Source organism: Chryseobacterium sp. HNCC26DJ241, from assembly GCF_057180505.1.
On sequence record NZ_JBXUGL010000001.1, the window covers coordinates 1 to 57,671 of the forward strand.

The 57,671-nt window shown below is 31.8% G+C and carries 51 protein-coding genes and 1 tRNA gene (1 of these 52 running past the window's edge); 32 read left to right on the top strand and 20 right to left on the bottom strand.

The genetic code is table 11. The annotated features are described in order from the left end of the window. Window positions 1-110: 110 nt before the first annotated feature. Window positions 111-1,892: a 30S ribosomal protein S1 gene (rpsA, locus tag AC2A1C_RS00005; RefSeq protein WP_484022227.1), complete on the bottom strand. Its 1,782-nt coding sequence runs from the start codon at window positions 1,890-1,892 to the stop codon at window positions 111-113. Window positions 1,893-2,108: 216 nt separating this feature from the next. On the opposite strand from rpsA, the gene AC2A1C_RS00010 reads away from it, so the two are divergent. Together AC2A1C_RS00010 and AC2A1C_RS00015 are read left to right on the top strand one after the other, a co-directional pair. Next, window positions 2,109-2,444: a MerR family transcriptional regulator gene (locus tag AC2A1C_RS00010; protein WP_484022229.1), complete on the top strand. Its 336-nt coding sequence runs from the start codon at window positions 2,109-2,111 to the stop codon at window positions 2,442-2,444. Between the two features lie 78 nt (window positions 2,445-2,522). Continuing rightward, window positions 2,523-3,857, top strand: coding sequence for a helix-hairpin-helix domain-containing protein (locus AC2A1C_RS00015; RefSeq protein ID WP_484022231.1), 1,335 nt, complete (start codon window positions 2,523-2,525; stop codon window positions 3,855-3,857). 289 nt (window positions 3,858-4,146) lie between these two features. On the opposite strand, the gene AC2A1C_RS00020 is transcribed toward AC2A1C_RS00015, so the two are convergent. Then, window positions 4,147-4,551: a hypothetical protein gene (locus tag AC2A1C_RS00020; protein WP_484022233.1), complete on the bottom strand. Its 405-nt coding sequence runs from the start codon at window positions 4,549-4,551 to the stop codon at window positions 4,147-4,149. Next, the gene (locus AC2A1C_RS00025) at window positions 4,532-5,122 is read right to left on the bottom strand and encodes an RNA polymerase sigma factor (RefSeq protein ID WP_484022235.1); all 591 of its coding nucleotides are present in this window, start codon (window positions 5,120-5,122) and stop codon (window positions 4,532-4,534) included. Before AC2A1C_RS00025 ends, AC2A1C_RS00020 begins: the two co-directional genes overlap by 20 nt. 139 nt (window positions 5,123-5,261) lie before the next feature. Here AC2A1C_RS00025 and AC2A1C_RS00030 point away from each other — a divergent pair, with 139 nt between their 5' ends. From AC2A1C_RS00030 to AC2A1C_RS00085, 12 genes are all read left to right on the top strand, one after another. Beyond that, window positions 5,262-5,597, top strand: a complete 336-nt coding sequence (locus AC2A1C_RS00030; RefSeq protein ID WP_484022237.1) for a DUF6249 domain-containing protein — start codon at window positions 5,262-5,264, stop codon at window positions 5,595-5,597. Window positions 5,598-5,630: 33 nt separating this feature from the next. Then, window positions 5,631-6,674 carry an alpha/beta hydrolase gene (locus tag AC2A1C_RS00035; protein WP_484022238.1) on the top strand — a complete coding sequence of 348 codons (1,044 nt, stop codon included), beginning with the start codon at window positions 5,631-5,633 and terminating at the stop codon, window positions 6,672-6,674. 427 nt (window positions 6,675-7,101) lie between these two features. Beyond that, on the top strand, window positions 7,102-8,565 hold the full coding sequence (locus AC2A1C_RS00040; RefSeq protein WP_484022240.1) for an alkaline phosphatase PhoX: 1,464 nt from the start codon (window positions 7,102-7,104) through the stop codon (window positions 8,563-8,565). Between the two features lie 74 nt (window positions 8,566-8,639). Beyond that, window positions 8,640-10,421 carry a cytochrome-c peroxidase gene (locus AC2A1C_RS00045; protein WP_484022241.1) on the top strand — a complete coding sequence of 594 codons (1,782 nt, stop codon included), beginning with the start codon at window positions 8,640-8,642 and terminating at the stop codon, window positions 10,419-10,421. Next, entirely contained in the window at window positions 10,408-10,962 is a 555-nt protein-coding gene (locus AC2A1C_RS00050) for a hypothetical protein (protein ID WP_484022243.1), read from the top strand. The genes AC2A1C_RS00045 and AC2A1C_RS00050 overlap by 14 nt, the downstream gene beginning before the upstream one ends. Before the next feature lie 498 nt (window positions 10,963-11,460). Continuing rightward, window positions 11,461-11,949 (top strand): hypothetical protein, encoded by a 489-nt coding sequence (locus AC2A1C_RS00055; protein WP_484022245.1) that lies wholly within the window; start codon window positions 11,461-11,463, stop codon window positions 11,947-11,949. A gap of 286 nt (window positions 11,950-12,235) precedes the next feature. Further along, window positions 12,236-12,589, top strand: a complete 354-nt coding sequence (locus AC2A1C_RS00060) for a hypothetical protein (RefSeq protein WP_484022247.1) — start codon at window positions 12,236-12,238, stop codon at window positions 12,587-12,589. A 218-nt stretch (window positions 12,590-12,807) separates the two neighbouring features. Then, window positions 12,808-14,997: a sigma factor-like helix-turn-helix DNA-binding protein gene (locus AC2A1C_RS00065; protein WP_484022249.1), complete on the top strand. Its 2,190-nt coding sequence runs from the start codon at window positions 12,808-12,810 to the stop codon at window positions 14,995-14,997. Then, window positions 14,994-15,173, top strand: a complete 180-nt coding sequence (locus AC2A1C_RS00070) for a DNA modification system-associated small protein (RefSeq protein WP_484022251.1) — start codon at window positions 14,994-14,996, stop codon at window positions 15,171-15,173. The genes AC2A1C_RS00065 and AC2A1C_RS00070 overlap by 4 nt, the downstream gene beginning before the upstream one ends. Beyond that, on the top strand, window positions 15,170-17,281 hold the full coding sequence (locus AC2A1C_RS00075) for an AAA family ATPase (protein ID WP_484022253.1): 2,112 nt from the start codon (window positions 15,170-15,172) through the stop codon (window positions 17,279-17,281). The genes AC2A1C_RS00070 and AC2A1C_RS00075 overlap by 4 nt, the downstream gene beginning before the upstream one ends. Further along, window positions 17,262-18,842, top strand: a complete 1,581-nt coding sequence (locus tag AC2A1C_RS00080; RefSeq protein ID WP_484022255.1) for a DndE family protein — start codon at window positions 17,262-17,264, stop codon at window positions 18,840-18,842. Before AC2A1C_RS00075 ends, AC2A1C_RS00080 begins: the two co-directional genes overlap by 20 nt. A 209-nt stretch (window positions 18,843-19,051) precedes the next feature. Beyond that, window positions 19,052-19,582, top strand: coding sequence for a GrpB family protein (locus AC2A1C_RS00085; protein ID WP_484022257.1), 531 nt, complete (start codon window positions 19,052-19,054; stop codon window positions 19,580-19,582). 65 nt (window positions 19,583-19,647) lie between these two features. Here the strand turns inward: AC2A1C_RS00085 and AC2A1C_RS00090 are convergent, their stop codons facing one another. Continuing rightward, window positions 19,648-21,519 carry an endonuclease gene (locus AC2A1C_RS00090; RefSeq protein ID WP_484022259.1) on the bottom strand — a complete coding sequence of 624 codons (1,872 nt, stop codon included), beginning with the start codon at window positions 21,517-21,519 and terminating at the stop codon, window positions 19,648-19,650. 179 nt (window positions 21,520-21,698) lie between these two features. Between AC2A1C_RS00090 and AC2A1C_RS00095 the strand changes: the two genes are divergently transcribed. The 12 genes from AC2A1C_RS00095 to AC2A1C_RS00150 all read left to right on the top strand — a co-directional run bounded on the left by AC2A1C_RS00095 (window position 21,699) and on the right by AC2A1C_RS00150 (window position 36,832). Next, entirely contained in the window at window positions 21,699-22,838 is a 1,140-nt protein-coding gene (locus tag AC2A1C_RS00095; protein ID WP_484022261.1) for an acyl-CoA dehydrogenase family protein, read from the top strand. Window positions 22,839-23,033: 195 nt separating this feature from the next. Then, window positions 23,034-26,228 carry a reprolysin-like metallopeptidase gene (locus AC2A1C_RS00100; protein WP_484022263.1) on the top strand — a complete coding sequence of 1,065 codons (3,195 nt, stop codon included), beginning with the start codon at window positions 23,034-23,036 and terminating at the stop codon, window positions 26,226-26,228. A gap of 130 nt (window positions 26,229-26,358) precedes the next feature. Continuing rightward, window positions 26,359-26,826 (top strand): pyrophosphohydrolase domain-containing protein, encoded by a 468-nt coding sequence (locus AC2A1C_RS00105; RefSeq protein WP_484022265.1) that lies wholly within the window; start codon window positions 26,359-26,361, stop codon window positions 26,824-26,826. 2 nt (window positions 26,827-26,828) lie between these two features. Next, window positions 26,829-27,389, top strand: a complete 561-nt coding sequence (locus AC2A1C_RS00110) for a TlpA family protein disulfide reductase (RefSeq protein WP_484022267.1) — start codon at window positions 26,829-26,831, stop codon at window positions 27,387-27,389. A gap of 2 nt (window positions 27,390-27,391) precedes the next feature. Beyond that, a complete protein-coding gene (locus tag AC2A1C_RS00115) occupies window positions 27,392-27,997 on the top strand; it encodes a DUF4230 domain-containing protein (protein WP_484022269.1) in 606 nt (201 codons plus the stop codon). A 176-nt stretch (window positions 27,998-28,173) separates the two neighbouring features. Next, window positions 28,174-30,924, top strand: a complete 2,751-nt coding sequence (locus tag AC2A1C_RS00120) for a M4 family metallopeptidase (RefSeq protein ID WP_484022271.1) — start codon at window positions 28,174-28,176, stop codon at window positions 30,922-30,924. Window positions 30,925-31,235: 311 nt separating this feature from the next. Further along, a complete protein-coding gene (gene thrS / locus AC2A1C_RS00125) occupies window positions 31,236-33,173 on the top strand; it encodes a threonine--tRNA ligase (RefSeq protein ID WP_484022273.1) in 1,938 nt (645 codons plus the stop codon). Between the two features lie 132 nt (window positions 33,174-33,305). Then, on the top strand, window positions 33,306-33,806 hold the full coding sequence (gene infC, locus AC2A1C_RS00130; protein WP_484022275.1) for a translation initiation factor IF-3: 501 nt from the start codon (window positions 33,306-33,308) through the stop codon (window positions 33,804-33,806). A 246-nt stretch (window positions 33,807-34,052) separates the two neighbouring features. Further along, entirely contained in the window at window positions 34,053-34,250 is a 198-nt protein-coding gene (rpmI, locus tag AC2A1C_RS00135) for a 50S ribosomal protein L35 (RefSeq protein ID WP_484022276.1), read from the top strand. A gap of 119 nt (window positions 34,251-34,369) precedes the next feature. Next, window positions 34,370-34,714: a 50S ribosomal protein L20 gene (gene rplT, locus AC2A1C_RS00140; RefSeq protein WP_484022278.1), complete on the top strand. Its 345-nt coding sequence runs from the start codon at window positions 34,370-34,372 to the stop codon at window positions 34,712-34,714. Window positions 34,715-34,920: 206 nt separating this feature from the next. Further along, window positions 34,921-35,589 carry a hypothetical protein gene (locus AC2A1C_RS00145; protein ID WP_484022280.1) on the top strand — a complete coding sequence of 223 codons (669 nt, stop codon included), beginning with the start codon at window positions 34,921-34,923 and terminating at the stop codon, window positions 35,587-35,589. 70 nt (window positions 35,590-35,659) lie between these two features. Then, window positions 35,660-36,832 carry a M28 family peptidase gene (locus AC2A1C_RS00150; protein ID WP_484022282.1) on the top strand — a complete coding sequence of 391 codons (1,173 nt, stop codon included), beginning with the start codon at window positions 35,660-35,662 and terminating at the stop codon, window positions 36,830-36,832. A gap of 27 nt (window positions 36,833-36,859) precedes the next feature. Here the strand turns inward: AC2A1C_RS00150 and AC2A1C_RS00155 are convergent, their stop codons facing one another. From AC2A1C_RS00155 to AC2A1C_RS00185, 7 genes are all read right to left on the bottom strand, one after another. Continuing rightward, complete coding sequence (locus AC2A1C_RS00155) at window positions 36,860-37,963, bottom strand: glycosyltransferase family 4 protein (protein ID WP_484022284.1); 1,104 nt, start codon at window positions 37,961-37,963, stop codon at window positions 36,860-36,862. Between the two features lie 51 nt (window positions 37,964-38,014). Then, window positions 38,015-38,800, bottom strand: a complete 786-nt coding sequence (locus AC2A1C_RS00160; RefSeq protein ID WP_484022286.1) for a T9SS type A sorting domain-containing protein — start codon at window positions 38,798-38,800, stop codon at window positions 38,015-38,017. Window positions 38,801-38,863: 63 nt separating this feature from the next. Next, the gene (locus AC2A1C_RS00165) at window positions 38,864-39,643 is read right to left on the bottom strand and encodes a polysaccharide deacetylase family protein (RefSeq protein ID WP_484022288.1); all 780 of its coding nucleotides are present in this window, start codon (window positions 39,641-39,643) and stop codon (window positions 38,864-38,866) included. Further along, window positions 39,643-40,572: a glycosyltransferase family 2 protein gene (locus tag AC2A1C_RS00170; protein WP_484022290.1), complete on the bottom strand. Its 930-nt coding sequence runs from the start codon at window positions 40,570-40,572 to the stop codon at window positions 39,643-39,645. The genes AC2A1C_RS00165 and AC2A1C_RS00170 overlap by 1 nt, the downstream gene beginning before the upstream one ends. A 13-nt stretch (window positions 40,573-40,585) precedes the next feature. Then, window positions 40,586-41,770 carry a glycosyltransferase family 87 protein gene (locus AC2A1C_RS00175; protein ID WP_484022292.1) on the bottom strand — a complete coding sequence of 395 codons (1,185 nt, stop codon included), beginning with the start codon at window positions 41,768-41,770 and terminating at the stop codon, window positions 40,586-40,588. A 52-nt stretch (window positions 41,771-41,822) separates the two neighbouring features. Next, window positions 41,823-42,653 (bottom strand): 2,3,4,5-tetrahydropyridine-2,6-dicarboxylate N-succinyltransferase, encoded by an 831-nt coding sequence (locus tag AC2A1C_RS00180; protein WP_484022293.1) that lies wholly within the window; start codon window positions 42,651-42,653, stop codon window positions 41,823-41,825. An 18-nt stretch (window positions 42,654-42,671) separates the two neighbouring features. After that, window positions 42,672-43,208: a C40 family peptidase gene (locus tag AC2A1C_RS00185; RefSeq protein ID WP_484022295.1), complete on the bottom strand. Its 537-nt coding sequence runs from the start codon at window positions 43,206-43,208 to the stop codon at window positions 42,672-42,674. 200 nt (window positions 43,209-43,408) lie between these two features. On the opposite strand from AC2A1C_RS00185, the gene AC2A1C_RS00190 reads away from it, so the two are divergent. Both AC2A1C_RS00190 and AC2A1C_RS00195 read left to right on the top strand, forming a co-directional pair. Beyond that, window positions 43,409-44,059 (top strand): hypothetical protein, encoded by a 651-nt coding sequence (locus AC2A1C_RS00190; protein WP_484022297.1) that lies wholly within the window; start codon window positions 43,409-43,411, stop codon window positions 44,057-44,059. A gap of 250 nt (window positions 44,060-44,309) precedes the next feature. Beyond that, window positions 44,310-46,538: a DUF2339 domain-containing protein gene (locus AC2A1C_RS00195; RefSeq protein WP_484022298.1), complete on the top strand. Its 2,229-nt coding sequence runs from the start codon at window positions 44,310-44,312 to the stop codon at window positions 46,536-46,538. Between the two features lie 64 nt (window positions 46,539-46,602). Here AC2A1C_RS00195 and AC2A1C_RS00200 read toward each other — a convergent pair. From AC2A1C_RS00200 to AC2A1C_RS00230, 7 genes are all read right to left on the bottom strand, one after another. Further along, window positions 46,603-46,676: transfer RNA gene (locus tag AC2A1C_RS00200), tRNA-Ala, on the bottom strand. Between the two features lie 115 nt (window positions 46,677-46,791). Then, on the bottom strand, window positions 46,792-47,298 hold the full coding sequence (locus AC2A1C_RS00205; RefSeq protein WP_484022300.1) for an N-acetyltransferase family protein: 507 nt from the start codon (window positions 47,296-47,298) through the stop codon (window positions 46,792-46,794). Between the two features lie 29 nt (window positions 47,299-47,327). Beyond that, on the bottom strand, window positions 47,328-47,624 hold the full coding sequence (locus AC2A1C_RS00210; protein ID WP_484022302.1) for a type II toxin-antitoxin system RelE/ParE family toxin: 297 nt from the start codon (window positions 47,622-47,624) through the stop codon (window positions 47,328-47,330). Beyond that, window positions 47,608-47,841, bottom strand: a complete 234-nt coding sequence (locus tag AC2A1C_RS00215) for a hypothetical protein (RefSeq protein ID WP_484022304.1) — start codon at window positions 47,839-47,841, stop codon at window positions 47,608-47,610. Before AC2A1C_RS00215 ends, AC2A1C_RS00210 begins: the two co-directional genes overlap by 17 nt. Before the next feature lie 52 nt (window positions 47,842-47,893). After that, window positions 47,894-48,967: a cytochrome d ubiquinol oxidase subunit II gene (gene cydB / locus AC2A1C_RS00220; protein ID WP_484022306.1), complete on the bottom strand. Its 1,074-nt coding sequence runs from the start codon at window positions 48,965-48,967 to the stop codon at window positions 47,894-47,896. A 2-nt stretch (window positions 48,968-48,969) separates the two neighbouring features. Then, complete coding sequence (locus AC2A1C_RS00225) at window positions 48,970-50,301, bottom strand: cytochrome ubiquinol oxidase subunit I (RefSeq protein ID WP_484022308.1); 1,332 nt, start codon at window positions 50,299-50,301, stop codon at window positions 48,970-48,972. A 476-nt stretch (window positions 50,302-50,777) separates the two neighbouring features. Then, complete coding sequence (locus tag AC2A1C_RS00230; RefSeq protein WP_484022310.1) at window positions 50,778-52,586, bottom strand: tetratricopeptide repeat-containing sensor histidine kinase; 1,809 nt, start codon at window positions 52,584-52,586, stop codon at window positions 50,778-50,780. Between the two features lie 103 nt (window positions 52,587-52,689). On the opposite strand from AC2A1C_RS00230, the gene AC2A1C_RS00235 reads away from it, so the two are divergent. The 3 genes from AC2A1C_RS00235 to AC2A1C_RS00245 all read left to right on the top strand — a co-directional run bounded on the left by AC2A1C_RS00235 (window position 52,690) and on the right by AC2A1C_RS00245 (window position 55,963). Continuing rightward, complete coding sequence (locus AC2A1C_RS00235) at window positions 52,690-54,087, top strand: vWA domain-containing protein (RefSeq protein ID WP_484022312.1); 1,398 nt, start codon at window positions 52,690-52,692, stop codon at window positions 54,085-54,087. Between the two features lie 65 nt (window positions 54,088-54,152). Then, complete coding sequence (locus AC2A1C_RS00240; RefSeq protein WP_484022314.1) at window positions 54,153-54,758, top strand: rhodanese-like domain-containing protein; 606 nt, start codon at window positions 54,153-54,155, stop codon at window positions 54,756-54,758. Between the two features lie 20 nt (window positions 54,759-54,778). Continuing rightward, complete coding sequence (locus tag AC2A1C_RS00245; RefSeq protein WP_484022316.1) at window positions 54,779-55,963, top strand: VWA domain-containing protein; 1,185 nt, start codon at window positions 54,779-54,781, stop codon at window positions 55,961-55,963. 110 nt (window positions 55,964-56,073) lie between these two features. Here AC2A1C_RS00245 and AC2A1C_RS00250 read toward each other — a convergent pair whose 3' ends face one another. Next, on the bottom strand, window positions 56,074-56,523 hold the full coding sequence (locus tag AC2A1C_RS00250; protein ID WP_484022318.1) for an HRDC domain-containing protein: 450 nt from the start codon (window positions 56,521-56,523) through the stop codon (window positions 56,074-56,076). 35 nt (window positions 56,524-56,558) lie between these two features. Next, complete coding sequence (locus AC2A1C_RS00255; protein ID WP_484022320.1) at window positions 56,559-56,894, bottom strand: single-stranded DNA-binding protein; 336 nt, start codon at window positions 56,892-56,894, stop codon at window positions 56,559-56,561. 186 nt (window positions 56,895-57,080) lie between these two features. Between AC2A1C_RS00255 and AC2A1C_RS00260 the strand changes: the two genes are divergently transcribed. Further along, a protein-coding gene (locus AC2A1C_RS00260) for a hypothetical protein (protein ID WP_484022322.1) crosses the window boundary here: on the top strand, window positions 57,081-57,671 show its 5' portion. The gene runs 471 nt beyond the window's last position; the window shows 591 of its 1,062 coding nt (coding positions 1-591); its start codon is at window positions 57,081-57,083; its stop codon lies beyond the right edge, outside the window.

Sequence of the window (57,671 nt, forward strand, 5' to 3'; positions counted from 1 at the left end):
ATCTTATAAAACTAGCAAATAAAATATTTGTTTTAAATTTTCTGTCTATTTTGCAACAAAAAAGCCACTCATTTCTGAGTGACCTTTATAAATTTAGGATAAGATGAAAATTAATTTCCTCCTTCCATTTTCTTTTTCAATTCTGCTAATGCATCAATATCACCAAGAGTTGTTTTCTCTTCACCGGAAGATGCTGTTGCTTTAGTAGCTTCTTTAGCATTTTTCTTCTCCTCATCTCTGAAGATACCAGTATGAGATACTACTACTCTTTTGAATTCTTTGTTGAATTCAATTACTTTGAAATCTGCAGTTTCTCCTTTTTTGATTTTAGAACCATCTTCTTTTTCTAATAATCTTGAAGGACAGAATGCTTCTACTTCAGCATCTTCAAACTGAACCTGAGCTCCTTTGTCAAAAACTTCTGCAGCAACTCCTGAATGTACAGTTCCTTCTGCATATTTAGTTTCGAATTTATCCCAAGGATTTTCCGTCAATTGTTTGTGACCTAAAGAAATTCTTCTTGCAGGGATATCAAGCTCAAGAACTACAACATCAAGTTTGTCTCCTACATTACAGAATTCTGATGGATGCTTGATTTTCTTAGTCCAAGAAAGATCAGAAATGTAGATCAATCCGTCGATTCCTTCTTCTAATTCTACGAATACACCAAAATTAGTAAAGTTTCTAACAGTACCTACATGCTTAGAACTTACAGGATATTTAGCTTCGATATTTTCCCATGGATCTTTAGAAAGCTGCTTAATACCAAGAGAAATTTTTCTTTCTTCTCTATCTAAAGTTAATACTTCAGCTTCTACTTCATCACCTACTTTTACAAAATCTCCGGCAGATCTTAAGTGAGTAGACCAAGACATTTCAGAAACGTGAATTAATCCTTCTACACCTGGAGCAATTTCTACAAATGCACCATAGTCAGCAAGAACTACTACTTTTCCTTTTACTTTGTCACCAACTTTCATGTCAGCAGAAAGAGCATCCCAAGGATGAGCTTCTAATTGCTTCATACCTAATTGGATTCTTGTTTTCTCATCATCAAAATCAAGGATAACTACTTTCACAGTTTGTCCGTCTTCTAAAATTTCTGATGGATGGTTTACTCTGCTCCAAGAAAGGTCTGTAATGTGGATCAATCCATCTACACCTCCAAGATCGATGAATACACCATAAGAAGTAATATTCTTAACAGTACCTTCAAGAACTTGTCCTTTTTCTAGTTGAGCGATGATTTCTTTTTTCTGACCTTCGATATCTGCTTCGATCAACGCTTTGTGAGATACAACTACATTTTTAAATTCAGGGTTGATTTTCACCACTTTGAATTCCATAGTTTTTCCTACGAATTGATCGTAATCTTTGATTGGCTTAACATCAATTTGAGAACCAGGTAAGAATGCTTCGATTCCGTGTACATCTACGATCATACCACCTTTAGTTCTTGATTTCACAAAACCATTAACGATTTCTCCTGTTTCGTGAAGTTCGTTTACTTTATCCCAAGCTTTTAGAGTTCTAGCTTTTTTGTGAGAAAGTTGTAATTGTCCAGTTTTGTCTTCTCTTCTGTCCACCATTACTTCAACCTCATCACCTACTTTCAATCCTTGATTGTAACGGAATTCGTTAAGAGAAATTACACCTTCAGATTTGAAATTGATGTCTACAATAGCTTCTTTGTCAGTAAGTCTTACTACTTTCCCAACTAATACATCATTGTCTTCAAGATCATTAAGAGAACCTTTGTAGATTTCTTCTAAATCACTTTTTTCTTTTCTTGCTTCTGCATCAAGACCTGATTCGAAAGAATCCCAATCAAATTGTTCCGGTGCTACGTTTTGGTTTAATAAAACCTCTGCTGAATTTGTCTCTTTTGACATTTTCTATTAAAATTTGTATTCCTTCTTCTTTAACGATCTGAATAAATGCGGAACTAAAAAATACGGAAGTCGTTAATTATTAAAAATTTACCCTTTTCAGATCTACCCGCAAAAAAGTGGCGCAAAAATACAAAATATTTCTGAAAATCAAGCCATCAGAAAATAATTTTTATGAGAGAATTAAAATTTTTTATATTTGAAAATTCAATTCAGAAAATGAAATTAAATCTTCCTGACAAGCTGTATTATTCTATTGGTGAAGTAGCCAAAGCATTTGACGTCAATACTTCGCTTATTCGCTATTGGGAACAGGAATTCCCGATCATTCGTCCTAAAAAAAATAAAAAAGGAAATCGCTATTTCACTCCGGAAGATATTAAAAACCTGCAAATGATCTACCATCTTGTAAAGGAAAAAGGGTATACTTTGGATGGAGCCAGAATTGCCCTCACTACCAATAACAAGATTTCAGAAACCGTTTCTATTATTGATCGACTTGAATTTGTAAAATCTGAACTTCTAAAATTAAAAGAATCTCTAAACGAAAAATAGTACATTTTTCCCATAAATTCAAAATAAAATTTATTTTTTTCATTGTGCATTTATGTTTATAATTGCATAAAAAACATGATGAAATCTCAACTTTATTATACGTTTTATAAAAAATACATTTTCACTACGGTTCTTTTATTGGGTATTTTGTTGATATTTTTTTTCGTTTTTCAAAATTTTAATATCACAGAAAAAGAAGACCTTTATCCAGAAAATATTGTTTTTATCGCATCCTCAGATTCTGAAAGCAAACAAATTTCTCTTTCCGAGTTTGATCCTAATGAACTTTCCAAAGAACAATGGCAGAAATTGGGATTCAGTGAAAAACAAGCGGAAACCATCCTAAAATACAAAAATATTGTTGGCGGAAACTTTACTTCAAAAGAACAATTCAAAAAATGCTATTCGGTTTCAGATGAGAAATATCTTCAATTAGAGCCTTACTTATTGCTTCCTGAAAAATCTTCCGAAAACTATAAAGAATACGCTTCAAAATATCTAAAAAAGGAAATAAAAGTCTCTGTAAAATTCAATCCTGACAGCTATTCTAAAGAAAATTGGATGAAACTTGGATTTTCTGAAAAACAATCGGAATCCATTCTGAAGTATAAAAACTTTTTGGGTGGTAGTTTTATCAGTAAAGAAAAATTCAAAGAATGCTTCATCATCAGCGATGACAATTATCTGAAATTAGCACCTTATCTCCTACTTCCCGAGAAAACACCGGAACAAAATAAATATTCCAAACCTGAGTTGGCAAAAATTGATTATCACAATTTTGATCCTAATGATTTGGATTTGGAAGGCTGGAAAAGTTTTGGATTCTCCGAAAAACAATCTGCTACAATTCTGAATTATAAAACTAAAATTTTGAAAGGAAGTTTCAAATCTCCAGAAGATTTGCAAAAATGTTTTGTAGTTTCGGAAGAGAAATTTAATGAACTAAAACCTTTCATAAAAATTGACAGCAAAAAAATCCCTGAAAATATTATTCCCGAAAAAGCAGTAAAAGAAAACATTGCAAAAACCGATTTCTCAAAAACGGATATGAATTCCATCACTTTCCAGCAATTGATAGAATTTGGATTTGATGAAAAAGCAGCAGGAAGTTTGATTGGTTTTCGTAATAAATTGGGAGGTTTTGTCAATGAAAATCAAATTTTGGAAACCTATAATATCGACAAAGATCTGACTGAAAAATTATTAAAAATTTCTACTCTGAAAATTGATCAAGTCAAAAAATACAAACTTTCTGAAGCCCCGGAAAAATGGCTGAAAGAACATCCATATTTTAAATATTATGCGGATAAGATCATGTATTACAGAATCACTTATCCGGATGATAAAAAAATCTTCAAAATGCTGAAACTAAAGCCTGATACAGAAGCCAAAATGAAACTTTATTTGAACTAAAGAAATTTCTAAAAAATGGAAAAAGTGAAAATTTAGGTAGATTTTGGGCTTTTAATTTCAGTAAAAAAAGCAACTCTTTTTCTCTTTTAAGCTGCGACTAAAGTTTGAACAAGCTAAAAATTCAGACATCAATTTCAAGTTTAATCAAACTAAAACTGGGCGATGCTTTTCAATTTTTTATCAATCACATCATTAGACATCTAAATCAAATTGACAGAATACAAACTACGATGAAAAATGCCTAGCTGCCAACACATCATCCTAAAACCGTTGATACAAATAAAAAACTCTATTTGTAAAACTGATGATCAAATTTTTTTCTCAAAAATGAAATTTGAATAAATAACATGAATGTTGCTAAAACCACTGCATAAATTGTAATTTTTGAGAAATTATATATTGGTTTTATATTGATGTTGTAAATGAAATCCAAATTTTGAACATCAATCATACTGTCTTTTTGAGATCCACCATTAATGAAAAGATAAATGATTGGTACAACAAAACATCCAAAAATAAGAATGAATGCTCGTTTTGAAATCAATGGTTTATAAACATACACTTCATTTGCTTTTTTTGTTAAAACTTGCGACATTACTTTTGCTGTAAAATCAGAAGAAGGCGTTTCTAATACAGAATCCTTCATAATAGTTTCCACAAATTCCTCTAGCAGTTTATCTTCGTTTGCTTTCATAATAGGACAGTATTTCGGGTTCTAATTGCTCTTTTAAAATTGAAGCCAGTTTTTTTCGACTTCTAAATAATTTTATTTTAACATTATTTGAATTACAACCAATAACTTTTGCAATCTCTTCTATTGATTGGCTATCAAAATAATACAGGGTTAGTAAAAAGGCTTCTTCACTGGATAATAATAGCATGCATTCTTGAATCTTTTGATTTTTCTCATTTTCGTCGATAGTATCCAAAATACTTTCAATTATTTTTACTTGATGTTCGCTTAAATCTTCTATATAAAAAGTACTTCTCTCTTTTTCATTTTTTTTTAATCTATCTAAACATGTATTGTATGTAATTTTATATATCCAAGTCGAAAATTTAGATTCTCCTTTAAATTTGTTCAGTGAATTATAAACTTTTACAAAAGTATCTTGCGAAGCCTCTTCCGCTTCTTCCTTATTTTTCAGCATTTTATAAGACAGCGTAAACACTAAATCTTTATATTGATTTACCAATATAGAAAAAGCATTTGCGTTTCCTTTTATTATTTGATTAATATAATACTGATCATTTATAAATGCCATACTGTTTATAAGACGACAATTCAAGAAATTAGGTTACAAGTTAATGCAAAAAAAATTAATAATTGTGTAACCAAAATAAAACTCTTGTCGTCCTAGATTAGGAACACATTAATTAATAATCAATTTAAATCAAAAAATTATGGATGCAAATATTTTAATTCCAATCAGTTTGTTTGCTGCAATTTTCGGCATCGTTTACCTTTTTTTATCCACAAGAAACAAAGAACGCTTGGCGCTTATAGAAAAAGGATTAGATGCAAGTATTTTTAATAAGAACGGAAATTCATTTCAAAAAATAATTATTTTAAATCTAGCGCTATTATTTATGGGTATTGGTGCAGGAGTCTTTATAGCGTTATTGTTGGCCACTTACACATCATTAGATAAGGATGCACTTTATCCTGCAATGATATTTTTAATGGCAGGGATATCATTATTTATAGGTTTCAAAATGACAAAAAATTTAGATAAATAAAGCACCAATCCATCATCAATCAGAAGACATCGAATGAAAACGACAAATAGCTTACTACAAAAAATTAAAAAAATATTTAAATGGACATTTCTTATACTTATTTGTCTGTTTTTTTTCAAGGCTTGTATTCCATCAAAGCAAGATATATCTACTATTAAGCCTCGTCAATCAACAAAATATTGGAATCTTAAGACTGGCTCTAAAATAGCCTATACTTTTATTGAAGGAAAGGGAAATAAAAAACCATATCCCGTTATATACTTGCACGGTGGACCAGGTGGATATATACATTCAAAAGTCATTGAAGTTCTTGGACAACTTTCGGAAAATGGATATAATGTCTATTTGTATGACCAAATTGGAAGTGGTTTATCTGCAAGACTCGAAAATATAAATGAATATACTGCAACACGTCATCAGAAAGATCTTGAAGCAATTGTAGATATTTTAAAAGCTGAAAAAGTAATTTTAGTAGGACAATCTTGGGGTGGTGCTTTAGCCACATTATATACTGCCGATAATCTCAGCAAAGTTGATAAAATAATACTTACCTGTCCAGGAACAATTAAACCTGAATATGATGATTCATTGGAAAAATTAAAAGCACCAGACAGTCTAAATCTGAAAGATCCAATGGATGTTAATAATGAAGTTATTAAATTCATATTGAAACCAAGATATCTTGCTATCCGATTTTGGGCATTTTTTGGTAAAAAAATAGCAAGTGATGAAGAAGCAGATAGTTATTTAAACAAAATGGCAGAGAAATTTACAAAAGGACTTGTTTATGATCCGACTAAAGTATTAACTGAAGAAGGTGGCGGTGGTGGCTACAGCAATATTAAAACACCAAAAAGTTATAGTAAACTTGCAGATCCGAGACCAAAACTTAAGAACAATAATATTCCTGCCCTAATAATTAAAGGACAATATGACAATATTCCGTGGGGCAATACAAAAGAATATATGGATGTATTTAAAAACAGTCAGTTAAAAATAATAGACAAAGCAGGACACGATATTTATATTGAAAAACCTGATGAATATCTACAGGTAATGAAAATGTTTTTAAGATAAAATTTCACTATTTTATTCAACTACATTGCCTAAAAAAGGAGGCTGTCTCAAAAGGACAGTCTTTTTTTGTTATTTTTAATAAACTAGAATAAAAGAAAATGAAAATAGAGTCTGGAACAAGGCACACAGAATTATGGTCTTATAAAATAGACTTTATTGCACTAATAAATTTTAGAGAATACACCTAAAGTACGATACGAGAGGGTTTTAAAGAGAAGCCCTCAGCTTTTTGTCTTGTAAAAGCATCTAAGAATTTTTCATATTCTTCTTTATTTTCGTGATGAGATTTCACCTTTTATATTCAGCCCTCGTAAATATATGGGGTAATTTTTCGGAGCATTAGAATAGTAACAATATATTGATGTTACTTTAATATTCAATTTATAACCGAGCAATACTTTTGTTCAAGATAATTAAATTAAAAATTATGTTGAGAAAAAGTACATTATTGGTTTTATTAGCTTCATCCATTGCAACATCTATTTTTGTTGCTTGTAAAGATGATGACAACACAACAACTTCTGATGAAACAATAGAATTCAAAAACCGGTCGGTTACTCCGTCCTTTGTTAAAATGGGTTCTGATTTTTCAGGAGTAGGGGTTTACACTTTGGTAAGTAGTGAAGATGTTATTCCAAATTCCGGAAATATGGTTTATGGAGGTGCTCCAGATGGACAAGGGTTTATTAAAAATCCAGATGGAAGTGGTTACATAATGGTGACTAATCACGAAAATACTTGGGCGGTATCTAGATTGTATTTAGACAAAAAATTGAACATCACAAAAGGTGAATATATTGTAAATACTGATGGTGGTGGTTTTAGATTGTGTTCTGCAACAATGGCTACACAAGCAGAACACGGTTTTGGTCCTATGTTTTTAACAACTGGAGAATCAAATGTTAATGCGATGACGCATGCAATAGACCCAATAGTTGCTGCTAATCCATCAAACAATACAAGAACAAAACCTGCTTTGGGTAAGTATAGTGGAGAAAACGCAGTTCCACTCAATAAAAACGCATATCCTGGTAAAACGGTAATTATATTAGGTGAAGACGCTTCAAACGGACAAGTTTATTTATATGTTTCTAATACCATAGGTGATTTGGATAATGGTAAATTATATGTTTTAAGAAGAACAGATTTAAACCAGGTTGAAACTTCGATGACCTGGAATAACAATTACCCGGTAGAATTTGTAGAGGTACCCAATGCCAAAAACTTAACAGGTACTGAAATTGAAAACTTAAATTCAACACTTAAATCTATTCAGTTTGCCCGTGTAGAAGATTTGGATTATCGAAAAGGTTCAGCTACTAACAATAGAGAGATTTATTTCACAGCTACCGGTGTAAGTGGTTCTGCCGAGAAAACATATATGGGAAGAGTTTATCAGTTAAAACTGGATGCCAATGATCCACTTAAAGGAACACTAAAAATTATTGCTGATGGCGATGTTTCCTCAACAGGAGCAAACGTAAAAGGTACCGATATCATAAATCCTGATAATCTTTGCGTTACTGAAAACTACGTGTATATTCAAGAAGATGGCGATTCTTATTGGCCAGAAGCTACACACAATTCATTAATATGGCAGTATAATATTGCTACAGGAACTAAAAAAGTATTTATGGATATGACTCATAGCGATTCAGGTATGCTAAATTCTAAATATAACCCAACTGCAGGAGCCAAATATGGTCTTTGGGAACACGGTGCCATGGTTGATATTTCTGATGTAGTAGGAGTTCCTGGTACGTTTACCATCAATGTACATGCACACTCTTGGGTAGAAGGAGATAAATTTTTAAATCCTAGTAAAGCGATTTCGGTTCAGCCTTATAAGGCAGGAGGACAAACACTTATCTTGAAAAATGTGCCAAGATAAAATATAATTTCTTACACAAAAAACCTTTCCAAGTGAAGGGTTTTTTGTTTTTTCAATACACAAAGACTCTTAAAATGTTCAAAACCTTATTTTTAGCAATCATTTCACTTTTCTTATTTTCTTGTGCAGATAAAGGGTATCAAACTTTAGACACCAAATTGCATTCCACTATTGAAAAAAAAATAGATACGTTGAACACGTCTCTACATACATTAGAAAACACAAAAGATCAAAAAGAGCTCATAATAAATTTCAAAAAAACCAGAAAAGAATATAAAAAAATAGAACCTTTTGTGGAATATTATTTTCAAGGGCTTTCTAGAAGAATAAACGGACCTGCTTTACCAGAAATAAAAACAGATGACAATGTGGTAAATGATGCCGCAGGTTTTCAAGTAATCGAAGAAATTATTTTTAGTGACAGTATAGATTTGGTAGCATTAAAAAAACAAACTCGAATTTTAAAAACAGATTTAAAATTTATTCAGCAAAATTTTAAGGATTTACCTATTCAAAATCATCATTTTTACGAATTAATACAACATCAAATCATACGAATTGCAGCATTGGGCATTACCGGTTTTGATTCTCCTGTTGCTTTTAATTCAATAGAAGAAACCAAATATTCCATTGAGGGAATAGAAGAATTTTATTTGATGTATTGCGAAACCAATAAGCAAAAAGTAAATTCCGACATTATTGAATTATTTAAAAAAACGAAGCAATATATTCATCAAAACAATGACTTTAATACTTTTGACAGACTGAAATTTATAAAAAATCATTTAATGCCGATGAGCGTTGCTTTTGAGCATGAATTTAAAACTATTATTGAACAGACTCCACATTTCAAAGACAATAAAGTATTTTATGGCCATTTATCCGATTTAATGCAGGGAAAAAAACTCAATCCTGATGCATTTTCCCCATATGCAGCATCAAAATCAACTGTGGAAAAAACAGCATTGGGAAAAATATTGTTTAATGATGTGAATTTATCACGAAATAATAAAATGAGCTGCGCAACCTGTCATAATGCGGAATATGCCTTTACAGACGGTAAAAAAACTTCAGTAGCCAATATTCACAGCAATAGCATCAAACGAAATTCTCCAACCTTGTTGTATTCGGCTTTTCAAAAATCATTTTTTTATGATACGCGTTCGCAAGATTTGGAAAACCAAATTGAAAGTGTCATGAAAAACCCAGATGAGTTTAATCTTTCTCCAAAAGAGATCAAAAATAAAATTTCAACCAACAAGAATCTAGTTCAATTATTTACAAAAGTCTTTCCCGATAAAAAAGAAATAACACCCTATGAAATTAGAAACGCCATTGCTTCTTATGTAAGAAGTTTAATGCCTTTTAATGCTAAAATAGATCAGTACTTTTCAGGAAAAACAACACTTACAGAAAGCGAAGAAAACGGATTTAATTTATTTGCCGGTAAAGCCAAATGTGCAACTTGCCATTTTATTCCTGTTTATAACGGAACTGTTCCACCTTGGTTTAACAACTCCGAATCTGAAGTCATCGGTGTTCCAGAAAATATCGCATGGAAAAATGCGACTATTGATGATGACGAAGGGAGATATGGATTAAATAAAATTGAACAACTCCAATTTTCTTTTAAAACTCCAACCGTAAGAAATGTTGAAAAAACGTCACCTTACATGCACAATGGAGTATATAAAACATTGGAAGAAGTGATAGAATTTTACAGATTAGGCGGCGGAAATGGTATTGGAATGAAGCTGAAACATCAGACTTTGCCTTTTGAAAACTTGAAATTAACTGAAAAAGAAAAGCAGGACATCATTAGTTTTTTAAAAACGTTATCGGATGAAAAAAAATAGATTATTCCTTTTCATTTCTTTTTTAATTTCGATTTCGTGCAATAAAAATGATAATGATGAATGCAATTTTATGCCCGAAATTACCACAAGCACTAATAAATCCCACCCTTGTTTATCTACCGGAACCATCAAGATTACTACCCCGGTTGATGCAAATTACAGCTACAAAATAGATCAAGGGAATTTCCAGGCTAATACAGTTTTTGAAAACATTTCCGTAGGCAAGCATATACTTTCCGTAAAAGATAATAAAGGATGTGAGACTTCAAAAGAGGTCAAAGTTGACACCATTACAAAGGGCAGTAAATTTGCAGAAATTGCCGCCATTTTAAAAACAAGATGCACGATGTGTCATGCTGGATTAAACCCACAAGCAGGAATTGATTTTACAAGAATTTGTGATATTTTACATCATTGGAACAGAATACAGGCTAGAGCAGTTGAAGGTAATCCATCTCCAATGCCACCAACCGGCTTTATTTCTATTGAAGAAAGAAATAAAATTTTGCTATGGATAAATAGCGGTCATACATATGAATAGTAAATCTACAAAAAATATGAATTTATTAAGAAAATTCCCCAAAATTTACTTTTTATCCTTCATGAAAGTCATTACCTAAACATAATAATTGTAAATATTCGGTTTTATATTAACGTGAGTTCGATGTAAGTATACGAGAAATAAGAAAACGCAAATTCCACAAATATTTAATCTTCAATTAACCTGTATATATTTAAAGTTCACAAATGCATTTTATTCAGCAAAGAACTCACATCCATTTGCTGAGTGTAACGTCTTTGCGGACGAAAAATTGAGCAGATTATTGTAAAAAAATTCTTTGCGTTCCTTGTGTGAGAAATTAATATAATGACAATTAATAGCTTATTTTTTACATCGAGTTCACGCTAATTATGCTATTTTATTATTTATTGCATATTATTTTTCCTATTTTGTTTTAAAAATCAGAAAATAAAACTAATATTTTGCAGTTATGATTGAAAAATATCAATTTAGTTTAATTTTAAAATCATAAATCGTATGGGAAACATCACAGAAAACAAACTAAACACCACGATTACGACTGCTGATCTCACTGCGATCAATACCGCTATCACCACCATCAGTTCCAAACTTCCTGCCGGAAGTCTCACCGATGAGCAGCGTGCCACACTGAAGGCCATTAACGTGAACAACAAAATTTTTGTAGAAGATGTAATCACCGAAATGACGGTAAACGGAGCCGGAATTATCCCTGCCTATATCAATACCGCAAACATCCAGACCGATATTTCGCTTTATGACCAACTGGATACCATAGAATCCGGAATAAATATGCTTCTGCAAAAAATCTCCGATCTCAAACGCATTGCAGGCGACGAAGCGTATACAGGAGCATTGGTGGGCTATCGTCTTTTTGAAAGTGCCAACACAGCAGGAATCAACTCTGCAAAGCAATCCTACGAAAAACTCAGAGCACGATTTGATGCACAGGGAAATACAGGAAGAAGTTCCGAAACAGAATTATAAAAACAGATGAACCGGCTTTAGCCGGTTTTTTTATTTTTCACTCTTCTACAATAATTTCTTAATTAAATTAACATTTATCTTAATTTAATTAACGTTTATATTAATTTAATTAACGTTTATTTTAATTAAATTTATGTTTATATAAATTAAATTAACTTTTATAATAATTAAATTATGTATTCTAATAATTTAATTTTAATTATTATTAACTTAAATAATTTTTTATTTATTTAAATTAACATTTATCTTAATTAAATTAATAAATTTATGAATTAAAATAAAAAAAATGGAAAATAAAGAAGAAACCATACCACATATAGGGCAATTACTGAAAGCTTACATTGATAAAAAGCGTATCCATAAAGTAGTACTTGCGAAACGTTTAGGAAAAAAGCAACCGGAAATTATTCGTTATCAAAACAGCAAAAGCCTGAAAACAGAAACTCTCTGGAAAATCAGTCTTATATTAAAACATAATTTCTTTGCCGATCTTGCTGCCATGCTTCCCAAAGATTTTACCATTGAAGCACCGCAAGACCACAGCAAAGATGAACGCATTGCCACGCTAGAACGCCAAATAGAAATACTGCAAGCAGAAAAAAATATGCTGTTGCAGGTGCTGAAAAACGGAAAGGAGTAAAATTTTAGTGTAAATTTTTTGGATTTATTTTCAATAGAAAAATAACAACCTTTTTTTCTATTTTAATGAAAAATTTCTATTTTTATGTTTTAATAGAGTGCATTAATATTTCGCCAATACAAAAGCGAATTTTCCAATGTTAAACAAAATGAGGAAAACCGTATTTTAACTTTAATTATACTTAAAAACTAAAACTTGATAATAAATTATACTACAAAATGACAATAGACGAGATATATAAAATTGAAAATATAAGTATTCGTTCTTATAATGTGTGTAGATATAATGATCTTAACTCTATTGAAAAGCTAAAAGAATATTATTTGACCCATAATACATTTCAAACACTTCGTAATTGTGGACGTAGATCTAATGAAGAATTAATTGAAGTCTGTAAAAAATACTTGACAAAAATTGTAATAAATGAAATCAAAGAGATAAACAAAAACTCATTAGAAGAAAAACTTGCAGACTTATCAAGAATACAAAGAGAAGTTATTAACAGCTTTATTCTGGTAAATAAAAATAGTCTTTCCGTAAGAAGTAAAAATGCGATATCAAAATTTTTGAATGACAATTTTAGCGTTCGAAATTTTTCTGAAAAAATTTTATTAAACAAAAAGTTTATTGTTTCTTCAATTGAAAATATTGGAAAATCTTCTATCCCAGAATTAGAAATTTATATTTCTCTAGTAAATGACTTTATTATTAATGTTAGCGAGTTTAGTAATGAGAAACAAATTATTGAATTAAAAAACAGTTATTTAATTCAGCGGACTTTTTCTATATCTAAAATTCCAATTGAAATTTTACAATCTGAATCTATCTTTCAATTAACAGATTTCTTATTAAAAGAAAATTCATTTTTTAATGCAACTCACAATTTAATAATTCAAAAGACATTAAAAATATATAAAAACGAGAGACTACTAACTTTAGAACAAATTTCTTTAGAGAATGGCTTGTCAAAAGAACGTATTAGACAAGTACGAAAAGAAGGTTTTAGTGACTTATTTGAAAAATTATCTTTTATAAAAAACTTCAATGAAGATTTATTTAAAAATTATGGCATAGATACATCTTCAAATTTAATTGTAATGAGTGAAAGCTTGTCTAATCAAGTTAATGTATTGAATAATACTAATTTTTCAAAAGAGTTTACTTTATATATTATAGCAGTTTATTTAAGTAATGACTATGTTCTAACCGGAAATATTGAAGATGTATTATTTCCCAAATTTTCAAATAGTCGTAATAGGCATAATTGGAATAATTTTTACGTTGTGAATAAGGAGTTTTCGAGAGTTGACTTTATATCATTCGCAAACGATATAAATGCAAGAGTTAGCGAAAGAATTGAAGAAACTTATTCATTTAATTTCAAAAGTTATTTATCAAGGTTTATAGATGGTATTAACACAGAAATAATTGAAAAAGTTTTTCCTGTTGCTGAGAAAATAATCAATGATGAATTTGCTTTATATCTTGATTTAAATGATAGTATAGTTTTCAAAAGGAATACTATTAAACAAGCATTTGAATATTCTTATGAAGCACTTGAAAAATTAGGAAAACCTTCTAAAGTTGAAGAAATTACTCAAAAAATAATTGAATTACACCCTTATTACGAAACTGATGAAAACAAAGTTCGTGCCTCCATGAAAAGAAGAAATGGATTTGTACCAGTGGGAAGGAATAGTGTGTTTGGCTTAAAAAAATGGGAAAGTGAATTAGAAGATTTTAGAGGAGGTACTATAAGAAGTATTTCAACTGAATTACTTGAGCAATCTGATAATCCAAAACACATTTCAGAAATCACAGAACATGTATTAAAATATAGACCAAATTCCAATGAAAAAAGCATCTACTATAACCTTAGAATAGATGAATCTGAAACCTTTAGTTTCTTTAAAAATTCTTATGTTGGACTAAAGAAGAAGAATTATCCTGAAAATTTTGAACTACTTGAATACTCAAATATTGAACGGAATTCTTGGGAAGAGAGATATGCAGATTTACAAAAATTTCTTTTACTTGAAAATAGATTGCCTTTTTCTAATGGGGTTCCAGAAGAAGAAATTAGACTATATAGATGGTTAAATGTTCAAAAAGTGAAGATTAAGAAAGATGATTTGGATAAGCAGAAAAAACAATTAATAAGTGAAGTTTACAAAAAATTCCATCCAATAAATGGTAGAAGAAGATTAAACTCCTCAGAAAAATATGATGAGCTTTTTGAATTCATTAAAGAGAAGCAAAGATTGCCAAGTGCAAACAATCAAGGAGAAGAAAATCTTTATCAATTTTTTTATAAACAAAGAAAATTATATGATAATGATGAGCTAGATGATAATGAAAAATATAATTTTTCAAAAGTATGTGAAATATTGAAAAAACTAAATTTATGAAAATAAAAGACAATAAAATACACCAAAGCGAAAGACTAAAAGAGATTTGTTTAACCAAGAGTGTTGATTACAAATCTTTAGAATCTTTGTTAGATTCAGTCAAAGCAAAAAAAATAAAACGTATCAACTACCACCAGCAAAAAATTGTTGATGTAATCGAAAAAGCTATAAAATGAAATTTTCCAATATAAAAATCAACAATTTCAGGCAGTATTTTAAGACTGTTGATTTTGATTTATCTACTAATGACGACAAGAATATTGTAGTAATTGGTGGTAAAAACGGATATGGCAAAACTAACTTTTTATTATCAATTGTTTGGTGTTTGTATGGAGAAAAAATTTCTCAAATAGACGATAATTTCAAAAAAGAAATTCAGAAAGAGAAAAACTATTCTTCCTTTATGCAACAATCAATAAACTGGTCTGCCCAAAAAGAAGGAATTGATACTTTTTCAGTTAGTATTTTGGTTGAAGAAATCGAATTACCCGAAATTTCTAAACTATCATCAAATGCAGATAAAGTATTAATAATTCGCTCAAGAAACACATTAACAACAGAAGAAAAACTATCAATTGTTGACCCAATATCAAATATAGAAATTTTTGATAATGAAGAAGACAAATTCAATTTCATAAACGATTATATTATTCCGATAGATGCAGCAAAGTTTGTATTTTTTGATGCAGAGAAAATTGCTGAAATAGCGAATCTATCAATAAAAGAAGAAGGAAGTTTTATAAACGATGCTCTTGGAAAAATATTAGGGTTAGACAATTACGAAACACTAATTGATGATTTTGAGTTTTATATCAATACTTTAAAAAAGGAAGGAGCAACAAGAAATCTTCAAGAGCAAATTATAGATAAAGAAAAAGCAACAGAGCTGTCAGAATTAGAGATTGAAAAATTGGAAGAGGAAAATGCTGATTTACTAAAGAAAATTGATAATAATAAAAAAATAATCAGAGAACTAGATGCATCAATTTCTCAAAACAGCAAACAGGGGAATTCAAATTTTGACAGAGAAACCATAGTTGCTGAAATTGATAAATTAAAGTCAAAGGAAATAGAACTTAGTGAAAGATTTACTGAACTAAGCGAAATTATTCCTTTAACAATTTTAGCTGGAAAACTTGAAGAAGTAAAAGAGCATATTTCTATTCAAGAAGCAAACGAAATTTCTCAAAAATCCTCAAAAGAGAATTCTGAAAAAATAGAAAACTTCATTGAATTACTTTTTAATCGACCTCCTGATCCTGAAAATTCAACAATGTCTTTTAGGGACAAAAATTTCTATTACGAAAAGGCAAAACGTTTAGGAAGTGAATTATATAATACCGAAAGTGATTATCAAGAATTGAAATTTGAACACGATTTAAACAACGCTGAAAAGAATTTAATTTCTGATGCAATCAGTCTTGTTCATTCTCAATCGAGCGAATTATTTCAAAGCACTATTGAGGAGTTTAATGTAATTAATTCAAGAAAATCTGAATTAATGAAAATCCTTAGTAAAATTGATGCAGATTTAGTTGATGATATAGTTTTAGATTATTTGGCAAAAAAAGAAACTGCCGAAAATAAAACCACTGAATACAATAGAAAAATAGGAGAAAATACTCAACAGATAAACAAAGTAAAGAAAGATATAACCCGATTTAATCAAGAACTTATAACACTTAGAAGTAAAGTTGAAATCAATGCTCAAAACAAATTAAAAATAAAGGAAACTGAAAAGTATATTGATGTACTCAATACTTTTTTAGAGGAACAAAAGAGCAGACATAAAGACAGTTTAGAAAAAACAATTCTTATTGAGTTAAAAACATTGATGCACAAACTTTCAAGCGAAGAAAACAATAGCAAATTTATTGAAGATGTGAAAGTTACAATTTTGGCTTCGGGACAAGGAATGAAAATCACTTTACTTGACCAAGACGATAACGAAATCAGAAAAGAAAGTTTATCATCAGGAGAAAAGCAAATTTACATTTCTTGTTTAATTAAAGCTATTCTGAATGAATCCATTCAAAGTTTGCCAATTTTCATTGATACACCATTAGGCAGACTTGATGAAGAACACAGAGATAGCCTTACTAAAAAATATTATCCTGCCTTATCTGAACAAGTAGTTCTTTTCTCAACGAATAGTGAGATTACACCTAAACGATTTAGAGATATTTCAGAAAATATTGCAAAGTCATACCTATTGGTAAACGATGGAGCAAATACTAATTTAAAAAACGGCTATTTCCACAATTATGAGAATAACATTAACTAAAGAAAACGATGAAGTTCTATATAAACTAAAAAGTTTATATGGTTTCAAAAATGAGGGAATTGTTCCTCGTATTGCATTTGCATTAAGTTTACAAACAGGCAAATATTTTGATTTAGAAAATGAAAATATTCCGAAATCTGATGGAAAAGAATTTAGGGACGATAAAGCTCTTTTTGGAACTCTCATCAATGATACATCAAATGTTGTTATTTATAAATCAATATTGGATCAACATTATAACAAAAACACTTTCGAAGATGAATTTGTAAAACTTTTTAAACTTCATCTAAATCACGGTTTAAAGATATGGAATGAAAGTGTAGAAAATGGAGAAATTACAAAAGGAAATCATATAGATATTCTATTAAAACCAATAAAAAAGGGATTGACTTTAAGGTCAAATACTACTCACATTTCTACTAATGCTAAAAAATCAGAAGTTAAAGAGTTTCAAGAATTGTTATCATTTGAAATTGGGAAATCAGAAAATGATGAGCCAATTGTAATTAAAATCAATGATCTTCGAGAATTTGACAATAGAAATATTGCAATTGCAGGAATGGCTGGTTCGGGAAAAACCCAACTAATAAAAGACATTCTTTATCAAATTTCTAAAAATTCAAACAATGAATTGAAGTTTATATTTTTTGATTACAAAGGAGAAGGGAATCCGGAACAACTAAAACCATTTTTAGAAGCAACAAAAGCTAAATTTGTCGATGTAGTCAATGATGGCGGAGTTGATTTTAATCCTTTCCTATCAATAAATTTAGAAGAAAGACAAAGACCTTTTAGTATTCGTGCATTTGTAGATACTATCTCTACATTCGTTCCAAGAATGGGAGTTAGTCAAGAAAATATTCTGATAAGTTTAATCAATGATTTACTTGATAGAAAAAATGGTTCTTATCCAACTATAGCCGAATTATTTGAAGACTTAGAAAGTTATTACGAAGAAAACGGAATTAGACAAGATACTTTATATTCTGTTATAAGAGATTTATCAACTAATATTTTTAATTGTGACCAAAACAATCCAGAGGTTTTAAGTAAAAGTCTATATTTGAATTTACCACCGTCCTTATCAGATACTTTAAGACAGTTAGTTGTTTTTCTCTTACTTAAATATTTTTATACATATTTTTCAAGTACAAATGATTGTGAGCCAATTAATGAAATAATTATGCCTTTGCGGTATGTAATTGTTGTTGATGAAGCACATATTTATCTTGGAAATAAAAATGCAAGAAAAGCATTAGCAGAAATTTTAAGACTTCTAAGATCAAAAGGCGTTATTGTAGTCATGTTATCACAAGGTGTTGAAGACTACAAAACAAAAGATTTTGATTTTGCTTCACAAGTTAAGTTGCCAATTTGCTTGAATATTCAAAACAAAGATTATAAGGCAATCAGTAATTTTGTAGGAACACCAAGCAGTAAATATAAACTTGAAACAGAAATCAAAAAATTAGATTCTGGAAAAGGATTAATAAACATTGGAGAACCTAAAATAATAGAACTTAGACAATGGTGGAAAACAAAAAGAGACGATGAATTATAATAAGTTCAAGCATATTTGCATTCAAATATTTAAAATAAAGACCTTCATATTAATATTGGTTTGGTAAATATAGCGGCTAAAATGTTTTTTTTTGAAATATCCATCAGTAGTTTTATTAAACTTTTGTACTAAATAATATTCGAAAATTTTAGACCAAACAAATTCCTAAACCGACAATAATTTGAAAAATAATCTAATTCTATAGCAGAATGTTGATACAGAAATATACATCATCTTGGATTAAAGATTTTGAAAACTTAAAACGTGAAATCGAAAACGGGCTTCACGCAATTGATTTTACTATTGAACACGTTGGAAGTACATCTGTTCCAAAATTGGATTCAAAACCGATAATCGACATCGACATTATCTATTCTAAAAAGCCAGACTTTGAAAAAATAAAATTTGGACTTGAAAAAATGGGATATTATCATAATGGAAATCAAGGTATTGAAGGCAGAGACGTGTTTAAAATAAATAATAATTTTTCAAACAAAATAGTAGATACTGTAACGCATCATCTTTATGTTTGCCCAATTGACAGTAAAGCATTAGAAAGACACCTTTTATTTCGAAATTTTCTAAGAAAAAATGATTGGGCAAGGATAAAATATGAGAAAATAAAATACGAATTAGCGGAAAAAGCCAATCAGGACAAAAAGAAATATGCTGAACTAAAAGAAAAATACGTTAATGATTTTATTGACTCAATTGTTGAAAAAGAAAAAAAGAATACATAATCGCTTGTGCAAAAATTCTAAAAAAAAGAGGCTTTCTAAATTTTTTGGAAAGCCTCTTTTTTTTGTTATCTTTTAATAAACTTCAATGTTTGTTGGTCTATTTTCAGAAGATAGATTCCTGCATTCAAAGAAGATACATCTACATAATTTTTATTTTTGAAAGGTATATTTTCTGTTTTCATCCATTTCCCTGAAATATCATAAATCTCTATTTCTGAAATTTTTGAAATATCATTTCCTTTGATATAGAGAATATTTTCCAAAACAGGATTCGGATATACGATATAATGGTCAGCCAATGCGTTTTCCGAAACTGCCAGAGCATCATCGCCCAAACCTTGAGTATAATTACTTGCATAAGTTGTCCATTCTGAAATCGTGAAATTCACATTCGGGTCTGTTACATTAGCATTTCTGTATAAAGATTTGTTGTTATTGGTGTTGGAAGTATCCTTAAATCCTACTGCATCTACAGTAGTATAAGCCATGTCATAATTGTTGGTAGAAACAGTTTTCAGATATTTTTTTCCATAAGAAAGTTCAATATACTGAGTTCCTGTAAATGTCATTGGTGTTGCATTGGTGATAAAATCTCCTTGTGCAGCCGGAAAATTAGAAAACGTAGATTTTGGATTTACAATTACTTTGCTTTCTCCCGGTAGAATTTTACCTTCCAGTTCGTATGTATCGGAAAAATAATAGGTATTATTCGCTCCTTTAAACTGAATCGAAAGATAATAATTGGTAAGGGTAACTTCGTGGTTGGTCTTATTAGTTATTTCAATAGCGGTATTGTTGGTGCTTCCTTCAATATATTTTGTAATCATCAGATCTTTTGCGAAATTATCTGAAGCAGTGGTAGAAACAGAAAGTGTATTGCTATTCGGAGAAAAAAGAAAACCCTTGTTGTATGCTTTTACTGTAAAATTATAGGATGAAGAAGCGGAAAGTCTGTCTGCATAAAAAGTAGTATTCTTGGTATATCCGATGTAGTTTCCATCCTGAAAAATCTGATATCCTAAAATATTGGGTGAAGCTGAAGGTTGCCATTGAAGTTTGACATACGATTCACCGGTTTCAGATGCAGAAAGTGAAGCCGGAGCTTGTGGAGCTACTGTATCCGCAGTTTCAGACCAGATTAAATTAACATATTCAGGGTGATCGATAAAAGGATTCCGCACATTTTCGATAGCATAAACTGCATTATTTCTATCCATTTCTCTTTGCGAAACAGGATCTAAAGTACTCCAATCTTTCAGCATGGTAATATACCAGTCTTCATAGCCTTTTTCTTCGGTTCCGTCTAAAGGAGAAGTACTAAGCAAATAATTAAAATTATTCAGTGAACCTTCATACCGAACTACAAAATAAAGAATATAACGGGCAATATCGCCTTTGAATTCATCAATTGGTTCATATACTAAATTGGTATAACCCGGAGTGGTACTGTTTCCTAATTTGCTTCCATTACTGAAAATTTTATTATTTCCATTATTTCTTGCGTATGGATAGTTGCTTCTTCTTTGGTTGATATACGCATCGGCAGGAATCAGGTAATGAATATCGGAATACATCGGATAAATTCCGTAAAATGTACTTTGTGGCATTCCGTGTTCTTTATTCCAACCTTGTCCTTCTGCTGAAGCACTGGAAATATTCTGGGTAAGATTATAGCTGTATGCATCTGCACCAGTTGGATTTTCAGAATAAAGATCCAAAACGCTTCCGTCATTTTCATAATAATGATCCAAATCCGTATTGGCATACAAATTCCCAATATCACTATAATTATAAGAATATATCTTTTTTGTGATGATTTCGTGGAGTTTAGATTTCAGTTCATATCCGGAAAGTCCGGAAGCACCATCATAGTATCCAATCGGAATTTGCGCAAAAGCAAAAGAGGGTAATAATAAAATAGGTAAAATTTTTTTCATATTTCTTCAAAATGTGCGGCTAAATTAGTAAATAAAAATAATGCCTGATATAATTTAATGTTAAAGTTTTTAAAAATTAATTTTTTGATAATCTATTACTTATGAAGAAATAAGCATTAAAAATATCTTTCATTTCATATTTTCCATAATTTAATTATATTTGAGACAAAGTATAAAAAATGCAAACCGAACTACAACAGAATATCCAAATGATCGCGGAAACCGCAAGAGATTTCGCCGAAAAAAACATCCGTCCTCATATCATGGAATGGGATGAAAGCCAGACTTTCCCAAAAGAGTTGTTTCACCAGTTAGGAGAAATGGGATTTATGGGAATTGTGATTCCTGAAGAATACGGAGGTTCCGGACTTTCTTATCATGAATATGTTGCTATTCTTGACGAAATTTCTCAGGTAGATCCTTCTATCGGATTATCTGTAGCTGCTCACAATTCTCTTTGTACCAATCACATTTATGAATTCGGAAACGAAGAGCAACGGCAAAAATGGTTGCCAAAATTAGCTTCCGGACAAGTAATTGGAGCTTGGGGTTTGACGGAGCATAATACAGGTTCGGATTCCGGTGGAATGAGCACTACCGCCGTAAAAGATGGTGATGAATGGATCATAAACGGAGCTAAAAATTTTATAACTCATGCTATTTCCGGAGATATTGCCGTAGTGATGACCAGAACCGGAGAAAAAGGAGCAAAAAATAATTCCACAGCATTTGTTTTGGAAAAAGGAATGGCCGGATTTTCTTCCGGAAAAAAAGAAAATAAACTGGGAATGCGTGCTTCCGAAACTGCGGAACTTATTTTTGACAATGTGAGAGTTCCGGATTCTCACCGACTTGGAGGGGTTGGAGATGGTTTCAAGCAGGCTATGAAAATTTTAGATGGAGGAAGAATTTCCATCGCTGCTTTAAGTTTAGGAATTGCAAGAGGAGCATATAAAGCGGCATTGAAATACGCGCAAGAAAGACATCAGTTCGGAAAACCTATTGCTGAATTTCAGGCTATTAATTTTATGCTTGCCGATATGGCAACTGAAATTGACGCATCAGAACTTCTAATACAAAGAGCTGCTACTCTGAAAAATGCCAAACAAAAAATGACCAGAGAAGGAGCAATGGCAAAACTCTATGCTTCCGAAGCATGTGTAAGAATTGCCAATAATGCAGTACAAATTTTTGGAGGTTATGGATATACAAAGGACTTCCCTGCCGAAAAATATTACAGAGATTCTAAATTGTGCACCATTGGTGAAGGAACTTCTGAAATACAAAAATTGGTAATCGGACGAAGCATTTTGGGATAGTTTTTTGTATTCGATAATTAAAAAACAGAGCATCTTTTAAGGTGCTTTTTTTATGAATAAATGCTAAAACACCGTTACAAAGCGTATTCGTAATTATATGCATAGAATAATAAAATATTTTTAAGAAAAATTAATTTCCGTTACGATATTTTATATACATTTGCTTTATGTCTAACAAATTACAAACAAATAATCATGAAGAAATCACTACTCTCGTTTGCTCTTCTTGCATTCGCAGCAAGTTCTGTGTACGCTCAGACCGATCATCTCTGGCGAACAACTTCTAAAAAAAACTCTGAGGTTTTTCAAAATAAAATCTCAATAGCTAATCCTAAGCTGTATTCTTTAAACATTCAGCAGCTTAAAGACGTTTTATCTAAAGCTCCGAAAAAACTCGCATTCGGAGAAAAATCAGAAACTATTGTTTCTTTTCCTAACAGCGAGGGAAAATTCGAGAATTTCAAAGTTTCAGAACAATCCAATTTTGATCCTGAATTAGCGGCAAAATATCCGGATATTAAATCCTACGTTGGTCAAGGTCTTGACGATCCAAATTCTACTATATATTTCAGTATTTCTCCTTTAGGTCTTTCTACAATGGAAGTATATGCAGATCGTTCTGCTGTTTTTATTGAGCCCTATAATCAGGATTTGAGTACTTATGTAGTTTACAGAAAATCAGACAAAAAAGATAATTTCAATAAGTTTGAATGTACAGTAATGGATGTTGTTCAAACTGGAGTTGAAAATTCTCAGATTCACTTAAAAAATGCTGACGATGCTAAATTGAGAACTTTCCGACTTGCTCTTTCGTGCACCGGAGAATATACAACTTATTTTGGAGGAACAAAAGCATTAGCTCTTGCCGCAATGAATAATACCATGACAAGAGTAAATGGTGTTTTTGAAAAAGATTTTTCGGCAAGAATGGTTCTTATTGCCAATAATGATGCGGTTATTTATACCAATGCTTCTACCGATCCCTATTCTGCTGCTTCCGGTATGAGCAATTGGAATTCGCAGCTTCAATCTACTTTAACATCCGTAATTGGGGAAGCTAATTATGATATCGGACACTTATTCGGTGCTTCCGGAGGTGGCGGAAATGCAGGTTGTATTGGCTGTGTATGTACTAATGGTTCCAAAGGTAGTGGATATACATCTCCTGCCGATGCAATTCCTTCTGGAGATAATTTCGATATTGATTATGTAGCTCATGAAATGGGGCATCAATTTGGTGGAAATCACACATTTTCTATGAGCAATGAAGGTACCGGTGTCAATATGGAACCTGGTTCCGGTTCTACAATTATGGGATATGCCGGAATTACCAGTCAGGATATTCAGCCACATTCTGATGCATTTTTTCATGCCATAAGCATTCAACAGATTATGGTAAATATTAAAGCAAAAACTTGCCCTACTTCAACAAGCACTGGAAATTCAATTCCTACTGCAAATGCAGGTTTAGATTATACCATTCCGAAAAGTACACCTTTCATACTAACAGGAACCGGAACTGATGCAAATGGAGATTCTCTAACCTATATTTGGGAAGAAATAGATAATGCAACATCTTCACAAACTGGAGCGAGTTCGGCTGCTAGTGCTACTAAAACTTCAGGGCCAAATTTCAGATCTTGGACACCTACAACTTCACCGGTACGATATTTCCCAAGAATGCAATCCGTATTGGCAGGAGCTACCACAACTGCCGGTTCTGAAATTACAGTGGAAGCTCTTTCCTCAGTGGCAAGAACTTTAAATTTCAGATTCACTGTTCGTGATAACAGAGCAGGTGGAAGCGGAAATAATTCTGATGACGCAATAATAACAGTAAATTCAACAGCAGGGCCTTTTGCTATTACCTCTCAATCTTCGGCTGTTACTTATACAGGTGCTTCTTCACAAACCATAACATGGAATGTTGCCGGAACCACTGCTAATGGTGTAAATTGTGCAAATGTTGATATTTTATGGTCTACTGATAGCGGAAATACATGGACTACATTATTGGCTGCAACTCCAAATGATGGAACTCAAGCTGTAACTATTCCAAATTCTGCAACTACAACAGGTAGAATTATGGTAAAAGGTACTAATCATATTTTCTTTGATGTGAATAATGCTAATATTACTGTAACAGCAGGTTCTGGAGATACTACTGCACCTACAGCTCCTACTCTTTCAGCTTCCGGAACTACACAAAATTCTACGAATCTTTCTTGGAGTGGAGCAACAGATAATGTAGCAGTTACAGGTTATGATGTTTACAATGGAAGTACATTGGTTACTTCTACCACTTCTACTTCTTACACCGTAACAGGATTAGCTGCTTCTACAACGTATACATTCACTGTGAAAGCAAAAGATGCGGCAGGAAATATTTCTCCTTCAAGCAATTCGGTAAGTGTAACAACATTAGCACCAGCTGCTGATACTACTGCACCAACAGCTCCTACTCTTTCAGCTTCTGGAACTACTTCAAATTCTACTAATCTATCTTGGAGCGGAGCAACAGATAATGTGGGAGTTACAGGTTATGATGTTTACAATGGAAGCACATTGGTTACTTCTACCACTTCTACTTCTTACACCGTAACAGGATTAACAGCTTCTACAACGTATACATTCACTGTAAAAGCGAAAGATGCAGCAGGAAATATCTCTCCTTCAAGCAATTCGGTAAATGTTACTACTCTTTCAACTTCATTAACATATTGTTCAGCTTCTGCAACTAATACTAATGATGAAAGAATTTCGAAAGTTGTATTTGGAAGCATCAATAATTCTTCCACCGGAACTGCAGGGTATGAAAACTTTACTTCCGTTTCTACAAATGTGACAAGAGGAGTTGCTACTACTATTACAATAACTCCATTTTGGTCTTCAACTGTTTACAAAGAAGGATATGCAGTTTATATAGATCTGAACCAAGATGGTGATTTCGCAGACACCGGAGAAAAAATCTGGACAAAAGCTGCATCTACTACAACTCCTGTTTCAGGTAGTATCACTATTCCTGCAACTGCAACTTTGGGAACTACCAGAATGAGAGTAATGATGCAATATAATGCTATTCCAAGCTCATCTTGTGGAAGTTATACTTATGGACAAGTAGAAGATTATACTCTTACTATTGTTTCTTCCGGAAAAGATATAGACAATTCTCTTACTGTAAAAGATAATCTTAAAGTATATCCAAACCCTACAAAAGATATTTTGAATATCTCCAATGCTAAAAATTCAGATTTCAAAATTTATGACATCAGTGGTAAATTGGTGAAATCCGGAAAAACAGTAAACGGAGCAATAGATGTAAACTCTCTTACAAAAGGAGTATACATGATTCAGATTGATAATGTTTCTAAGAAATTTATCAAAGAATAGAAGAAACTTTTTTTCATAAATTAACATTTTCCGTCTCCATTTTGGAGGCGGTTTTTTATTAAAAAGAGGAAATAGTATGAGTCGTAATTAAAAATATTCTCAATATATTTGTTAAAATTTTAGAAAAGAAATGGAGAAGATTGATAGCCTGAATCAGGTAGCAGAATTTCATAGAACTTTTAATGCCCCTATTTTAGAAACTCCGCAGATTCCATCAAAAGAAAGATGTGAATTGCGTGTAAAACTTTTACAGGAAGAACTTGATGAACTGAAACAAGCAATATCGGACAATGATATTGTAGAAGTAGCCGATGCTCTTTGCGACTTGCAATATGTTTTGAGTGGAGCTGTTCTGGAATTTGGTTTAGGAGAAAAATTTGTAGAACTCTTTAATGAAGTTCAGCGTTCCAATATGTCTAAAGCCTGCGAAAATCAGCAGCAAGCCGATGAAACTATTGCATTCTATAAAGAAAAAGGACAGGAAGCCTATTCTGAAGTTTCCGGAAATAAGATCAATGTACACCGTATTTCAGATCATAAAGTCTTGAAAAACAAATATTATTCTCCTGCCAATTTAAAAACTATTCTTGAAAAATAATAATGAATAAAATTATAAAAACCTTCTTCGGATTATCTGTTGTTGCCCTTTCATTACAATCCTGCAATACCAATAAAGTAGTTGTAAACCGTGAAGTGGAAAACAAGAAAGACGGAAAAATGCTTCTGGGAACACAAACCAAAGATCAATTTAAAAAATCTCCATACAGCGATTGGTATGATTCTGAACATGAAAATTATACTGTAGATCAGGCTTCGATTAAGGATTTAAAAAAAGAGAAATTAAATTCATACAGTCTGATACTTGTAATGGGAACTTGGTGCGAAGATAGCCATAGAGAAGTGCCACGTTTAATGAAAATTTTGGAAAATTTAAATTATCCGGAACAAAAACTGACCATTATTGCCGTAAATCGTAAAAAAGAATCTCCAAGTGGCGAAGAAGGAGTTTATAACATCCAAAAAGTTCCTACTATTATTGTAAAAAAATACGGCAAAGAAATCGGCAGAATTATTGAATCTCCAAAATCCGGCTGGTTGGAAAAAGATCTGCTTGAAATCATAAAAAAAGATAACTCATCCATTAAAGATTTATTTAAATAATTTTGAAAAATATAAAGCCATATTTGTTTTTTTTGGCAGGGGTTGCATTGATGCTCCTACTCTTTTTTGTTTTAAATAAAATTCCGAAAATTTCTGATAAAAAAGAACAAACCGACTATTATATCCTTACCAACCAAATTACTAAAATGAATAAAATGGTAGTTCTGGAACAGGATTTTACAAGTCTTCAGAAAACGAAACTTTCCTATGAAATTTTGGGAAGCCACGTTTCAGATAATGAGATTGTAACTTTTACTAAGACCAATGCTCAGGTTTCCTATGATCTCAACAAAATGAAATTGGAAGTGGATTCTGTGGACAAAAAACTTATTATTAAAGAACTTCCGGAACCTGCTGTTCGCATTACTCCGAATGTAGAAATTCAGTCTCTTGATGATTCTTTCTTTAATAGGATTGATGAAGCACAAATTAAAAAAGTAACCCAAACTGCAAAAGAAAATGCCTTGAAAAATGTGAATCAAGACAAATTAAAAAAAGAAAGTGAAAAACAGCTTTTGGAAAATCTAAATCAAATATTTGTACTTGCTAAAGCACTAAATTATAAGATCGAAGACCAAACAGGAACGATTGAAATTACAAAGTTTTAATAAAATTATAGATAAGCAAGGGAAACAGATGATATAAATAAAGTAATAGTATTATCAATAAAAAAGTGAAAACAACAAAATGTTTTCACTTTTTTTATATTTTTTTTCATTTTTCATTGTTAAAAAATGAAAATTAGTTATTTTTACGAAATTATAATTTTTTAAAAAAAACTTCAATGAAAAAACAACTACTTGCACTTGGGATTGTAGGATTACTTACGGGCTTCTCAGGTACTGCTTCTGCACAGGAATTTGTAGAGAAAAAAATCACAAATGATAATGGAAATGTAAATCTTGTAGTTTTTAAAAAAACTGCAAATATTAGCTCTTCTTCAGCCAATGAACTTTTCAAAAATATTCTTAATCTGTCTTCTAATGATGAATTAAAACTGGTAAAATCAGGACTGGATTTTTCAGGAAAATTTGTAGATGAAAAGTATCAGCTATTCCATAAAGGTATTAAAGTAGAAGGTGGTGTTTATAATCTTCACTACCAAAACGGAAACCTGAAAAGCATGAATGGCGAAATTTTTCAGGATGATCTAGCAGAGACTACCCCTAAAATATCTTCTTCTTCAGCTTTCAACACTGCTATTAAAAATGTAGGAGCACAAAAATATATGTGGGAAGACGCAGAATATATTGCTCACAATGATTATAAAAAACCAACTGGTGAATTAATTTATCTTCCTGTTTATCAAGGAAATGGAAAATATAGCTTGGTATTGACGTATAGATTTGACATTTACGCTTCCGAGCCAATCAGCAGATCAAACATTTATGTAGATGCAATAGAAGGAAGAGTGATTGCAGTGGATCCAATTATGAAACATGCTAATGATTTTCATCAGCAAGTAAAAAATAATCCTATTGTAGTTGAATCCTATAATGAAGTAAATGCTAAATTTCCGCTATTAGTAGCAGGCTCTGCAGATACAAGATACAGCGGAAATAAAGCTATTGAAACCACTCTGAATGCAACTACCACTAAGTATAATCTAAATGATACAACAAGAGGTGGTGGTGTTCGTACTTATAATTTGAAAAAGGGAACATCTTTTGGTTCTGCGGTGGAATTTGAAGATAATGACAATAACTGGACTTCTGCCGAATTTAACAATAGTAATTTTGATAATGCAGCTTTAGATGCACATTGGGGAGTAGAAAAAACATACGACTATTTCAAGAATACCTTTAATAGAAATAGCTATGATGGAAATGGTACTCTTCTGAAAAGCTACATCCATTATAGTAGCGCATATGAAAATGCAGGATGGACAGGCTCTGAAATGGTTTATGGAGATGGAGCATCCAATTTTAGCCCTCTTACAGGTTTTGATGTCACTGGTCATGAATTGGGACATGGTGTTTGTTCTACTTCCGCAGCTTTATTATACCAAAGAGAATCCGGTGCATTGAATGAAGCACTTTCAGATATTTGGGGAACAGCCGTAGAATATACCTATGCTCCTGAAAAACAAAATTGGCTGATGGGAGAAGATATTACTAAAATTTCTCCATATTATTTGAGATCTATGAGTAATCCAAAATCAGGCTTAACTCCACAACCGGACACTTATCACGGAATTAACTGGTATCCTGCAACTGTAGAAGAAGGATGTATCACTCCAAGTAGCTTTAGTAATGACAATTGTGGAGTTCACTATAACAGCGGGGTGATTAATCATTGGTTTTATATTCTCTCAATGGGTAAATCCGGAACAAATGATTTAGGAAAAAGCTATAATGTAACCGGAATCACTATTGAAAAAGCAGCTAAAATTGCGTATCGTTTAGAAACTAATTATTTGACAGCTAGTTCCAATTTTATGAACGCAAGAAATTATGGAATTCAGGCTGCCAAAGATCTGTATGGTGCTGATTCTCCTGAAGCTATTGCAACTCAAGACGCTTTTTATGCGGTAGGTTTAGGTGCAAAATACCTTACAATACCAGATACCACTCCTCCTACTATACCTACAAATTTAGCAGCAAGTAATACAACTGGAAGTAAAACAACACTTTCATGGAGTCCTTCTACGGATGATAATGATATGGATAAATACATTATCTATAAAGGTGGTGTGGAAATAGCATCTGTAGCAGCCAATGTAAACACATATACTGTTACTGGACTGACACCTAGTACTACTTATTCTTTTTATGTAAAAGCTAAAGATGCTTATGATAATGTGTCGTCTGAAAGTAATACTGTTCAGGTAACCACACTTAATACACCTGATTATTGTAGCAGCACTTCTACCAATACAAATGATGAAAGAATCAAAAGAGTACAATTTGTAAACATTGATAATCCAAGTACAGGAACTGCAGGATATGAAGATTTTTCTTATCTTTCAACTGAAGTTACAAAAGGACAATCATATCCAATAACCATAACTCCAGAATGGACAGGAACACAATATAATGAAGCGTATGCTGTATTTGTAGATTGGAATAATGATGGTGATTTTTCTGATACCAATGAAACTGCATTTACTAAAGCAGCGTCTACCACAACTCCAATTACCGGAAATATTACAATTCCTTCCACTATAACATATTATGGAAACGTAAGAATGAGAGTAATTATGAGATATAGCACTACTCCTACATCTTGTGGTTCATTTACTTATGGCCAAGTAGAAGATTACACACTAAATGTAAAGGAATTTTTAGCCGTTGCGGATATCACTTCTCAAAAAACAACTTTATATCCTAACCCTGTAAAAGATATTATTACAATCCAAAGTAAAGTTGCTGGAGAGTTTTCTTATAAAATTTATAATACTGCCGGTCAATTAGTATTATCAGGAAATTCTTCGGAGAAAAAGATTAATGCAGATAAACTTCCGGTAGGAAACTATATTATTGAACTTAAGAATAAAACAGGTAATTCTTCTAATATGAAGTTTATCAAAAAATAAAACTTTAATTCATTTATGAATAAGAAGGCTGTCTCAAAAGGACAGTCTTTTTGTTTTTAAAATTTCATTTTGCATTGAACCTAATGTTAAAAACAGATAAAATTTTTAAAATAACTTTTTTAAGCATAATTTTTGATAGTTTTATTATAGGAATTTTTTCCGAACCTAAATTTAGTTTCATAATTTCATGAGTCCGGTTTCATATTCATACTATGAAGCCGGGTTTTATTTTTAAACCATTTTCGTCAATAATTTTCCAATATAAAAACAAAAAAATCCTTATTTTTGCCCTTTAAAAATTCTAAAAACGTATGTTAAAAATCACTCTTCCGGACGGAAGCATTAGAGAATTTGAAAGTGCAGTTTCTGCGCTTGATGTTGCAAAATCAATTAGTGAAGGTTTAGCCAGAAATACCATTTCTGCTTTGGTAGACGGAAAACAAGTGGAAATAGCTACACCTATTGAACATGATGCAACCGTTCAGCTTCTGACATGGAACGATGATTTGGGAAAGAAAGCATTTTGGCATTCTTCCGCTCACCTTTTGGCTCAGGCTATTTTAGATTTTTATCCGAATGCTAAACTTACCATTGGTCCTGCTATTGAGAATGGATTTTATTATGATGTAGACTTTGGCGATGAAACGTTAAGCGAAAAAGATTTTGAAAAAATCGAAAAGAAGGTTTTGGAAAATGCTAAAAAAGATTCAAATTTCAAGCTATATCCTGTTTCAAAAGCCGATGCTTTAAAAGAATATGCCGACAATCCTTACAAAGTAGAACTCATCGAAAATTTGAATGATGGAGAAATCACTTTTGTAACCCATGATAATTTCACAGATCTCTGTCGTGGAGGTCACATTCCTTCCACTGGAATTGTAAAAGCTGTGAAAATTTTGAATGCAGCAGGAGCATACTGGAGAGGTGATGAAAAAAACAAACAACTAACAAGAGTCTACGGAATATCCTTTCCTAAACAAAAGGATTTAACCGAATATCTTGAAAGACTTGAAGAAGCAAAACGTAGAGATCATCGTAAATTAGGAAAAGAACTCGGGATTTTTGCGTTTTCTGAAAAAGTTGGAGCAGGTTTACCTTTATGGTTGCCAAAAGGAACTGCATTGAGAAAAAAATTAGAAAATTTCCTTTCCGAAGCTCAGAAAAAAGCAGGTTATGAATTTGTAATGTCTCCACATATTGGTGGAAAAGAATTATATGTAACTTCCGGTCACTGGGATAAATACGGAGCCGACAGTTTTCAACCCATCAAAACTCCGAACGAAGGTGAAGAGTTTATGTTGAAACCAATGAACTGTCCGCATCACTGTGAAATTTATAAAACTTCGCAATGGAGCTATAGAGATTTACCGAAACGTTATGCAGAATTCGGGACAGTTTACAGATATGAACAATCGGGAGAATTGCATGGACTGACAAGAGTTCGCGGATTTACTCAGGATGATGCACATTTATTCTGTACTCCGGATCAGCTTTTGGCAGAATTTGAAAAAACGATTGATCTGGTTTTGTATGTTTTCAGTTCATTAGGATTTGAAGATTTTACAACGCAGGTTTCTTTAAGAGATCCGGAAAATCGTAATAAATATATTGGTTCCGATGAAAATTGGGAAAAAGCTGAAAATGCTATCATTACAGCAGCAAAAAATAAAGGACTGAAAACCGTTGTAGAATATGGAGAAGCTGCTTTCTATGGTCCAAAATTGGACTTCATGGTGAAAGATGCGCTTGGAAGAAGTTGGCAATTGGGAACGATCCAAGTGGATTATAATTTACCTGAAAGATTTGATCTTTGGTACACAGGAAATGATAATGAAAAGCACAGACCTGTAATGATTCATAGAGCGCCATTTGGTTCTATGGAGCGTTTTATTGCTATTTTGATAGAAAATACAGCAGGAGATTTTCCTTTATGGCTGAGTCCGGAGCAATATATTATTCTTCCAATCAGTGAAAAATATGCAGATTATGCGAAAAAAGTTTCACAATTGTTAGAAAATCACGATATTAGCGGTCTAATTGATGATAGAAACGAAAAAACAGGGAAGAAAATTAGAGATGCAGAATTGAAAAAGATTCCTTTTATGCTTGTAGTAGGCGAAAATGAAGAAAAAGAAGGTACAATTTCTGTAAGAAGACGTGGTGAAGGAGATTTAGGAGTAATGAATATAGAAGAATTTGTTTCGTACTTTAAAAATGCTGCAAGCACAGGATACGAATTTGGAAAATAGAAAAATTATCATTCCGAATGAGAAAACAAGAATGATAAATAAATATAAGATTAACTTTAAAAATATAAAGCGATAGCACAGAGATTTAACAACAGAGGCCCACAAAGACGTCCACAACAAGAGGACGCACATATGATTAACGATAAAATTCGGGTAAGAGAAGTTCGTTTAGTGGGCGATAATGTAGAGCCGGGAGTATATCCTACTGAAAAGGCAAAACAAATTGCAGAAGAGCAGGAATTAGACTTAGTCGTAATTTCAGACAAAGCTGAACCTTTTATTGCCAGAGTTTTGGATTACAAAAAATTTCTCTACGAGCAAAAGAAAAAACAAAAAGAACTGAAAGCCAAACAAGTAAAAGTGGTGGTAAAAGAAATTCGTTTCGGACCTCAGACTGATGATCACGATTATGAATTCAAAAAGAAACACGCTGAGAAATTTTTGGAGGAAGGTTCAAAACTTAAAACGTATGTATTCTTCAAAGGAAGGTCTATCATATTCAAAGATCAGGGAGAAATACTTCTTCTTAAACTTGCTCAAGAGTTGGAACATGTTGGTAAAGTAGACCAACTTCCGAAGCTTGAAGGTAAAAGAATGATTATGATGATGAGTCCAAAGAAAACAATCAAATAAATTATAAAAAGCTATTTCATTCTGAAGTAGCTTTTATTTTACCAAACTCTCAATTGCAGATAAAATTTCTTTATTTTTTGTAATGCTTAAGGAAGATATTTAATATTGAAGAAAATATACTCACAAATTTGCAAATCCCTATGATTAGGGAGTAAAATTTTGATATACAATATTTGAATATTTGTTTTTTTCGTATATTTGCAAACTCAAAAGTTATTGATAACAAAAACATAAAAAAGCAGAACAATGCCAAAATTAAAAACTAAATCAGGTGCTAAAAAGCGTTTTGCTCTTACCGGAACTGGTAAGATCAAAAGAAAAAATGCTTTCAAAAGCCACATCTTGACTAAAAAAGAAACTAAGCAAAAGAGAAATCTTACGCAAACTTCTTATGTTGCTACTGTGGACGAAAAAAGCGTTAAGCGTCAATTAGCAATTAAGTAGTTTTTATAAATCTATCGGTTTATAAGAATTCAAAAATTCAAAAAAAAGTTAACCCTGAAACGGTGCCACTAAGAGTAATAAATGTTACCGCCCTTTTCAAAAAAACAAAATTTTAAATTATGCCAAGATCAGTAAACGCTGTAGCGGCTAGAGCGCGCAGAAAAAAAGTACTAAAACAAGCAAAAGGTTTCTACGGAAGAAGAAAAAACGTATGGACAGTTGCTAAAAATGCTGTGGAAAAAGCAATGCAATATGCTTACCGCGGTAGAAAAGAGAAAAAAAGAAATTTCAGAGCTCTTTGGATTTCCCGTATCAATGCAGGTACCAGAGAACACGGAATGTCTTACTCTCAGTTTATGGGAGCTCTTAAAAAGAACAACGTAGAGCTAAACAGAAAAGTTCTTGCAGACCTTGCAATGAATCATCCGGAAGCTTTCAAAGCAGTTGTAGACCAAGTAAAATAAATGTAAACTTTTTTGTTATCAATAAAAAATCCCGAAAAAATCGGGATTTTTTATTGAAAATAGTTCTTTTCATCGTCAGAGAAAACCGTCAAATTCTCGATGGATCGCAAAAAATTCTCAACGAAACTTCACAAATTCTATTTCCGTTAATTTTAATAAAATAATTTTAACATTTCATACGTTTAAGTTGGAAATTTAATTTTACTATGAAAAAAACACTTTCAGCTAGTTTATTACTGGCATTATTCTTTACTTTATTTTCCTGTAACAGAAATGATGAAAATATTTCTCAAACAGAAGAAACTCCGTTTTTTAATCTGAAAGTTGGTAATGAGTGGGTTTATAAAACTTATGAAAGACAAGATTATTCATCTGAATTTACTTTTACGGGAGAAACACAAACAATCAAAATTGTAGATGAAGTTTCCAAAAACGGAAAAAAATATGCAAAAACAGAAGTTTCTTATAATGCACAGCCCACAGAAATTCAATATCGTAGAGTGAATGAAAAAGGACATCTTGTGATGCTTGCGTCAATTTTTTTTGATTCAGGACTTACTGATAAGGAATCTGTAATACACCCTGGATCAGACTTTTCATACAATCATGCACAGACCGTCTACGAATCCAATAATGCTCTTGGAACTATTTTGTATAAACTTTATCCTGAAACTACTGTTATGGTAGATGGTAAAAATTACCTTGTTTCTCCTTATAATGGAGTGTTCACTCCTAATGATGAGCATTCTTACCTAATATCAAAAACGGTTGAATATAATTATAAAGCAGGTGTTGGTATGATCAATATGATATGTCATTCAATACATGATACATATAATTATGAACGTCGATTGGTAAGTTATAAATTGAATTAATTGCAAACCACTTTTAGCGGTTCTTTATTTTTTAAAGAATTTACTATATCTTTGGAAAAAATTAAAATAAATGAAAAAATTTTTATTTGTAGCTACATTTTTGCTTTCTATCTTGCATCATTCCCAGACTTTTATTCAGGCATATCAGAATAGAGCAAATCTTGTTTCGCAGACCAATATTAATACATATCTTCAGGAATTTCAAAATTTAGGTGTAAAAACAACAGGTTCTGTAGCTAATGCAAATGCACTTAGCTGGTTAAAAAACAAATATCTTTCATTTGGATACACTGCGTCTCAAATTGTAGAAGACCCTTTTACATTTGGCAGCACTAGTTCTAAAAATTTAGTAATCACAAAAACAGGAACTCTTTATCCAAATAAATATGTAATCATTTGCGGACATTTTGATAGCATTAATGGTCCTGGTACTAACGATAATGGTAGTGGTGTTTCCGTGATTTTGGAAGTTGCAAGAATTTTACGCAATATACCTACCGAATATTCTATCCGTTTTATCAATTTTTCCGGAGAAGAACAAGGATTATACGGAAGTAGCCATTATGTACAAAACGTTGTAAACGCTACCAATCCTAAAATGGATATTAAATTGGTTTTAAATATAGATCAAGTTGGCGGTGTTTCCGGGCAAACCAACAATACTATTACTTGTGAAAGAGATACAAGTAGCTCCCCTTCTACAAATAATGCAGCATCTAATACGATTACTCAGCAATTGATGACTTGTGTATCACTTTATTCTCCTCTTCAAACTAATCTATCTTATGCTTATGCTTCAGATTATATGCCTTTTCAGTCAAATAATGAGGTGATTACAGGATTATATGAATACAATGAAAGCAGCTATACACATACTGCAAATGATGTTTTAGCAAATATGGATCCTGTATATGTTTACAATATTGCGAAAGCAACGGTAGGAGCAGCACAACACTTTTCAGTGGCGTCTACATCCACTTTATCTGTAGAAGGCTGTCCACCTTCGCTAATGTTGGAATCTTTAAAAATATTTCCAAATCCTGCTCATGATCTGCTCACAATTGAAATGCTCAATTCCAAGATCAAAGATTTTGAATTTGAAATTAGAGATTTGTCCGGAAATCTATTGCAGAAATCTAAAAACAGTACATCCATTGACATATCAGATTTAAAACCCGGAATATACATGGGAACGATGATAGTTGAGGATCAGAAAGCTACAAAGAAGATCATCGTAAAATAAAAAACGAAAACCGTCGATTGGCGGTTTTTATTTTTTCAATACATTTTGATATACTTGCATAATTGCATTGGCTATTTTTTCGTCGCTAAATTTTTGAGCAAAAACCAATCCTTTTTCTGCTCTACGTTTACGCTCGGATTCATTTTCCCAAAGAAATTTTATTTTTGACTGCAAATCCAAATAATTTTTAGGATCTACATACACAGAATCCGAACCACCAGCTTCAGGAAGACAGCTTACATTACTGGTAATAACCGGAGTTCCGGAAAATAAAGCCTCAATTACAGGGATTCCAAATCCTTCAAAAAAACTGGGATAAATAAAAATATCTGCTAATTTATATATCACAGCAAGTTCTTCCATAGAAACTCCTTCAAGAAAGTGAACTTGATTTTCCATTTTATTTTTCCGGATAAAATTGTCCACTTTTTTGTAGTATTTTGTTTTCTTACCAACAACAACTAATGGAATATCCGAATCTTTCAATGCTTTTACTATATTTAAAAGATTTTTGCGTTCTTCAATAGTTCCGACATTTAAAATAAATCTTTCTGGAAGATTGAATTTATTTTTTGTTTTTTGGATAAGCTCTTGAGATTGTTGTTCTTTAAAAACATGATGACAACCTTGATAGACGACTTCAATTTTGTTTTCCGGAACTTTCAGATACTGAATAATATCATGCTTTGTTTGTTCAGAAATGGCAATTACTAAATCGGCATTTTTGGCTGCTTTTTTAAATTTCCAAAAATGAATTTTCCTATCGAAAAAGGAATAATATTGTGGATATCTTACGAAAATCAAATCGTGAATGGTGACAATTTTTTTTATTGGCTGTTTATACCATTTCAAAGGCAGTTCACCTGATAATCCATGAAAAATATCTGCATTTTGTTTTTGTGCATCTTTTCCCATTTTGAACTGTCGGGACATATTTCCTTTTGAAGTCTCAAAAAAATGAACATTGGAGTTTTTCAGAATATCTTCTCCTCTTTCCGATTTTTTTTTGTTGAGTAAAATATATTCGTTTTCAGGAAAAAAGGAAGCCAAAATCCGAATCAAATCACGGGAATAATTTCCTAATCCGGAAGCATTATTAAAAAAACGTTTTGCGTCGTAAGCTATTTTCATAAGAAAAGCAAGGTAAGAAACCTTGCTTTATTTTACAATATTTTGTTATAATTATTCTTTTATAAATTTACCGTTTTGGTTACCTATTTTATAGAAATACATTCCTCTTGGCAAATCATTTAGATGTAAAGTAATTCTGTCTTCATTACCAAAAATTTGGGATTTTACCAATCTACCGGTTGCATCTGTAATCTCAACTTGAGTACTTCCATTTTTAGGATTTATAATATTTAATAAACCTGTTGTAGGAATTGGAAAAGCTGTTAATTTCCCACCACTTTCTATTTCTTTGGTTGTAAGAGTAGATGTTGGTAAAGAATAGATTTCCATTTTATTTAAGCTTGTCGTACCATTGTAGTTATATTCATATAATAGCATTTTATTTTTGTTAGCTACTGGATCTGTATATGGTGTAAAAGTTTCGATACTAACATTTCCGAAATCTTTTATCACAACACCGTCTTCATTTATTATTTTGCTGCTGGAAGAATAGGTACTTGTAGCAGAGTTATAATAGTTTCCAGTAACAAAAATTTCAATTTTTGCGTCAGTATTAAACAAATATTTAGAAGCTGTATATGCCGGAAAACTGTTAGAATCTACAAGCCAAAGACTATAATTGGAAGGTATTTGTGAGTTTACTGTTTTGTAAACCGAATAATCCTGTTTGTAAATTGTGATTACATTACTTCCTCTCACAAGGGAAATATAATACATCGTATTTCCATCTTTATAAGGAACAACATACTCATTATCTAAAAATGTTTTTTCTAATGTAATTTGCCCAAAAGCTAAACTTGTAGCTGCTAACGATAAAGATAATAATAATTTTTTCATCATTGATTAATTTTAATTAATTATAAACAGCAGCGAATTTAAATAAATTCTTACTATAAAATTTTATTTTTTTAATTTATTTTCCAAAAAACATTTCATCGTCATAGATGGGATATTATTTTTATTGATCCATTTTAGAAAATCATCAAACCTCTCCACCATTTTTTTACCTGAATTTTTTATTGTGAAAGCAGGTAATTTAAAGGATTTATCTTTAGTATCCGCAAATTCCCAAGGATGAAAATAAATATTGAGATAATTATCTTTTTTTAGAGTATCAGAAGCTAATTTTTTATAAAAAGATAGTGGAAAATTATGAAAACTTAACCAAAACAAAGGAATTCTGAAATTCGGAGAAACCGAAGCCGGAATCTGCATTACTTTTCCTTCTTTAAAATATGTTCTGGAAACTTTCAAATTGTTATATCTTCCCGGTAAAAATGTCGGATTGATGGATGAATTGTAAGAATATCCTGCAATTTCAACAGCATTTTTGCTTACCGGCATCATTCTCGGCATTCGCAAACCTGTTACTTTTGTAGAAAATAATTCTTCCAATCTATCTTTAGATTCTTTTAAATGTTTTTCTTCAAAATCGGAATGAAACCAAGTATGAGAAGCCAATTCGTGACCTTCATTTAGCAATCTTTCTATTAAAGGTTTGCTGTTTTCTGCAAAAACTACAGTCGAAAAAAAGGTGGCTTTTATGTTATGTTTTTTTAATAAATCCAAAATAGCAACCAATCCTTTCTGAGAAATGGAGATTTGCTGTTCAAAAGAAATTTCGCCTTTGTATTCTAAAGGCATATCAAATTCTTCAATGTCAAAAGAGAGTAAAACCATTAAAAATTTTTGGATTTTATAATATAATTAGGTCTTTCTTTTACTTGTTTGAAAATTTTACCAAGATAAACTCCAATGATTCCCATAATTACCAATTGCAGTCCACCGAAAAAAACAACGGTCATAATAAGCGATGCCCAACCTGAAATTTCAGTTTTTTGATAAAACGCCCAGATCACATAGCAAATATATACCAAAGGTGTAATAAATGAAATAATAAAGCCGAGATAAGCTGCTAAATACAAAGGTTTTACACTAAAAGCCGTAATTCCCGTAAAAGCAAATTTTATCATTTTTTTCAGATTATAATTGCTCTTTCCGGAAAATCTTTCAGATGCATTGAAGTGAATTCCTGTTTGCTTGAAACCTACCCAAGTAGTTAATCCTCGTAAAAATAAATCGTCTTCAGAAAAATTTCTCATTACTTCGACAGCTTTTGCATCCATCAATCTGAAATCGGAGCCGCCACCTTTTGTAAGATTCACATCTGAAAGTTTAGAAAGTAAAATATAGAAAATATCCGAAGTTTTTCTTTTAAAATACGAAATTTCTTTAGGATATCTTCTTATTGTGTATATTACATCGTAGCCTTTTTCCCATTCTTTTATCATTTCTGGGATTAATTCGGGAGGATGTTGCATATCTCCATCCATAGAAATAACGGCATTTCCGAAAGCATTGTCCATTCCAGCCTTTACGGCGGGTTGATGTCCGAAATTTCTGGAAAATTCAATATATTTTATTTTTGGATTTTCTAAAGAAATCTCTTCCAGTTTTAATTGTGTCTGATCTCTGCTTCCATCATTTACAAAAATTATCTCGTAGTCGTAATCTTTCATTTGATGAAAAACCTTATCAATTTCCAGACTTATTCTGGAAACATTGCCTTCTTCATTAAATACAGGTATAACTATGGATATTTTTTTCATTTAGTAAATTTCTTTAATCCAATTTATATTCTTTCTCAAAATCTTTAAACAACAATTCGTACATAATTCTGAACCAAACAATGATACACGGAATTGCTTTTGTGGAATATTTCATAAAAACTTCCTCTTTAATGGATTTTGGAAACAAATCTGAAAAAGCAAAACAAGTAAAAATCATCACAAAAATCAACAATGCGATATCAAATCTGGATACTTTTTTCTGCATCAAAAACCAAAGCATTACACCAGCTATTGCAATAATATAAGTTGGGCTTTCTGAACTGGAACTGAACAAAACTACAAAAAGCAATGTAGATGCTAAAATCATTAGCTGAAATGGCAAAAACTTATATTGCCTGATTCTCAAATATGGCAACATGAATATAATAGCTCCTGGAATGAGAAAAAACAGATTTGAAATATTTGCATTGTTGAGAATTCTTCGTACAACTCCCATCAAAGAATAATCCTGACGATTACCCAAAACCTGATTAGAACTGTTTTTCTCCATCAAAGAGTGATACCAATCGGAATACGACTGTATCCCAAAATGCGTACTCGAAATCAGCATTGGTAGAATAAGAAATAGTACAAAAACAGCAACAAAAGAAAGGATAAATTTCGTTTTGTTTTTAACAAAGAAAAATGCTGAAAGTCCGACTATTCCATATACTTTTACAAATGTACCGATCAGAATTGCAATCACTGATTGGGTTTCTTTTTTTTCATAAATGTAAATTGCTGAAAGCATAAGCAATCCTGTAAGTGCAATATTGAATTGCAAACTAACGGCAGCTGTTATAAATTCTTGAAGACACAACCATGCGAAAAAAGATTTTTTCGCATTTGAAAAAGGCAGTTTATAAATTGCAAAAACAAAAACCAAAGCATTAGCAACATTCCAAAGTACAATTCCCATCCAATCCGGCATTACTGCAAAAGGAGCTATAATAATACTGAAAAAAACTCCGTAATGATTGCTGTCAAAATATAATTCAGGATATTGAAGAAAGATATTTTTTTGTTCTCGGGTATGTACAAACACATTTTTGAAGAGCAAATAGTTATTATACGCTTGTGGTCCTCGCTGATATTTACTAAAAGCCGAAATAGCCGAAATTACAATGTATATGACAAAGATAATTTTATAATTGCTTATAAATTTTAGAAAAAAATTCTTTAGCTTGTGTTTAGTCATCGTTTTAGTTTTTAAAATAAAAAATGGATAAAAAATTATCCATTCTTATCTTTTACACTGCTACATTATTTTCTCTTAAAGCATCATTAAGAGAGGTTTTTTTATCGGTAGACTCTTTTCTTTTGCCAATAATCAAAGCACAAGGAACCTGATATTCTCCGGCAGGAAATTTTTTGGTATAACTTCCGGGAATCACCACAGAACGAGCAGGAACTCTCCCTTTAATTTCAACAGGTTCTTCTCCGGTTACGTCAATAATTTTAGTAGAAGCTGTTAAAACAACATTAGCTCCCAGAACCGCTTCTCTTTCCACATGAACACCTTCCACAACAATACATCTGGAACCTACAAAAACATTGTCTTCAATAATGACAGGAGCTGCTTGCAAAGGTTCTAAAACTCCACCAATTCCAACTCCACCACTTAAATGAACATCTTTACCAATTTGTGCACAACTTCCAACTGTAGCCCAAGTATCAACCATAGTTCCGGAATCTACATAAGCTCCGATATTTACATAAGAAGGCATCATAATTACGCCACTTGCTACAAAACTTCCGTGTCTTGCAATTGCGTGAGGAACTACACGAACACCTTTTTCTGCATATCCTTTTTTCAATGGAATTTTGTCATGAAATTCAAACGGACCGACTTCGATAGTTTCCATTTGCTGAATTGGAAAATATAAAACCACTGCTTTTTTTATCCATTCATTTACTTTCCATCCCGTGTTGAGCGGAGACGAAACATCAATGGGTTCTGCAACACGATATTCTCCGGAATCTAGTTTGGAAACCACTTCTCGGATTGCATTTTTATATTCTTCTTCTTTTATCAGCTCTCTGTTTTCCCAAGCTGCTTCAATTTTTTCTTGTAAAGACATTCTTTATTTTATTAAATTTTATAAAACTCTCTGCGCATGAAGATAGGCTTTGTTCCAATATTTTTCATTGAGAGAAGAAATCATCACTCCTTTTGAAGTGGAAGCATGGATAAATTTTACTTCTCCATCAGAACCTATATCATGAACAATCCCAACATGCGAAACTTTCGATCCTCCTCCTGTTGCAAAAAAAAGCAAATCTCCGGGACGCACATTTTTGATTTCAATTTTTTCCCCTGTATTTGCTTGGTCTACAGAACGTCTCGGTAATTTCAAATCATTTTCTTCAAAAACTTTTACCGTAAAACCGGAACAATCAAATCCGGAAGGTGTATTTCCTCCGAATTTATAAGGTGCTCCTAAATATTTTTCCGCATCTTTCAAAAGAGCCAGAATACCCGCTCCTACTTTTCCTGAAAAACGGGAATCCAATGTACGCAAATCTGCAGTTTTGGAAACATTTTTTGTAGGAACTGTTCTTTTTACCACTGTTTTAGAAGTTCCGCAAGACACCATTAAAAGCACTACTCCAAGAGATAGTAATGATTTTTTCATTCCTTCATTTTGGGATTTCAAATTTAATAAAAATTGCCCGATCATAGAATACTATTTTACAAATATTACTTGTTTTTATTATTCACAAATATAAAAATATTTTTCAAAATCAGTATACTTTAACTATATTTTAATTATACTTTAATATTGATTTGCATTTCAAAAAAAGTTTTATCTTTGTTTCTATTATATACATAACTATGGCTACCTATAAAAATCTTGCTGAAGTAAAAGAAAAAATCGGGGATCTGGTTTTTTATAATCTGAACGGAAAACTTGTGATCCGCAGAAAAAGCGGTTTCAGCAAGGAAGGTTTTGAGAATAACCCAAACTATAAAAAAGTAAAAGAAAACAGCACGGAATTCGGGCATTGTTCTAAATCCGGAAAACTTTTACGAAAAACATTAGAGCCATTTATCGGGGATTGTGAAGATAAATATCTCTATCAAAAATTTGCAAAAGTAATGACGCAGATAAAAGATATGGATACCTCTTCCGAAAAAGGCAAAAGACGAATTGAAATTGGAATCGAAAAACCGGAAGCGATGAAACTTCTCACAGAATTCCAGTTTGGGAAATATGAAACGGCTTCTGATAAAACTGTTTCCGGAAATGCCATGTTCACCAAAACAATTAATATCAGTAAAAAACTAAGTGCGAACAAAGCAGAACTTATCACTTTAAAACCTGATTTAGAAAAACTTACAATCGAAACTCGTTCACAAGAATTACCTATTTCTAAGAATGTGTCGTTGGATTTTGATTTTCAATTTGATGATTCTTCTCTCCTACTCTATTTTTTGATTTTGAAAAAAGATGAAAATATTCTTTGCGCCGGATTTGTTTATTAAGATTTATATAAAATCAAATATGCTGCCCAAAAGCAGCATATTTTTTTAACAACGATACTCTAATTTGAATATCAAAATGGTTTTCATGGTTACGTTTATGATGGGATAATTAGTTTTAATTTTCTTTTGTAAAGGTAAGGCAAAACCTATACTGCAAGCATAGGGAATAAACGCTTTATGATTCCGTTTTTTAACCTTTTAAATTTCACCGGAAAAATTCTAAAAATGTATCTTTACGTTTAAAAACATTATGGAGACATTTCCTGTACTTTTTATTGTATTGATGGTGATATTGTTGATCTATAATTCTTATGTTCAAAAAAAGTTTAATGAACTAAATAAAACGATTGATGAACTGAAAGAGCAACTTCAGAAAATCGCATTGCAAAAATCAATAAAAATTGTTTCAGAAGAAGAAATTTTGACTAAAACAGAAATTAATAAAGTTTCTGAAAATATTGTTGAAAAGAAGATAGAATCAATACAAAAGCCTGAAATAAATACTATTGAAAATCAGCCGATTATTAAAAATGAACCTACTTTTATTGACAGGATTTCAGAATTCCTGAAACAAAATATTTTAAGTGTATTAGGCATTCTTACTCTCGTTATCGGAATCGGATATTTTGTAAAGTATGCCATTGACAAAAATTGGCTCAATGAAAATCTTCGTGTTGCATTAGGAATTTTTACAGGAATCGGAATTACGGGGATTGGTATTTATCTGAAGAAAAATTATTCGGTTTTTTCTGCCATACTTTCAGGTGGTGGTGTTGCAGTCCTTTATTTTACAATCACAATTGCTTTCCGGGAATATCATCTTTTTTCACAAAATTTTGCTTTTCTTTTTCTTTGCATCATTACTGCTTTTGCGGTTGCACTTGCTTATTATTTGAAAAGTGAAACACTTGTAATTTTTGCATTTTTGGGCGGTTTTGGCGCTCCGCTTATGGTTTCTTCCGGAGGCAACAATTATCCTTTTTTGTTTGGCTATATCATAATTCTTGACCTTGGAATGTTGCTTATTGCCTATCTCAAAAATTGGAAAAACTTAGGCTGGGTATCTTTTATTCTCACAAATATTTATCTGATTTTCTGGATATTAAAAAAACCGGAAGAGTTAAGTCTTTGGTTTATTTTTGTTTTTTACCTTATTTTTTATGTTTTTTCACTGCGCAACTATTTTAGGAAAAAGAAAACAAACGGACTGGATTATTTTTTAATCATTAATGCCAATATTCTTTATCTCTGTCTTTCTACTTATATTTTCAAAGAATTGAATTTAGAACCTTTGATTTTGATTCCTTTGATATTTGCAGTGGTAAATGGAATTGTTATGATCGTAGAATTCGGAAAGAATAATTTTACCAAAGATTTTTCCATTTTTATGGGGATTTTTGTCAGCCTGATTTCAATTGCGGTTGCATTACAATTCAGAACCCATATTTTCACAAGCATTTGGGCAATTGAGACTGCTCTTCTCCTCTATTTTTGGAAAAAAACTGAACAAAATATCTTTCTTAAAAGTTTCAGGATTTTAAACGTTTTTACCCTTATTGCACTTTGCGGAACATGGTTTTATTATGAAGATTCAAAACCAATGCTATGGTTTTTCAATTCCGTATTTTTGACTGCTTTAGTTGTTTTTGTTTGCAGTGCAATCAATTTCAAATTGGTTGCAAATAAAGTTTTTGAAGAAAGTAAAAATCTAAAACAAATTCTTTTTGCTACATCATGTGCAATCTTATTTGTAAGCATTTTTCTGGAAATTCTTTTCCAATTAAGAAATGAAAGTGATTTGAAACAAATTGTTTTATTGCTGCTCTATTCTATCTATTTCGCTTTTGGGCTAAAACTCATTATTTCAAAAAATTTCACGAGCTATAAAAATGATATCTTTTTAATAAATGTTCTTTTTGTGCTTTTCATTTTGATCTCCGGATTTTCCGGAATGACAGACGAAATTTTTAGTAATGGAAAGCTAAAAGGATTCTATATGTACTATATTTTGTACCTGATTCCTTTTATTGTGATTTTTTACAGAATTTTTAAAGAGTTAAATTCTTATCTTAAAACCAAATTCAGTTATTGGCTTTCGGCTTTTATTTTTGTTTTTGTCATTTGCAAAGAACTTTTTCATATTTATCTTTTGATGAATTCAGGAAAAGCTGAACTTTTTGCCGAAAGAAAATTGTTCAATATACTTTATCTTCCGATTATTTGGACTGTTTTCGGAATTGTTTTTATTTATTGGGGAATGAGAAAAAACATAGCAGAATTCAACAAAATCGGTTTTGCATTGATCGGAATTATGATTGCAAAACTGTATGCCATTGATGTTTGGAAAATGGATCAGGTTTCACGAATTATTGCCTTCATTATTTTAGGAGTTTTACTACTTGTAAGTTCGTTTATGTTCCAAAAATTAAAAAGAATGCTCCAAAATATGATCGAAAATTCTAAAGAAAAAGAGGTGTAATTGAAATCTTTACCAATTTGAATTTTACGCAAAAAAAAGCTACAAATGTATGTAGCTTTTTTTGTGGAGGATATCGGGATCGAACCGACCACCTTTAGACTGCCAGTCTAACGCTCTAGCCAAATGAGCTAATCCCCCAAAAGTGTTTTGCAATGATAGAAAATTTTATCCGATCTCAAAAATTTTTTGTGAAATTTCCTTTTAAAAAAGAAAATCTAAGCCAAAAATTTATCTTTCCATCTTTTATTTTACGTTACGTTCTGTCCAAAATTTTTTCAAAAGCCTTTCTTGGAGCCCCCCTCAAATGAACTTCTCCACAATACTGATAATCAAGTTTTTCTAAAATTTTCAGCATTGCGATATTATCAAAATTGGTATCCACTTTTATACTGAAAATTTTATTTTGAATTGCAATTTCTTCTATGAATCCAAACATTTTCTGAGCCAGACCTTTTCCTAAATATTCATCGGAAATTGCAACACGATGCACCACTACAAAATCACCATCTGTAAGCCATTTTCCTTCAATATTTTCATAAGCAGGCTCATCATTGAAAATAATGGCAGTGTATCCAACTACATTTTCAGAATCGGTCAAAACATATCCGATTTCCTTAGAAATATCGGAAAAAATAGTTTCTGGATTCGGATATCCGTCTTGCCATTGTTGGCTACCGTCTTTTCTTCTTCTTTCGATGGCTTGCTGTAAAATTTTCCAAATCTGTTCAGAATCTGAAAGTGTTGCTTTACGAATTTTCATAATTTAATATAAAACAGAGAAGTTTTGAATTATAGTTTTTTCTTCGGCTCTTGTCTATTCGAAAAAAATGATAAAATTTCTATTCTATCTTGATTGATTCTATAATAAAGAGTATTAAATTTCAGAATTATTGTCTGATATACTTCTTTCTGTTCAGATTTTGGAAATAGATTAGGATTTTGAGAAATAAGTTCAAGAGTGCTTTCAATTTTCTGAGCAAGTTTTTTTATTTCTTTTTCGGTAAAATTATTTTCAAGATATTCAATTGTTCTTTCCAGCTCATCCAAAGCATTTTGAGTCCAAAAAACTTTATAACCATTTTTCATACAACTTTCTTGCGTCTGAATGTGATTTCAGTTTCTTATCATCGGCTTCTTCAATTCCTTTTTCAATGGACTTTCTTTCTTCTTCGGAAATAGAACTCCACCAATCTTTGGTTTCTTCTTTTCTAAAATTAATTAATTTTTCAATAATGGATTTATCTTCCAATGTTGAAAGCCATTGAATTAATTCCAATTTTTTATTTAAAATATGAGCATCCATTTTTAGCTATTTAGCATAACAAATGTATGGATTTTATTTAAGTTGATAAATTTTAATGCCCATAATCCAGATCATCAATTTTCCCTGAAAGTATTCTTTTTTGAATAACAAAATAAGCCAAAGCAAGGCTTCCTGCAATTACCATCCAAACCAAAGCTATAGAAAGTCCGTACTCCGAATTAGAAGTATTATAAATCGTTAAAGGCGGATTTACAGAATTATTGGAAGGTAAAATCATCGGAAACATGGAAAGAAATGAAGTTGTGATTCCGCCCACAATCATTGCGCTGGAACATAAAAAGGGAATCAATGGATTTCTAATTTTTTTCACCCAAAACAAAGCAATAAATCCAACCGCAAAAATCAAAGGAAAAATGAAAATCAAAAAATGCTTGTCCAAAATCCGGAAAGCTTCGCCGTTTACTTTTCCCCAAACTGTAAGAGAAACAATCAGGAAAATAAAAATTACAAAATTTCCGTAGTAGACTACGTTTTTCAATTTTGCATTCAGTGTGGAATTGGTTTTCAAAATGATCCAGTTTGCTCCGTGAACCGTAAGAATCAAAAATCCCAAAATAGCAATCAGAAGCGTAAACCAATCCAAAACTCCGACCTCGGAAACCAACGGACTGAATTTTTCATTCCACAAAGGAAGAAAAAAATAATGCGGTTCGTACAGAGATTTTCCATTCGTCACTTGTCCCATATTCACACCTCTCACCAAATTTCCCAAAGCAGCTCCACAAAATACAGCCAATAAAAGACTGGAAATTCCGAATGCTTTATCCCAAAAACTTTTCCAAACTTCATTACCAAAATGATTTCTCAATTCCAAACCTGTTGCACGAAAAATCATTAACCAAAGCAAAATAATCAATGGCAAATAAAATCCACTAAAAACCGAAGCATAATACACCGGAAATGCCATAAACAAAAGTCCACCTGCAACAACCAGCCAAACTTCATTAAAATCCCAAAATAATCCTGCCGATTTTGCAACCAGATGTTTTTCTTCTTCCGTTTTTGCAAAAAATAAGTGAATAATTCCCGCTCCGAAATCGTAGCCGTCTAAAACAAAATAAACACAAACGACAAAAAGCAATATTGAATACCAAAGAATTTCCATAATTAAGCGTGTTGTTTTTCAGGACCTTTTAAAATAATTTTCATCACAATGACCACAAAAAGAAGTCCGAGTAAAAGATACAATCCAATAAAACCAAGTAACGTAAACAACGTATTACCCGATGAAACGTGTGGTGAAATTCCTTCCGAAGTTTTCAATAAACCATAAACCAACCAAGGCTGCCTCGCTAATTCTGCGGTGTACCAACCTGCTAAATTGGCAATATATGCGAAAGGTGCCAAAACCATCATCATCCACATGATGAAACGATTTTCAAATATTTTTCCTTTCCTCAATAAAACGGCTGCAATTAGAAAAACCGCAATAAAAACCGTTCCCAAACCAATCATAATGTGATACGAATAGTATAAAGCAGGAATGTTATTGGGAAGTTCTTCTTTTTTGAAATCGTTCATTCCCGGAACTGATTTTGTAAAACTCTGATATGTAAGAAAGCTCAACACTTTAGGAACTGCAATTGCATTGTCCAGTTTTTTTTCCAGAATATTTGGTTGTCCCACTAAAATAATTTCCGAACCTTCCGGCTGAGTTTCAAAAATTCCTTCCATTGCTGCAAAACCGGGAGCGTGATATTTTGCTACATTTTTGGCGTTCAGATCTCCTGTTGGAAACGCTACCAAAATACTGGAAATAGCTCCGAAAACAATTCCCCATCCTAAAAGTAATTTCCCGAATTTTACATTTCTTTTACTCATCACATAAAAAGCACCAATGCTGGAAACTACAAATGCAGAAGTCACCATTGAAGCCATCTGATTATGAAAATATGAAGGCAACAACCATGGATTAGAAAATAATGCCCAGAAATTTTTCAAAACGTATCTTCCGTTTTCCAGAATTTCGTAACCTACCGGAAACTGCATCCAGGAATTGGTTGCAAGAATCAGAAATCCGCTTAACCACGAACCGAGAAATATCATAAATGCACAAAATAAATGCAATTTCTGCCCCATCCATTTTTCCCCAAAAATAAATAATGCCAAAAATGAAGATTCCAGAACGAAGGAAAACATTCCTTCCATTGCTAAAGTTTGCCCGATAATTCCGCCAGTCAATTCTGAAAATTTCGACCAGTTTGTCCCGAACTGAAATTCCATTGGAATTCCGGTGATTACTCCCATCAGAAAATTAAGGGCAAAGATTTTCATCAGGAATTTGGAAGCATCATTAAAGAGTTCTCTTTGTGTCCGAAAATACATGAATTTAAAAGCTACAATAATGAGTGAAAGTCCCATTGTAAGCTGCGGAAACAAATAATGAAAAGTAATGGTAAAAGCAAACTGAACCCGATGATAAAAAAGAATATCCTCCATAATGCAGGAATTTTTGAATTTGTTCTTTCAAATTTAGGGCTTTATTGTGGAAATAATTCCATTCCTGAAATAAATCATAAAAGTTAATACGCTCTATGTAAAACCCAAAAATATTCTTTTGTCTTGAAACAAAAGAACCAAAAATTCAAGACTTGAAAACTCAGCTAAAAATTCAAACTTAATCCTAAAATTTCTAAAACTCGCTCGCAATTTATATTCTGCTTTTTTTCGCAATTTGTTGCTCGCTCAGACAGAAGAAATTTTTTAACGGATCAAGTTTGAATTTTATTAACGCTTCCGTTTTCTGAGTCATTAAAATATTTCAGTGAAAAATAATGAAGTTACGGCAAGTTGTCTGTTACATTCAAAAAAAAATCGGCACACAATTTGTCATTCCGAGGAACGAGGAATCTCAATTATACTCTATTTTCAAAATAGAAATATATAGAATCAGACAAAATCTGCAAATCAAAAACTCAAACTTCCATCGAAAGCTGAACTTTCACACCTGAATTTTCTGCTTTATCTGATATTTTTTTCTGAATATTTTTTCCGTACAGATCATTGAGAAGGCGGATTCTTTCATCGGTATTTTTCATTCCGCGACCATTTCGTTGTTTTTGATGTTCGGTTTTTTGGGCTTTGCTTTTTGCGATACCGATTCCGTTGTCTTCGATTTCTATTATTAGATTTTTTCCTTCTTTTTTGAAGGAAAGTTTTAGCCAGCCTTTCTCCTGCAAATACCTCAATCCGTGCCAAATGGAATTTTCCAAAAACGGCTGAATCAGCATTCCCGGAACTTGAAGATTAGAATTTTGAAGATTTTCATTTACATGAATTTCATAATCGAATTTATCATGAAAACGGCTTTTTTCCAAGGCAAGATAGTTTTTCAATAAATCCAACTCTTCCTGAAAACTGATAAAATCATCTTTGGAATTTTCCATTACTCCACGCATGAGTTTAGAAAATTTGGTTAAGTATGAGTTCGCTTCCAGTTCGTTGTTCTCTGCAATAAATTGATTTACAGAATTTAAACTATTAAAAATAAAATGTGGATTCATTTCCCTTCTCAACGACTGTAATTCTATTTTTTTGTTTTGGGTTTTCAATTTTTTCTGCGTGTACAAAGCAAAAATGATGAAACCAACCGCGGAAACCAAACCTGCAATCAAGAGATAATTGAACAGATTTTTTCTTTTTATCAATTGTTCCGTCAGGTTTTTTTCCTTTTCCAATTGAGTAATTTTATTTTCTGTCTCTTGCATCAGTTTGGAATCGACAAGAGAACGGTCTTTCTCCAAAAGTTTGGGCAGCTCGGAAAGAAAATTTTTGTACAGCATGATGGATTTTGAAGTATTTCCACCAGAATTGTACAGCGAATCCAATTTCAGGACACTTTTATGCGCTTCCAAAGTATGACCTTTTTCAATGGCAATTTTGTAAGCATCTTCCAGAAGTTTTTCAGCTTGATTCACATCATTGGTTTGAAGATAAATATCGGCCAATTCCTGAATTTGATTTACCGTTTCCTGAGAATTTTCTTTTACAAAATTTTCATTCAGGACTTTCTTTTTGGCTTCAATGGCTTTGTCAAAATCTTTATTTTCAACATACAAATCGGTCATTTTTTGATTGATTACCAATGCTTGCTCCGGAATTGAATTTCGTGTAATTTCATAAGCATTATTGAGATTTTCCGCAGCTTTCGGAATATTATTCTGCTGAACATTTACATCTGCAAGATTGGTGTAATCTTTTGCCAATTCTTCGGAATTTTGGTCTTCATTCAGCGAAATATTTTTCTGTATCGCTTTTTCTTTTGCAGCAGCGGAATTGGAAGTGACTCTGGAATAATCATTCATATTGGTCATTTCCTGCTTTTTTGCTTTACTGTATTTTGCCGCTTTTTTGTAGTTTTCTGCTGCGTTTTGTATTTTATTTTGATTTTCCTGTGTTTGAGCCAGTTTTCTGGAAACTTCAGCCAACCCATTTTTATCTCCGCTTTTTTCGTAAATGGTTTTGGCTTTCAGAAGATACTCTTCACTTTTGGCAAAATTATTTTGGTTATAGTATACTTCTGCTATAGAAACATAGGATTCTGCCTGCTTTTTTTCATCATTGGAATTGATGGCTTTTTCCAATTTGTCGGATTCGGTTTTTATTTCGGACACAGCTTGTGTATTGCTTTGAGCCAAAACAAACCAACCCAAATGAAAAATAAAAAGTACAATAAAATTCCGAAACCATTTCATATCACAAAGATAGAGATATAAATTTTTCAAACTTCATTATTCACCAAGTGAAAACCGCAATTCACCAAGTGGATAAGAAATGCTTTTAGATTCAGGATAATTTTACATCAGAAAATTTAAAAAAAATCTAAATATGAAAACTTTTTTATCTCTCCTAAACATTCAAAAAGCAATATCTGCTTTTGCATTATTCTTTGCTTTTGCATCATCTAATGCACAAAAAGGCGTTTCCACAGGTTCTGTTTCTCATGCAGTAAGTAATGGGTTTTCCAGTTTTAATGAAAAAGGATATTTTAACGAAAATACAATAATTGTAGAGGATTTTATGAATTATCATGAGCATAAAATTATAATTCCAACAAAGGAAGAAACAGCTATCAGTATAGATTATGACAACAAAATTTTAAAAAACAACGGTTCTTTTCTACTTCAGGTGGGAATTGCAACACAAAATTCTGCTAATCGGAAAAATAAGAATCTTGTAAATGCTTCACTGGTTATTGATAATAGTGGATCTATGGATGGTGGAAAATTAGAAAAAGCAAAAACTGCTGTGAAAACCTTTATTCAGGGATTAGGCAAGGAAGATTATATTGCAATAACAAAATTTGACGGAAGCGCAAATTTAGTTTTGCCTTCTACAAAAGTTAAAGATTTGCCTTCAAATTATTTGAAAATAATAGACGGAATTTTTCCCGCTGGTTCTACCAATATTAATGCAGGAATGCTGCTTGGTTATCAGGAAGCAATGAAACATCATACCGAAAACTGCAACAGCAAAGTGATTCTTCTTACGGACGGAATGACCAACACCGGAGAAACCAACCCGGAAATTATTCTTAAAAATTCCAAAGAATTTAATGACAAAGGAATTGATATCAGCACCATCGGAGTTGGACAAAGTCTTGATTTTGAATTACTACGAAAAATTTCATCTAACGGAAGAGGTTCTAATTATTTTATCGGGGAATCGGAAGAAGATATGCAAAAAACGTTTAAAGATGAACTTGAAAGCCTTCTTTATAATATCGGGAAAAATCCTACTGTTACCATTACTTTTCCAAAAGGAATAAAAGTAAGGGAATTCTATGGCTATCAACCGCAATATAAATCCGAAAACGAAGTGGAAATTCCTATTGAAAATTTGGATTGTGGACAAACACAGATCTTTCTTTTGGAGCTTGAAAATGCAAATTCAATTGATAATATTGAAATAAACGCTAAAATCTCTTATCAGCAAAACGGTAAAATGAAAAATAGTTCGGCAAAGAAAATGTATTTTTCTACTATTGAAAATACTCAAAAAGAGCTTCTGAAAAATTATCAAGTTACCAAAATGGCAGCCCATCTTCAAAATGCAGGTAAAGAATTTACAACTCATAATTTTGGAAATTTCAAAAACCAAATTCAGTCTATTATAGATTATTACCAAAAAAATTGTGATAAGAACGATAAAGATTTGCAAAGAATTTATGATATCGCCATGAAATATCAAAAAATGATCCCTCTTGCTTACCAAGTGAAACCGTGAATTCACCAAGTCTGCAAATTTTCAATACAAAATCAGGATAATTTTACTGTAGAAATTAAAAAATTATGAAACATTTATTACCAATATTGCTATTACTTACGATCAGTTGTAGCAATGCACAAGAAAATACAAAACACGCCTATGTAAATTTCAATGATCTGGAAAACCTGATGAAAGAAGTAAAACCTCACAGAGAAAAAAGATTAATTAACCTCGAAGAATTTCTAAAAAAATCAAAAGAAAAAAATACGGTAATTCTCGATGCACGATCAAAGGAAATGTTCGATAAAAAACATGTAAAAGGTGCAATCAACATTAATTTTTCAGATTTCACGCAAGATGTTTTAGACGAATTTTTCCGAAACTATGCTGGAAAAAACACACAAATCCTAATATACTGCAACAATAATTTTGAAGATAAGTTAGCTTCCGATTTTCAGGATCAATATTTTATGACAAAAGCGATTTTGCCACCAGTACAACAAAAAAATGCTGAAAAGCCAAAAAAGAATACCAAAACATTAGCCTTGAATATCCCTACTTACATCAATTTATACGGCTATGGCTACAAAAATATATACGAACTGAACGAATTAGTAGATGTAAATGATACCAGAATTGCTTTTGAAGGAAGCGATTCCAAGCCAAAATTTGCTACTGTACAAGAATAAAATCTTAAAAAAATATCGACATGAAAAAGAATTTTTTAATCACCGGAATATTTGCAAGCTCATTAGTTGCATTTGCAGGAATAAAAACAAACCAAGAAAAAATAAATGTACAACCAAGAGAAGTACAAAAAACGGAACGCAAAATTCCGGCTGATTTGGCTGAAAACAGCATTCAGGTTGCCATTTTATTGGATACTTCCAATTCTATGGACGGACTTATAGAACAGGCAAAATCCAGACTTTGGAACATTGTAAATACTTTGACTACACTAAAGTATAACGGAAAAACTCCAAAAATAGAAATTGCTCTTTATGAATACGGAAATGATGGAATCAGTGAGAGAAATTGGATCAGAAAAGTAACACCTTTAACTCAGGATTTGGACTTAATTTCTGAAAAACTGTTCGCTTTACGAACCAATGGAGGAACGGAATATTGTGGAGCCGTAATCAAAGATGCGGCTTCCCAACTGGAATGGGATCTTTCTGCAAATAGTATGAAATTAGTTTATATTGCCGGAAACGAACCTTTTAATCAGGAAGGAATCAATTATAAAGAGGCAATTGCAAATGCAAAGAAAAAAAATATTTACATCAACACTATTTTCTGTGGAGATCGAGAAGAAGGAATCCGAACTTTTTGGCAAGACGGAGCAACACAAGGAAACGGAAAATATTTTAACATTGATTCTGACAAAAAAGTGATTTTCATTCCAACTCCTTATGATGACAAAATTTCTGAGTGCAATGTAAAACTAAACGACACTTATATTGGATACGGAAATATGGGCTATGAAAAAAAGAACAAACAAGCTGTACAAGATTATAACGCAGAATCGGTGTCCAAAGCAAATGCTGTGGAACGTGCCGTAACCAAATCTAAAAAAGAAGCATATCGCAATGATTCCTGGGATTTGGTAGATAAAGCCGAAAGTGATAAAGATTATCTTGAAAAAATTAAAAATGACGAACTTCCGGAAGCATTAAAAGGAAAATCCAAAGCAGAAGTTGCACAATTTGTAGAGAAAAAAAGCAAAGAAAGAACTGCACTGCAAAAAGAGATTGCAGAACTGGCGATAAAAAGACAAGAATTTGTAAATGCAGAACTGAAAAAAAGAGGAAACAGTGATGCCGATGATTTAGGAAAAGCTATCGAAACCTCTATTTTTGATCTTGCCGGTAAAAACGGATTTACCATAAAATAGATTTTTTTAATTCTATATTATTTTTCAAAACCTCCGGAAAAAATCCGAAGGTTTTTATTATTTAATAGATATTCCACAAATTGAACGCGCCTTTTTGGCGCGTTCCTACATTATATACTTTCCAAAATTTCAATAATTTCTTCTCCATAATTTTCAATCTTGTGTTTTCCGAAACCTTTGATTTCCTGAAGCTCTTCTTTTTTTGCCGGCCGAAATTTTGCCACGGATAAAAGTTCCTTATTGGTTGCAATGAAATAAGAGGGCAAATTTTGCTCTTTTGCTTTTTCGGTTCGCCAAGATTTTAAAGAATCTAGGATTTTGATTTCGTCAGCATTCAGTTCTACATTTTCTGCGGAATATTTTTCCGTTTTTGGCTCTCTCACTTTATTTTCCGACTCTGTAGAATAAAAAAGAATAACCGACCAGTAACTCTCCTTTTCCTGAACAAAAGCCGATTCAAATTTTGATACGCAATTTTTGGAAAGAAAATCGTCCAATGCTTTTTGGTCTCTTTCTAAAAACTCATCCGAAATCCGGATCTTGAATACTTGTATTTTCATGTTTTTTGCGTTTTGGAGTTTATCTGGATTTTCAGTTATGATTTTGCGCCTAAAAGCAAAATTTCTTCCACACGAATTTCGGTAACGAACCTTTTTTGTCCGTCATTTCCCTCGTAAGAGCGGTAGGTAATTTTTCCTTCAACGCATACTTCTTTACCTTTTTCCAGATATTTTTGCATGATTTCGGCGGTCTTTCCGTAGGCTACAAGATTGTGCCATTGTGTTTCTTCTACTTTTTCGCCTTTTGCATTGGTGTAAAAGTCGGATGTTGCCAAACTTACTTTTGCAGAAATCCCGCCATTTTCGAAATTTACGATTTCCACTTCTTTTCCTGTTCTTCCAATAAGGATTACTTTGTTTCTGATAGACATAGCTTTAAAATTTTAAATTAAACGTTCAGATCTGAGACTACACTTCTTTTCTCAAATCTCTGTTGCAAAGATTCGGAAGAAATGAAAACTTAGTCGGGAGAAAATTATTTAATATCGTTTGTAGTCGTTTGTAAATGTTTTTATTTTTGATTACCAATTGTTTATAAAATTAATTGAAATAATTTTTTGAAAATAGAAATTGCGTATATTTGGATGTTAGCAGCAATATTCCCCAGAAACTTACATCAAATTATGAACAACCCTTTTGATAAGAAAGACTATAAATTTGAGACAGAAGGTTTCTTATCAATGTATTTAGAAACCTATCAGCTTATTTTAGGAGCGGATTTAGAAATGTACGCTAAAGAGAAAAATGAAACTTTTAACAAAAAAAATCCGTGTCACATATACTTTATACTCAGAAGACCTAAAGTGACTATAAACCCTGAGTCGTTTAAAACAGATGGCAATAAAGCTCAATTTGATTTAACGATACATCAAAAAGACGGATTTGGTGTAATAAATATTGCAACTGAATTCAAAAAGGCAAAATCTAATCTTGAATTAATCACAGAATATCCATATAATCTATTCGCAATTAAAGACAAGAAAAAACTACATATGGTCGCAAGACCTAGCACAATGATTGACTATACAGAAATTGGAAATAATGTTCAACCCGAAATTTTGGATTACGAGATATTATATATTGGACAAGCATTCGGAAAGAATGGAAATAGAACTGCCTTAAACAGACTTTTTGCTCACGAAACACTT

Excerpts from the sequence above, each read along its gene's own strand:
- rpsA (WP_484022227.1), bottom strand. The coding sequence starts at position 1,892 with ATGTCAAAAGAGACAAATTCAGCAGAGGTTTTATTAAACCAAAACGTA.
- AC2A1C_RS00010 (WP_484022229.1), top strand. The coding sequence starts at position 2,109 with ATGAAATTAAATCTTCCTGACAAGCTGTATTATTCTATTGGTGAAGTA.
- AC2A1C_RS00015 (WP_484022231.1), top strand. The coding sequence starts at position 2,523 with ATGAAATCTCAACTTTATTATACGTTTTATAAAAAATACATTTTCACT.
- AC2A1C_RS00020 (WP_484022233.1), bottom strand. The coding sequence starts at position 4,551 with ATGAAAGCAAACGAAGATAAACTGCTAGAGGAATTTGTGGAAACTATT.
- AC2A1C_RS00025 (WP_484022235.1), bottom strand. The coding sequence starts at position 5,122 with ATGGCATTTATAAATGATCAGTATTATATTAATCAAATAATAAAAGGA.
- AC2A1C_RS00030 (WP_484022237.1), top strand. The coding sequence starts at position 5,262 with ATGGATGCAAATATTTTAATTCCAATCAGTTTGTTTGCTGCAATTTTC.
- AC2A1C_RS00035 (WP_484022238.1), top strand. The coding sequence starts at position 5,631 with ATGAAAACGACAAATAGCTTACTACAAAAAATTAAAAAAATATTTAAA.
- AC2A1C_RS00040 (WP_484022240.1), top strand. The coding sequence starts at position 7,102 with ATGTTGAGAAAAAGTACATTATTGGTTTTATTAGCTTCATCCATTGCA.
- AC2A1C_RS00045 (WP_484022241.1), top strand. The coding sequence starts at position 8,640 with ATGTTCAAAACCTTATTTTTAGCAATCATTTCACTTTTCTTATTTTCT.
- AC2A1C_RS00050 (WP_484022243.1), top strand. The coding sequence starts at position 10,408 with ATGAAAAAAAATAGATTATTCCTTTTCATTTCTTTTTTAATTTCGATT.
- AC2A1C_RS00055 (WP_484022245.1), top strand. The coding sequence starts at position 11,461 with ATGGGAAACATCACAGAAAACAAACTAAACACCACGATTACGACTGCT.
- AC2A1C_RS00060 (WP_484022247.1), top strand. The coding sequence starts at position 12,236 with ATGGAAAATAAAGAAGAAACCATACCACATATAGGGCAATTACTGAAA.
- AC2A1C_RS00065 (WP_484022249.1), top strand. The coding sequence starts at position 12,808 with ATGACAATAGACGAGATATATAAAATTGAAAATATAAGTATTCGTTCT.
- AC2A1C_RS00070 (WP_484022251.1), top strand. The coding sequence starts at position 14,994 with ATGAAAATAAAAGACAATAAAATACACCAAAGCGAAAGACTAAAAGAG.
- AC2A1C_RS00075 (WP_484022253.1), top strand. The coding sequence starts at position 15,170 with ATGAAATTTTCCAATATAAAAATCAACAATTTCAGGCAGTATTTTAAG.
- AC2A1C_RS00080 (WP_484022255.1), top strand. The coding sequence starts at position 17,262 with ATGAGAATAACATTAACTAAAGAAAACGATGAAGTTCTATATAAACTA.
- AC2A1C_RS00085 (WP_484022257.1), top strand. The coding sequence starts at position 19,052 with ATGTTGATACAGAAATATACATCATCTTGGATTAAAGATTTTGAAAAC.
- AC2A1C_RS00090 (WP_484022259.1), bottom strand. The coding sequence starts at position 21,519 with ATGAAAAAAATTTTACCTATTTTATTATTACCCTCTTTTGCTTTTGCG.
- AC2A1C_RS00095 (WP_484022261.1), top strand. The coding sequence starts at position 21,699 with ATGCAAACCGAACTACAACAGAATATCCAAATGATCGCGGAAACCGCA.
- AC2A1C_RS00100 (WP_484022263.1), top strand. The coding sequence starts at position 23,034 with ATGAAGAAATCACTACTCTCGTTTGCTCTTCTTGCATTCGCAGCAAGT.
- AC2A1C_RS00105 (WP_484022265.1), top strand. The coding sequence starts at position 26,359 with ATGGAGAAGATTGATAGCCTGAATCAGGTAGCAGAATTTCATAGAACT.
- AC2A1C_RS00110 (WP_484022267.1), top strand. The coding sequence starts at position 26,829 with ATGAATAAAATTATAAAAACCTTCTTCGGATTATCTGTTGTTGCCCTT.
- AC2A1C_RS00120 (WP_484022271.1), top strand. The coding sequence starts at position 28,174 with ATGAAAAAACAACTACTTGCACTTGGGATTGTAGGATTACTTACGGGC.
- thrS (WP_484022273.1), top strand. The coding sequence starts at position 31,236 with ATGTTAAAAATCACTCTTCCGGACGGAAGCATTAGAGAATTTGAAAGT.
- infC (WP_484022275.1), top strand. The coding sequence starts at position 33,306 with ATGATTAACGATAAAATTCGGGTAAGAGAAGTTCGTTTAGTGGGCGAT.
- rpmI (WP_484022276.1), top strand. The coding sequence starts at position 34,053 with ATGCCAAAATTAAAAACTAAATCAGGTGCTAAAAAGCGTTTTGCTCTT.
- rplT (WP_484022278.1), top strand. The coding sequence starts at position 34,370 with ATGCCAAGATCAGTAAACGCTGTAGCGGCTAGAGCGCGCAGAAAAAAA.
- AC2A1C_RS00145 (WP_484022280.1), top strand. The coding sequence starts at position 34,921 with ATGAAAAAAACACTTTCAGCTAGTTTATTACTGGCATTATTCTTTACT.
- AC2A1C_RS00150 (WP_484022282.1), top strand. The coding sequence starts at position 35,660 with ATGAAAAAATTTTTATTTGTAGCTACATTTTTGCTTTCTATCTTGCAT.
- AC2A1C_RS00155 (WP_484022284.1), bottom strand. The coding sequence starts at position 37,963 with ATGAAAATAGCTTACGACGCAAAACGTTTTTTTAATAATGCTTCCGGA.
- AC2A1C_RS00160 (WP_484022286.1), bottom strand. The coding sequence starts at position 38,800 with ATGAAAAAATTATTATTATCTTTATCGTTAGCAGCTACAAGTTTAGCT.
- AC2A1C_RS00165 (WP_484022288.1), bottom strand. The coding sequence starts at position 39,643 with ATGGTTTTACTCTCTTTTGACATTGAAGAATTTGATATGCCTTTAGAA.
- AC2A1C_RS00170 (WP_484022290.1), bottom strand. The coding sequence starts at position 40,572 with ATGAAAAAAATATCCATAGTTATACCTGTATTTAATGAAGAAGGCAAT.
- AC2A1C_RS00175 (WP_484022292.1), bottom strand. The coding sequence starts at position 41,770 with ATGACTAAACACAAGCTAAAGAATTTTTTTCTAAAATTTATAAGCAAT.
- AC2A1C_RS00180 (WP_484022293.1), bottom strand. The coding sequence starts at position 42,653 with ATGTCTTTACAAGAAAAAATTGAAGCAGCTTGGGAAAACAGAGAGCTG.
- AC2A1C_RS00185 (WP_484022295.1), bottom strand. The coding sequence starts at position 43,208 with ATGAAAAAATCATTACTATCTCTTGGAGTAGTGCTTTTAATGGTGTCT.
- AC2A1C_RS00190 (WP_484022297.1), top strand. The coding sequence starts at position 43,409 with ATGGCTACCTATAAAAATCTTGCTGAAGTAAAAGAAAAAATCGGGGAT.
- AC2A1C_RS00195 (WP_484022298.1), top strand. The coding sequence starts at position 44,310 with ATGGAGACATTTCCTGTACTTTTTATTGTATTGATGGTGATATTGTTG.
- AC2A1C_RS00205 (WP_484022300.1), bottom strand. The coding sequence starts at position 47,298 with ATGAAAATTCGTAAAGCAACACTTTCAGATTCTGAACAGATTTGGAAA.
- AC2A1C_RS00210 (WP_484022302.1), bottom strand. The coding sequence starts at position 47,624 with ATGAAAAATGGTTATAAAGTTTTTTGGACTCAAAATGCTTTGGATGAG.
- AC2A1C_RS00215 (WP_484022304.1), bottom strand. The coding sequence starts at position 47,841 with ATGGATGCTCATATTTTAAATAAAAAATTGGAATTAATTCAATGGCTT.
- cydB (WP_484022306.1), bottom strand. The coding sequence starts at position 48,967 with ATGGAAATTCTTTGGTATTCAATATTGCTTTTTGTCGTTTGTGTTTAT.
- AC2A1C_RS00225 (WP_484022308.1), bottom strand. The coding sequence starts at position 50,301 with ATGGAGGATATTCTTTTTTATCATCGGGTTCAGTTTGCTTTTACCATT.
- AC2A1C_RS00235 (WP_484022312.1), top strand. The coding sequence starts at position 52,690 with ATGAAAACTTTTTTATCTCTCCTAAACATTCAAAAAGCAATATCTGCT.
- AC2A1C_RS00240 (WP_484022314.1), top strand. The coding sequence starts at position 54,153 with ATGAAACATTTATTACCAATATTGCTATTACTTACGATCAGTTGTAGC.
- AC2A1C_RS00245 (WP_484022316.1), top strand. The coding sequence starts at position 54,779 with ATGAAAAAGAATTTTTTAATCACCGGAATATTTGCAAGCTCATTAGTT.
- AC2A1C_RS00250 (WP_484022318.1), bottom strand. The coding sequence starts at position 56,523 with ATGAAAATACAAGTATTCAAGATCCGGATTTCGGATGAGTTTTTAGAA.
- AC2A1C_RS00255 (WP_484022320.1), bottom strand. The coding sequence starts at position 56,894 with ATGTCTATCAGAAACAAAGTAATCCTTATTGGAAGAACAGGAAAAGAA.